General features: G+C 38.0%; 58 protein-coding genes, 16 tRNA genes and 2 rRNA genes (1 of these 76 running past the window's edge). 56 read left to right on the plus strand and 20 right to left on the minus strand.

Annotated features, from left to right (window positions below; genetic code table 11):
- The 20 genes from LCL91_RS16900 to LCL91_RS16995 form a co-directional block, all read left to right on the plus strand.
- Positions 1-119: ribosomal RNA gene (locus LCL91_RS16900) — 23S ribosomal RNA — on the plus strand; the annotation flags it as partial.
- Between the two features lie 129 nt (positions 120-248).
- A 5S ribosomal RNA gene (gene rrf / locus LCL91_RS16905) occupies positions 249-365 on the plus strand.
- Between the two features lie 9 nt (positions 366-374).
- Positions 375-449, plus strand: a tRNA-Asn gene (locus tag LCL91_RS16910).
- A 1-nt stretch (position 450) separates the two neighbouring features.
- Positions 451-542: transfer RNA gene (locus LCL91_RS16915), tRNA-Ser, on the plus strand.
- A gap of 23 nt (positions 543-565) precedes the next feature.
- Positions 566-640 (plus strand) — tRNA-Glu (locus tag LCL91_RS16920).
- Positions 641-664: 24 nt separating this feature from the next.
- Positions 665-740, plus strand: a tRNA-Val gene (locus LCL91_RS16925).
- Between the two features lie 8 nt (positions 741-748).
- Positions 749-824: transfer RNA gene (locus tag LCL91_RS16930), tRNA-Asp, on the plus strand.
- 18 nt (positions 825-842) lie between these two features.
- Positions 843-919: transfer RNA gene (locus LCL91_RS16935), tRNA-Met, on the plus strand.
- A gap of 86 nt (positions 920-1,005) precedes the next feature.
- A tRNA-Phe gene (locus LCL91_RS16940) sits at positions 1,006-1,081 on the plus strand.
- A 4-nt stretch (positions 1,082-1,085) separates the two neighbouring features.
- Positions 1,086-1,161: transfer RNA gene (locus LCL91_RS16945), tRNA-Thr, on the plus strand.
- A gap of 70 nt (positions 1,162-1,231) precedes the next feature.
- Positions 1,232-1,316: transfer RNA gene (locus LCL91_RS16950), tRNA-Tyr, on the plus strand.
- Between the two features lie 6 nt (positions 1,317-1,322).
- Positions 1,323-1,396, plus strand: a tRNA-Trp gene (locus LCL91_RS16955).
- A gap of 16 nt (positions 1,397-1,412) precedes the next feature.
- Positions 1,413-1,488 (plus strand) — tRNA-His (locus LCL91_RS16960).
- Positions 1,489-1,492: 4 nt separating this feature from the next.
- Positions 1,493-1,567: transfer RNA gene (locus LCL91_RS16965), tRNA-Gln, on the plus strand.
- A gap of 7 nt (positions 1,568-1,574) precedes the next feature.
- Positions 1,575-1,649: transfer RNA gene (locus LCL91_RS16970), tRNA-Gly, on the plus strand.
- A gap of 9 nt (positions 1,650-1,658) precedes the next feature.
- Positions 1,659-1,733 (plus strand) — tRNA-Cys (locus tag LCL91_RS16975).
- 27 nt (positions 1,734-1,760) lie between these two features.
- A tRNA-Leu gene (locus LCL91_RS16980) sits at positions 1,761-1,850 on the plus strand.
- A gap of 33 nt (positions 1,851-1,883) precedes the next feature.
- Positions 1,884-1,968 (plus strand) — tRNA-Leu (locus LCL91_RS16985).
- Between the two features lie 153 nt (positions 1,969-2,121).
- A complete protein-coding gene (locus LCL91_RS16990) occupies positions 2,122-3,114 on the plus strand; it encodes a tyrosine-type recombinase/integrase (RefSeq protein WP_224884028.1) in 993 nt (330 codons plus the stop codon).
- A gap of 12 nt (positions 3,115-3,126) precedes the next feature.
- A complete protein-coding gene (locus tag LCL91_RS16995) occupies positions 3,127-3,384 on the plus strand; it encodes a hypothetical protein (protein WP_224884030.1) in 258 nt (85 codons plus the stop codon).
- A gap of 602 nt (positions 3,385-3,986) precedes the next feature.
- Here the strand turns inward: LCL91_RS16995 and LCL91_RS17000 are convergent.
- On the minus strand, positions 3,987-5,108 hold the full coding sequence (locus tag LCL91_RS17000) for a nuclease (protein WP_224884032.1): 1,122 nt from the start codon (positions 5,106-5,108) through the stop codon (positions 3,987-3,989).
- Complete coding sequence (locus LCL91_RS17005; protein ID WP_224884034.1) at positions 5,101-5,352, minus strand: helix-turn-helix domain-containing protein; 252 nt, start codon at positions 5,350-5,352, stop codon at positions 5,101-5,103. Before LCL91_RS17005 ends, LCL91_RS17000 begins: the two co-directional genes overlap by 8 nt.
- Positions 5,353-5,525: 173 nt before the next feature.
- Here LCL91_RS17005 and LCL91_RS17010 point away from each other — a divergent pair, with 173 nt between their 5' ends.
- Complete coding sequence (locus LCL91_RS17010; protein ID WP_224884036.1) at positions 5,526-7,262, plus strand: Eco57I restriction-modification methylase domain-containing protein; 1,737 nt, start codon at positions 5,526-5,528, stop codon at positions 7,260-7,262.
- A gap of 48 nt (positions 7,263-7,310) precedes the next feature.
- On the opposite strand, the gene LCL91_RS17015 is transcribed toward LCL91_RS17010, so the two are convergent.
- From LCL91_RS17015 to LCL91_RS17025, 3 genes are all read right to left on the minus strand, one after another.
- Entirely contained in the window at positions 7,311-8,591 is a 1,281-nt protein-coding gene (locus tag LCL91_RS17015; RefSeq protein ID WP_224884038.1) for a DEAD/DEAH box helicase family protein, read from the minus strand.
- A gap of 458 nt (positions 8,592-9,049) precedes the next feature.
- Positions 9,050-10,894, minus strand: coding sequence for an ATP-dependent nuclease (locus tag LCL91_RS17020; protein WP_224884040.1), 1,845 nt, complete (start codon positions 10,892-10,894; stop codon positions 9,050-9,052).
- 180 nt (positions 10,895-11,074) lie between these two features.
- Positions 11,075-11,641, minus strand: a complete 567-nt coding sequence (locus LCL91_RS17025) for a tyrosine-type recombinase/integrase (protein ID WP_224884042.1) — start codon at positions 11,639-11,641, stop codon at positions 11,075-11,077.
- Between the two features lie 1,890 nt (positions 11,642-13,531).
- On the opposite strand from LCL91_RS17025, the gene LCL91_RS17030 reads away from it, so the two are divergent.
- The 6 genes from LCL91_RS17030 (at position 13,532) to LCL91_RS17055 (ending at position 17,290) form a co-directional block, all read left to right on the plus strand.
- Positions 13,532-13,768 (plus strand): helix-turn-helix domain-containing protein, encoded by a 237-nt coding sequence (locus tag LCL91_RS17030; protein ID WP_224884044.1) that lies wholly within the window; start codon positions 13,532-13,534, stop codon positions 13,766-13,768.
- Between the two features lie 14 nt (positions 13,769-13,782).
- Positions 13,783-14,181, plus strand: coding sequence for a hypothetical protein (locus LCL91_RS17035; protein ID WP_224884046.1), 399 nt, complete (start codon positions 13,783-13,785; stop codon positions 14,179-14,181).
- Between the two features lie 15 nt (positions 14,182-14,196).
- A complete protein-coding gene (locus tag LCL91_RS17040; RefSeq protein ID WP_224884047.1) occupies positions 14,197-14,679 on the plus strand; it encodes a phBC6A51 family helix-turn-helix protein in 483 nt (160 codons plus the stop codon).
- Entirely contained in the window at positions 14,679-15,353 is a 675-nt protein-coding gene (locus LCL91_RS17045; RefSeq protein ID WP_224884049.1) for a hypothetical protein, read from the plus strand. Before LCL91_RS17040 ends, LCL91_RS17045 begins: the two co-directional genes overlap by 1 nt.
- 499 nt (positions 15,354-15,852) lie before the next feature.
- Entirely contained in the window at positions 15,853-16,488 is a 636-nt protein-coding gene (locus LCL91_RS17050) for a DUF421 domain-containing protein (RefSeq protein WP_224884051.1), read from the plus strand.
- Positions 16,489-16,588: 100 nt separating this feature from the next.
- Complete coding sequence (locus LCL91_RS17055; protein ID WP_224884053.1) at positions 16,589-17,290, plus strand: DsbA family oxidoreductase; 702 nt, start codon at positions 16,589-16,591, stop codon at positions 17,288-17,290.
- A gap of 40 nt (positions 17,291-17,330) precedes the next feature.
- Here LCL91_RS17055 and yvfG read toward each other — a convergent pair whose 3' ends face one another.
- Both yvfG and LCL91_RS17065 read right to left on the minus strand, forming a co-directional pair.
- A complete protein-coding gene (yvfG, locus tag LCL91_RS17060; protein WP_224884055.1) occupies positions 17,331-17,552 on the minus strand; it encodes a protein YvfG in 222 nt (73 codons plus the stop codon).
- 275 nt (positions 17,553-17,827) lie between these two features.
- Positions 17,828-18,496, minus strand: a complete 669-nt coding sequence (locus LCL91_RS17065) for a B3/B4 domain-containing protein (RefSeq protein WP_224884057.1) — start codon at positions 18,494-18,496, stop codon at positions 17,828-17,830.
- 82 nt (positions 18,497-18,578) lie between these two features.
- Here LCL91_RS17065 and LCL91_RS17070 point away from each other — a divergent pair, with 82 nt between their 5' ends.
- From LCL91_RS17070 to LCL91_RS17140, 15 genes are all read left to right on the plus strand, one after another.
- On the plus strand, positions 18,579-20,273 hold the full coding sequence (locus LCL91_RS17070) for an ABC-ATPase domain-containing protein (RefSeq protein ID WP_224884059.1): 1,695 nt from the start codon (positions 18,579-18,581) through the stop codon (positions 20,271-20,273).
- 31 nt (positions 20,274-20,304) lie between these two features.
- Positions 20,305-21,444, plus strand: a complete 1,140-nt coding sequence (gene queG / locus LCL91_RS17075) for a tRNA epoxyqueuosine(34) reductase QueG (protein ID WP_224884061.1) — start codon at positions 20,305-20,307, stop codon at positions 21,442-21,444.
- 66 nt (positions 21,445-21,510) lie between these two features.
- A complete protein-coding gene (locus LCL91_RS17080; protein ID WP_255640076.1) occupies positions 21,511-22,047 on the plus strand; it encodes a methylated-DNA--[protein]-cysteine S-methyltransferase in 537 nt (178 codons plus the stop codon).
- 208 nt (positions 22,048-22,255) lie between these two features.
- Positions 22,256-22,882 (plus strand): YczE/YyaS/YitT family protein, encoded by a 627-nt coding sequence (locus LCL91_RS17085; RefSeq protein WP_224884063.1) that lies wholly within the window; start codon positions 22,256-22,258, stop codon positions 22,880-22,882.
- A 55-nt stretch (positions 22,883-22,937) separates the two neighbouring features.
- Positions 22,938-23,825, plus strand: coding sequence for an amidase domain-containing protein (locus LCL91_RS17090; RefSeq protein WP_224884065.1), 888 nt, complete (start codon positions 22,938-22,940; stop codon positions 23,823-23,825).
- A gap of 64 nt (positions 23,826-23,889) precedes the next feature.
- Positions 23,890-24,363, plus strand: coding sequence for a tRNA (uridine(34)/cytosine(34)/5-carboxymethylaminomethyluridine(34)-2'-O)-methyltransferase TrmL (trmL, locus tag LCL91_RS17095; protein ID WP_224884068.1), 474 nt, complete (start codon positions 23,890-23,892; stop codon positions 24,361-24,363).
- 638 nt (positions 24,364-25,001) lie between these two features.
- Entirely contained in the window at positions 25,002-25,307 is a 306-nt protein-coding gene (locus LCL91_RS17100) for an antibiotic biosynthesis monooxygenase family protein (RefSeq protein ID WP_098446377.1), read from the plus strand.
- Positions 25,308-25,490: 183 nt separating this feature from the next.
- Positions 25,491-27,386 carry a PrkA family serine protein kinase gene (locus LCL91_RS17105; protein ID WP_224884070.1) on the plus strand — a complete coding sequence of 632 codons (1,896 nt, stop codon included), beginning with the start codon at positions 25,491-25,493 and terminating at the stop codon, positions 27,384-27,386.
- 157 nt (positions 27,387-27,543) lie between these two features.
- Positions 27,544-28,101 carry a signal peptidase I gene (gene lepB, locus LCL91_RS17110; protein WP_224884071.1) on the plus strand — a complete coding sequence of 186 codons (558 nt, stop codon included), beginning with the start codon at positions 27,544-27,546 and terminating at the stop codon, positions 28,099-28,101.
- A gap of 59 nt (positions 28,102-28,160) precedes the next feature.
- Positions 28,161-28,328 carry a hypothetical protein gene (locus LCL91_RS17115; RefSeq protein WP_224884073.1) on the plus strand — a complete coding sequence of 56 codons (168 nt, stop codon included), beginning with the start codon at positions 28,161-28,163 and terminating at the stop codon, positions 28,326-28,328.
- A 287-nt stretch (positions 28,329-28,615) separates the two neighbouring features.
- A complete protein-coding gene (yhbH, locus tag LCL91_RS17120) occupies positions 28,616-29,788 on the plus strand; it encodes a sporulation protein YhbH (protein ID WP_224884075.1) in 1,173 nt (390 codons plus the stop codon).
- Between the two features lie 124 nt (positions 29,789-29,912).
- On the plus strand, positions 29,913-30,782 hold the full coding sequence (locus LCL91_RS17125) for a ComEC/Rec2 family competence protein (RefSeq protein WP_224884077.1): 870 nt from the start codon (positions 29,913-29,915) through the stop codon (positions 30,780-30,782).
- A 78-nt stretch (positions 30,783-30,860) separates the two neighbouring features.
- Positions 30,861-31,298 (plus strand): CBS domain-containing protein, encoded by a 438-nt coding sequence (locus LCL91_RS17130; RefSeq protein WP_224598753.1) that lies wholly within the window; start codon positions 30,861-30,863, stop codon positions 31,296-31,298.
- 115 nt (positions 31,299-31,413) lie between these two features.
- Complete coding sequence (locus LCL91_RS17135; RefSeq protein WP_224884079.1) at positions 31,414-32,949, plus strand: bifunctional GNAT family N-acetyltransferase/carbon-nitrogen hydrolase family protein; 1,536 nt, start codon at positions 31,414-31,416, stop codon at positions 32,947-32,949.
- Positions 32,950-33,142: 193 nt separating this feature from the next.
- On the plus strand, positions 33,143-34,882 hold the full coding sequence (locus LCL91_RS17140; RefSeq protein ID WP_224884081.1) for a phospho-sugar mutase: 1,740 nt from the start codon (positions 33,143-33,145) through the stop codon (positions 34,880-34,882).
- 98 nt (positions 34,883-34,980) lie between these two features.
- On the opposite strand, the gene LCL91_RS17145 is transcribed toward LCL91_RS17140, so the two are convergent.
- Positions 34,981-35,169, minus strand: coding sequence for a hypothetical protein (locus LCL91_RS17145; protein WP_098446389.1), 189 nt, complete (start codon positions 35,167-35,169; stop codon positions 34,981-34,983).
- A gap of 157 nt (positions 35,170-35,326) precedes the next feature.
- Between LCL91_RS17145 and LCL91_RS17150 the strand changes: the two genes are divergently transcribed.
- The 5 genes from LCL91_RS17150 (at position 35,327) to LCL91_RS17170 (ending at position 38,966) form a co-directional block, all read left to right on the plus strand.
- Complete coding sequence (locus tag LCL91_RS17150) at positions 35,327-35,587, plus strand: metal-sensitive transcriptional regulator (protein WP_098446390.1); 261 nt, start codon at positions 35,327-35,329, stop codon at positions 35,585-35,587.
- Between the two features lie 202 nt (positions 35,588-35,789).
- Complete coding sequence (locus LCL91_RS17155) at positions 35,790-36,359, plus strand: redoxin domain-containing protein (protein WP_224884083.1); 570 nt, start codon at positions 35,790-35,792, stop codon at positions 36,357-36,359.
- Positions 36,360-36,471: 112 nt separating this feature from the next.
- Positions 36,472-36,660 (plus strand): hypothetical protein, encoded by a 189-nt coding sequence (locus LCL91_RS17160; RefSeq protein ID WP_224884085.1) that lies wholly within the window; start codon positions 36,472-36,474, stop codon positions 36,658-36,660.
- 259 nt (positions 36,661-36,919) lie between these two features.
- The gene (locus tag LCL91_RS17165; protein ID WP_224884088.1) at positions 36,920-37,819 is read left to right on the plus strand and encodes an EamA family transporter; all 900 of its coding nucleotides are present in this window, start codon (positions 36,920-36,922) and stop codon (positions 37,817-37,819) included.
- 67 nt (positions 37,820-37,886) lie between these two features.
- On the plus strand, positions 37,887-38,966 hold the full coding sequence (locus tag LCL91_RS17170; protein ID WP_224884090.1) for a mechanosensitive ion channel family protein: 1,080 nt from the start codon (positions 37,887-37,889) through the stop codon (positions 38,964-38,966).
- Positions 38,967-39,006: 40 nt separating this feature from the next.
- Here LCL91_RS17170 and LCL91_RS17175 read toward each other — a convergent pair whose 3' ends face one another.
- Complete coding sequence (locus LCL91_RS17175) at positions 39,007-39,972, minus strand: bile acid:sodium symporter family protein (protein ID WP_224884092.1); 966 nt, start codon at positions 39,970-39,972, stop codon at positions 39,007-39,009.
- A 171-nt stretch (positions 39,973-40,143) separates the two neighbouring features.
- Here LCL91_RS17175 and LCL91_RS17180 point away from each other — a divergent pair, with 171 nt between their 5' ends.
- The 6 genes from LCL91_RS17180 to LCL91_RS17205 all read left to right on the plus strand — a co-directional run bounded on the left by LCL91_RS17180 (position 40,144) and on the right by LCL91_RS17205 (position 45,454).
- Positions 40,144-41,547 carry a SpoVR family protein gene (locus tag LCL91_RS17180; RefSeq protein WP_224884094.1) on the plus strand — a complete coding sequence of 468 codons (1,404 nt, stop codon included), beginning with the start codon at positions 40,144-40,146 and terminating at the stop codon, positions 41,545-41,547.
- A gap of 3 nt (positions 41,548-41,550) precedes the next feature.
- Complete coding sequence (locus LCL91_RS17185; RefSeq protein WP_224884097.1) at positions 41,551-42,123, plus strand: hypothetical protein; 573 nt, start codon at positions 41,551-41,553, stop codon at positions 42,121-42,123.
- Positions 42,124-42,193: 70 nt separating this feature from the next.
- Positions 42,194-42,907, plus strand: coding sequence for an alpha/beta hydrolase (locus LCL91_RS17190; RefSeq protein WP_224884099.1), 714 nt, complete (start codon positions 42,194-42,196; stop codon positions 42,905-42,907).
- A 252-nt stretch (positions 42,908-43,159) separates the two neighbouring features.
- Positions 43,160-44,512 carry a TrkH family potassium uptake protein gene (locus tag LCL91_RS17195; protein WP_224884101.1) on the plus strand — a complete coding sequence of 451 codons (1,353 nt, stop codon included), beginning with the start codon at positions 43,160-43,162 and terminating at the stop codon, positions 44,510-44,512.
- 402 nt (positions 44,513-44,914) lie between these two features.
- A complete protein-coding gene (locus LCL91_RS17200; RefSeq protein ID WP_048313244.1) occupies positions 44,915-45,130 on the plus strand; it encodes an alpha/beta-type small acid-soluble spore protein in 216 nt (71 codons plus the stop codon).
- A gap of 75 nt (positions 45,131-45,205) precedes the next feature.
- Positions 45,206-45,454: a hypothetical protein gene (locus LCL91_RS17205; protein WP_224884103.1), complete on the plus strand. Its 249-nt coding sequence runs from the start codon at positions 45,206-45,208 to the stop codon at positions 45,452-45,454.
- Positions 45,455-45,489: 35 nt separating this feature from the next.
- Here LCL91_RS17205 and LCL91_RS17210 read toward each other — a convergent pair whose 3' ends face one another.
- The 10 genes from LCL91_RS17210 to LCL91_RS17255 all read right to left on the minus strand — a co-directional run bounded on the left by LCL91_RS17210 (position 45,490) and on the right by LCL91_RS17255 (position 54,861).
- On the minus strand, positions 45,490-46,149 hold the full coding sequence (locus LCL91_RS17210) for an amino acid ABC transporter permease (RefSeq protein WP_224884105.1): 660 nt from the start codon (positions 46,147-46,149) through the stop codon (positions 45,490-45,492).
- Positions 46,142-46,933, minus strand: a complete 792-nt coding sequence (locus LCL91_RS17215; RefSeq protein ID WP_224884107.1) for a transporter substrate-binding domain-containing protein — start codon at positions 46,931-46,933, stop codon at positions 46,142-46,144. Before LCL91_RS17215 ends, LCL91_RS17210 begins: the two co-directional genes overlap by 8 nt.
- 174 nt (positions 46,934-47,107) lie before the next feature.
- On the minus strand, positions 47,108-48,205 hold the full coding sequence (locus LCL91_RS17220; protein WP_224884109.1) for an ABC transporter ATP-binding protein: 1,098 nt from the start codon (positions 48,203-48,205) through the stop codon (positions 47,108-47,110).
- 163 nt (positions 48,206-48,368) lie between these two features.
- Positions 48,369-49,259 carry a PucR family transcriptional regulator gene (locus LCL91_RS17225; protein ID WP_224884111.1) on the minus strand — a complete coding sequence of 297 codons (891 nt, stop codon included), beginning with the start codon at positions 49,257-49,259 and terminating at the stop codon, positions 48,369-48,371.
- A 113-nt stretch (positions 49,260-49,372) separates the two neighbouring features.
- Positions 49,373-49,552 (minus strand): hypothetical protein, encoded by a 180-nt coding sequence (locus LCL91_RS17230; RefSeq protein ID WP_224884232.1) that lies wholly within the window; start codon positions 49,550-49,552, stop codon positions 49,373-49,375.
- A gap of 84 nt (positions 49,553-49,636) precedes the next feature.
- Positions 49,637-49,855, minus strand: a complete 219-nt coding sequence (locus tag LCL91_RS17235) for a DUF5342 family protein (RefSeq protein ID WP_224884113.1) — start codon at positions 49,853-49,855, stop codon at positions 49,637-49,639.
- Positions 49,856-49,899: 44 nt separating this feature from the next.
- Positions 49,900-51,063, minus strand: a complete 1,164-nt coding sequence (locus LCL91_RS17240; RefSeq protein ID WP_224884116.1) for a YheC/YheD family protein — start codon at positions 51,061-51,063, stop codon at positions 49,900-49,902.
- Positions 51,060-52,433, minus strand: a complete 1,374-nt coding sequence (locus LCL91_RS17245) for a YheC/YheD family protein (RefSeq protein WP_224884118.1) — start codon at positions 52,431-52,433, stop codon at positions 51,060-51,062. Before LCL91_RS17245 ends, LCL91_RS17240 begins: the two co-directional genes overlap by 4 nt.
- Entirely contained in the window at positions 52,402-53,490 is a 1,089-nt protein-coding gene (locus tag LCL91_RS17250; protein WP_224884120.1) for a YheC/YheD family protein, read from the minus strand. Before LCL91_RS17250 ends, LCL91_RS17245 begins: the two co-directional genes overlap by 32 nt.
- A 12-nt stretch (positions 53,491-53,502) precedes the next feature.
- The gene (locus LCL91_RS17255; RefSeq protein ID WP_224884122.1) at positions 53,503-54,861 is read right to left on the minus strand and encodes a YheC/YheD family protein; all 1,359 of its coding nucleotides are present in this window, start codon (positions 54,859-54,861) and stop codon (positions 53,503-53,505) included.
- A gap of 127 nt (positions 54,862-54,988) precedes the next feature.
- Here LCL91_RS17255 and LCL91_RS17260 point away from each other — a divergent pair, with 127 nt between their 5' ends.
- Entirely contained in the window at positions 54,989-56,131 is a 1,143-nt protein-coding gene (locus LCL91_RS17260) for a DUF445 domain-containing protein (RefSeq protein WP_224884124.1), read from the plus strand.
- An 83-nt stretch (positions 56,132-56,214) separates the two neighbouring features.
- Positions 56,215-56,583 (plus strand): YlbF family regulator, encoded by a 369-nt coding sequence (locus LCL91_RS17265; protein WP_159781116.1) that lies wholly within the window; start codon positions 56,215-56,217, stop codon positions 56,581-56,583.
- Positions 56,584-56,734: 151 nt separating this feature from the next.
- Here the strand turns inward: LCL91_RS17265 and LCL91_RS17270 are convergent, their stop codons facing one another.
- A complete protein-coding gene (locus LCL91_RS17270; RefSeq protein ID WP_224884126.1) occupies positions 56,735-56,956 on the minus strand; it encodes a hypothetical protein in 222 nt (73 codons plus the stop codon).
- A gap of 198 nt (positions 56,957-57,154) precedes the next feature.
- On the opposite strand from LCL91_RS17270, the gene LCL91_RS17275 reads away from it, so the two are divergent.
- A protein-coding gene (locus LCL91_RS17275; RefSeq protein ID WP_224884128.1) for a Cof-type HAD-IIB family hydrolase crosses the window boundary here: on the plus strand, positions 57,155-57,671 show its 5' portion. Its footprint extends 335 nt past the window's final position; the window shows 517 of its 852 coding nt (coding positions 1-517); its start codon is at positions 57,155-57,157; its stop codon lies beyond the right edge, outside the window.

The following is a 57,671-nucleotide window of genomic DNA, read 5'->3' on the forward strand; positions in this document are numbered from 1 at the left end:
GATTTCCCACAGCATTAAGCTGGTAAGATCCCTTAGAGATGATGAGGTAGATAGGTTCGGGGTGGAAGCGTGGCAACACGTGGAGCTGACGAATACTAATCGATCGAGGGCTTAACCGATTATATTGGAAAACGTTGTACGTGCTATCTAGTTTTCAGGGAATGAAAATTTCTCTTGAAAAACTTGATGAAATATAGTATAATATATTTTGTCGCTGGCAAATCACAAAAGTGATATCCAGTCATAAGTCTGGTAATGATGGCGAAGAGGTCACACCCGTTCCCATGCCGAACACGGAAGTTAAGCTCTTCAGCGCCGATGGTAGTTGGGGGATCTCCCCCTGCAAGAGTAGGACGTTGCCAGGCTGATATTATTCCACAGTAGCTCAGTGGTAGAGCTATCGGCTGTTAACCGATCGGTCGTAGGTTCGAATCCTACCTGTGGAGCCATGGAGAGCTGTCCGAGTGGCCGAAGGAGCACGATTGGAAATCGTGTAGACGGTCAACGCCGTCTCGAGGGTTCGAATCCCTCGCTCTCCGCCACTAGCGTACATAATAGCAGCAAGGGCCCGTTGGTCAAGCGGTTAAGACACCGCCCTTTCACGGCGGTAACACGGGTTCGAATCCCGTACGGGTCACCAACATAAATATTAGTTTTACTCTGTGGAGGATTAGCTCAGCTGGGAGAGCATCTGCCTTACAAGCAGAGGGTCGGCGGTTCGAGCCCGTCATCCTCCACCATTTTCTAAGGTCCCGTGGTGTAGCGGTTAACATGCCTGCCTGTCACGCAGGAGATCGCGGGTTCGATTCCCGTCGGGACCGCCATTTAAATTTTAATATTATCGCGGGGTGGAGCAGTTCGGTAGCTCGTTGGGCTCATAACCCAAAGGTCGCAGGTTCAAATCCTGCCCCCGCAACCAATTAATTTTAACAACGTCGAATATTCATCCTTGTTAAAATTAGAATGTAGTCCTGTTAAGGGCAACCAATTAATTTCATCTAACATGGCTCTGTAGCTCAGTCGGTAGAGCAGTGGACTGAAAATCCACGTGTCGGCGGTTCGATTCCGTCCGGAGCCACCATGTTGCCGGTCTAGCTCAATTGGTAGAGCAACTGACTTGTAATCAGTAGGTTGGGGGTTCAAGTCCTCTGGCCGGCACCATTTTCTCGAAATGAGATCAATTTCCATTGCACTTTCATAAGATATGTATTACAATGGTAATTGTCAATTTGGAGGGGTAGCGAAGTGGCTAAACGCGGCGGACTGTAAATCCGCTCCCTCAGGGTTCGGCGGTTCGAATCCGTCCCCCTCCACCATTTTATAGGGGTATAGTTTAAAGGTAGAACAGAGGTCTCCAAAACCTCCGGTGTGGGTTCGAGTCCTACTACCCCTGCCAATTTAATTCTTTTATGGCGGTTGTGGCGAAGTGGTTAACGCACCGGATTGTGATTCCGGCATTCGTGGGTTCAATTCCCATCAGCCGCCCCATTTTTGGGCTATAGCCAAGCGGTAAGGCAACGGATTTTGATTCCGTCATGCGCTGGTTCGAATCCAGCTAGCCCAGCCATTTTGTTGCGGAAGTAGTTCAGTGGTAGAACATCACCTTGCCAAGGTGGGGGTCGCGGGTTCGAATCCCGTCTTCCGCTCCATTTTACAAAGGCGGCATAGCCAAGTGGTAAGGCACGGGTCTGCAAAACCCTTACGCCCCGGTTCAAATCCGGGTGCCGCCTCCAATCTTAATATTTTTTCTTTAAAGTCCTGCCGGAGTGGCGGAATTGGCAGACGCACAGGACTTAAAATCCTGCGGAGGGTGTACCTCCGTGCCGGTTCGAGCCCGGCCTCCGGCACCACTTATTTTTTGCCTAAATTAAACATGGTACTTTGCCGGTGTGGCGGAATTGGCAGACGCGCACGACTCAAAATCGTGTTCCGAGAGGAGTGTCGGTTCGAACCCGACCACCGGTACCATTACATACGTAATATAAAGTGAATATATCAGTAATATCAACCGTTCTTCATATTGTGGAGAACGGTTTTTTTGTGTTTAAAATTGTTCTTTTGTCTTTACTGAATAACTTCAAATCGTGTGAACAAATCGTGTTCATAGGGGGTGTATAAGTATTGGGAAGACGTCAGAACGCTTTGAGTGAGTCTGAATTAGCTATTCTTCATCAGAAGAAGCGAAAGTATGTTGAAAGCTTTAAAGATGCCTTAGAGTTGTTTGAGAAGGACTGTGACTTACGTAACTTAAGACCATATACAATTAAGTATTATCGAAATGAAATATCAGCTTTCCTTAATCAGCTATCTGAACAAGGATTTAAGTTGTCGGTGTTAAAACCTACAAACCTTAGAGAAGAACATATTAAAGAGAACGTGATTTTGTATATGAGAAAAAGCAAAGGTGCAAAAGTCGTTTCAGTTAATACACGCTTACGTGCATTACGTGCGTTCTTTAATTTTCTTCATAAAAACAATCATGTACCTAAAAACCCTATGGAGAATATCAAGCTTTTAAAGGATAGAAAACCTGTTATCCCTACATTCACTAAAGAACAGTTAAACAAACTGTTTCGCCAGCCTGATTTAAAAACGTTTATTGGTGTACGAGACTACACTATAATGCTTATTTTTTTAGAAACTGGTGTCCGTGTGAATGAATTAACAGGACTATCTTTAGCTGATATTCGGTGGGAAGATAATTTGATTTGTATTAGAAATGCAAAGAGTTATCGAGAACGATTAGTACCTATCCAGTCTGAAATGAAAACTCAGCTTAAAAAGTACATTGCAATACGTGGATCAGTGAAAAGTGATGCTTTATTTTTAACTATTGATGAGACACCTTTAACAAGACGAGGAATTCAACAAAGAATTGAAAAGTATGGGGTTATGGCTAACTTAAAGGGTGTACGTTGCAGCTGTCATACTTTCAGGCACACTTTTGCCAAATTAAGTGTTCAACAGGGTGCAAATATCTTCGAACTACAAGCAATTTTAGGTCATACCAGTATGGAAATCGTTAAAACCTATGTAAATCTATTTGGTAATGATGTTAGAGATAGACACAAAGAGTTTTCACCTTTAAAGGTTTTAAAAGATCTTGATGATTAGGGGGATATAAGGATGGAAAGTCGTTATAAATTATATGATGCAGAAGAAAAGGGATTATTTATTGGGGTGTGTAACCATTATTTTAAAGTGACTGATGCAAAAGAAGTATATAACAAAGCAAAATCCACTGGTGATAAAGATGATTCTCTTTTGATGATCATTAAAAGGGATAGTAACGAAGAAGCTGAAGAGAATATTTCTTTTGGTGTGGAAGAAGGAGAACAGTTTGCACTGACAATACTAAATATATGTAATGCAATAAAGAGATAGTAGAACGAAGAAAAGCCACCTATTAGTGTAGGTGACTTCGTTTTTGGAAACCAAGGAATGGTCCAATTGAATAGCTGACGGTCAATCAACTAAACACCTTCATTCTAGTCCAAAAAATGGGAAAATGCAAGGCTAGTTAAGTGATGCCTTTTTTAGGCAGTAGGATTGGTCTATCACTTGCTGGAATGCCTACTAATAGCAAGTAAATCAAACCTTGATAGGTTAGCTGAAGCCGATGCAATAACTTCAGCGTTATCCACGCTATACAGTTCCTTGTTTCTGTAGTGGATAGACTACGTGAAAGCTACGTTAGTGCTAGTCGTGGAAGGGTGTTGCAATTAAGGTTGCAGTAGAATAAACCATAAGTACCTAAAGGGAAACTGTCAGGGGCATTTGACACAGTAGGTTTATGTGGAGAAATCCAGCGATTAAACAAGGTGCATACACACGGATTCCTTAATTCGATAGACCATGTTGTGTAAATTCGCCTACTACTTACAAGATTACTTATTTTAGTTTTTCTTGTAGGTAGTCAATTTTCTGCACCAGCCGTTTTCCTATATTCTCAACCCATGTTGGTAAAGAACAAACCATTAAGCAAGTTATTTACTGTAAGGGGGGTTAAATACTACCTGTCCTTTATGGTTATTAAAGAAATCCATTGGTATAGATCTTTGACACTTATAACTTTCTTCACCAACATAAGTAAAGTGTTCTCCTAATTTGTACCCAGGACAAAGTACGGCACCCTTCACTTCACCTGTTTGAGGATCAGTCAGGGCAATTAGGTACCTAGCATTATAAGTGGTGAAACCTAAATTAGTACCAGTATTAATATCTTCTGGAAATTCAGGTGAGTACTTACCGAGGTCAACAGTTTGGCTATCTTGTACTTTAACTTCTAGAACCTGATTCCTTATATCTGGATAACCACCTTCAAGAGGATCTCCTTCTTTAATGTTATAACCCAATTCTTTTGCTATTAAGTATTCTAAAGCTTGTCCACGGTTTTTAGTTGATAGATTATCGAGAGTAGTTCCTATGATTTTGTTTTGAACAATTTCTTTTATTTTTTCTAAGCTTAATATTTGTCCTGCTACTGGATTATCTCTAATAGAACTATTAGAAAGATTTACAGTGTCGCTTATTACCCCAGAAACTTCTTTATCATCCGGATAAAATAAAATAGAGTTCTCATTAGAGAGTATTTTGTCTCTCTTAAACTGGGATATTATTAACTGTTGCTTAACAGTAGGTTTACCAAACTTCCCAAAGTTCTTGACTATGTGATCTCCAGTCATAATAGTAATAGATTCAATTTCATGAGAAACAGTATTTACTTTAGTAAGAACAAATCTACTATCACTCGTCATAAGGGGTGGTGAATTTACATATTCAATTTGAACTGAATCAATTGAAGGATTCCTATTCCAAACCTGTAAGTTGTAGTTCTTTCCACTTGTAACTATATAAGAGTCAAGAAACTCTCTGGTGATTTTAGGAACACCTTTACGTCTTGGTGGAATAATTGAGAAAGAATCTTGAGGTGCTTTACAAGGAACGCCATTATTTTCAAGAATACATTCAATTCTTCTTCTCATATTAGATCCATCAGTTCTTGTAACCTTACTAAGCGGAAACTTTTCGCCAATGAGTGGAGTTAAGATTTCACAAAGCTTCGAAGGGTCTGTAAGTGCATCTTTAGAAATTGGTGGGTTATTCATTAATGTCTCCTTTGATATTAAAATTTAATAGATCGCTTGCAGTAACATTTAATGACAATGCTATTTTGTGGAGATTTAAAACGGTAATGTTTTTTTCGCCTCTTTCAACAGCACCAATGTAAGTTCGGTGTAGACCAGATAAAAATGCAAGTTTTTCTTGAGAATAACGCTTCTTCTGTCTACATATCCGAATGTTTTCTCCAAGTAATTCTAGGTAATTTCTATCATGAATATTTCGTTTCATAGTACTATATTCTCCCATCTGCTACTTATAAGTCGACAGACTATTAATAGCATTTCCTGTTTAAGTAAGGTGAGGTAAATCAAGGTAATATCCACCTATACGTTCATCTATTAATTAATAGTTAGTGTTGGTATAATAAGTTGTAGAAAAGAACGGATTTTAGGAGTGAAATAATGGATACTACACTTAATGATACATTAAGAACAAGAAAAGAAACTGGATCTCATTTTACATCTACAGGGTTAGCTGATGTAGTTGCTAAAAGACTAATAAATGAATTAAATAAGCTTGAAATTGATAATCAAAATAAATTAAGAGTACTTGATCCTGCTTGTGGTGATGGTGAATTACTTCTTTCATTTAAGCGTCTGGCGGAACTGAATAGTTTTAACAATGTAGATTTGGTTGGTGTCGATGAGAATCAACAGGCAGTCGAAAGGGCTGTTACCAGACTGGAAGAAGTTAAGGCTGAAAATCTTGATTTAATACCAAATGACTTCTTAGAAATGATTAATATTGAAGAGAATATTTCATTATTTGAAAATGAATCTAAAAAGATTGATCCTGTTGATGTGATAATAGCCAATCCACCATATGTAAGAACACAGGTATTAGGTTCGGAAGTAGCACAATCATTAGCTAAGAAGTTTAATTTAAAAGGTAAAGTAGATCTATATCAGGCATTTATTATTGCTATGACCATGCAATTAAAACCAGGCGGATTATTGGGTGTTATCACATCTAACCGTTATTTAACCACAAAAGGCGGGGAATCACTTAGAAAGTTTTTCCGTGAAAACTACGAAATCATTGAAGTTATGGATCTTGGAGATACAAAATTATTTGAAGCAGCAGTACTACCTTCTATATTCATAGGTAGAAAAAAAAGCAATAAAGTAATTGAAAACAATTCACCAGCTAATTTCTATAAAATTTATGAAGAGAAAAAGTCAGAATTGATTGATGAAGCAGTTGGTTTTGATTCTGTATTTGAACTCTTGGAAAACCTAGAATCAGGCACGTTTAAAGTTGAAGAAAAGTTTTATTCTACATTAATAGGTAAACTAATCTTCCCTGAATCTCATAAAGAACCATGGGTCATGGCATCGGATGAAGAATATAAATGGATTGAAGAAGTTAATCAAGCTTCTTATGCAAGGTTTGAAGACATAGGTGATATTAGAGTTGGTATCAAAACAACAGCAGATAATGTTTTCATAAGTGAGTCTTGGGATGAACTCGATACTGAATTAAAACCAGAAAGCGAATTATTGGTTCCGTTGCATTCAGCAGATAATGCATCAAGATGGCTACCAATCGAAAAGAAACCGAAAAGAGAAATTCTATATACCCATACGATGGTTGATGGTAAAAAGGAAGTTATTGATTTTACACAATACGAACGAGGGTTTAATTATTTATCGTCTCATAGAGAACAGTTAGAAGGCAGAAAATATGTTACTAAATCTAGAAATTGGTATGAGATTTGGGTTACACAGAATCCTGGGCTATTAAAATTACCAAAATTGATTTTTCCCGATATTAGTACTGAACCTAAATTCTTTTATGACGATGGTAGTTGTTTTGTAGATGGCAACTGCTATTGGATTAGTTTAAAAGATGGGGTTGATAATGACCTATTGTACTTGCTTCTAGGCATAGCTAATACAGCTTATTTAACCAAGTACCATGACATAGCTTTCCAGAATAAACTTTACGCAGGTAGAAGAAGGTACATGACACAATACGTGAACAAGTACCCAGTTCCAAACCCTGATACGGTTTATGCTAAAGATATAATAAAGCAAGTGAAAAGTTTGGTGTTTAATGAACTAACTGTTGAGGAAAAAAGCAAGATTGAGAAAGAAATTGAAGAGTTAACTGAAAAGGCCTTTGGTGTTAAAAAATGAATTTTTGGGGGACGTTGTGTGAATTCATAACGTCTTTTTTTTATGGATTCAATATTCACCATCTAAATAATTAATTAGTAACCTTCTCATTCTACTACTAGGTATATATAAGTTGATCATTTCTCCTTTTCTAATTCTGCTTCTCCATATCCACTGAATGAGTTCAGAGAGTGCAAATAAATCTTCCTGTACGTCTATACCTTTCTTAGTAAAGAATTTCTTCTCAAAAGGGTTCATGAACCGATTAATAACGTATGCCAGTGATTCTTTATGGCTGAAATTATTAGTAGCACGTGTATTAAGAGGGATAAAGGACAACTTTTCTATATCCTTTAGACTCTTTATGTCTTTATAATCTTTTGGGGAACCAGCATAACCTTTTCCTTTAAGAGTGGTACGGTCTGCTTTATAACAAGTCCACATATTTAAGTTTGTTCTTGAATCTACATGACGTCTGAAGTAGGTGTGCATGTTCTTTTTCAATTTTTCAATCATATGTTGGTTTTTATCTTTTCTAAACCAACTAGCAGATAGGGCATTTTTATCTTCACCTATATCATTTAACTTTCCATCATGAATGTTAATAAGGGGTTTAATTACATTTCTGATGTAGTCTTTTTCAATTGGCTTATTCTGATCATGATCAACCAATTCGAAACCTTTATCAGTATAATGTACAGCCTTAAAAGAGTATTCTATATCATACATGTCATAATAGTATCGTTGTTGCTGTGCTTGAAAGAGGTAAGTCATAATAAATACGTTCTCAAAGGCTTGAAACACTGATACAGGGAAAGTCCAAAATAAAATAGTATCTTCGAAGAAGTAAAGATTTTCTGTTTTAGCTAGGTTTTTAATTTTGTCGTATTTTGTGAACTGATACTTACTATCATTATTCCAACGTACTAAGCCTGTAGAATCTTCCACATAAACCATTCCCGAATCAATAAGCAGCTTAAAGTCATCTTTATTCATTTCATAACGATCTACCACTTCCATAGCCTCATCTAGAATTAATGTATAGTTGCTTGCCTTTAGTAATTCAATGGTTTCTACATCAACATTTTGAAAAAGCTTATGCGTTGTTGCGATATCCTTTTCATCAATGATTAACCTTTTTAAATCCTCTAATTTTCCTGATCCCTTATTTACAGGATCATTGAAATTTCTTTCAGGAACACTTTCTTTAATCCTATCTACTTCTTTTAAAAAGGGGGTAATGTAAATAAAGTTAATTTCTTTATCACTTTGGTTCATGTACTGAATAGACCATGATGTCTTACCACTACCCATTATTGAATCAATGACTATAATATTTGTGTTCTTCATCTGAAATCCTTCCTTTCGATTGCTTCTAAATCCTTAACAATTATTGAAAGGAAAACAGACAAATCTATCCTAAAGGTGGACAATTTATATCAAACCGTTTTAAAACCGAATTATATTATAGATATGACATGATTCATTCGGTTTATAAGGTTTTATATAAGTGTTTAGTTGTTTCTTTTCTATTAGATACATATATGACGAACTTTATGAAGAGGTTGTTTTCCTACCCTTAAAGAAAAAGTAACAAATAGTAGACAATTCAAAAGATATTGCTTCACTTCGTTCAGCAGGTAAAAGCTAAAGCTTTTCCCTTTTTAATAAATAGTGAGTAAATACAAAGGTCAATCTGCCAAATATAAATAACAAATTAACTTGTTTATTGGATAAGATAAAGTGTTAATGGTTAGGAACGACACAAAAAAAAGAAGCAGGAAAGTAAGTTCCCACTTCAATCTTATTTAACTTTGTTTCTTTTTTATAGTATTGAAAATATCAGTTAGTGCATTTGTAATTTCCTTCATATCAGTATCCATTAAAGTTTCTATATCAATGGATTCTATTATTTCTTTGATACTTCGTTTAGACCATCCCTGCTGAATATTTTTTATTATTTCTATTTCTGTAATATCTAGTTGCCAGGTCATTTCATAAAAAACATCTTTCTTTGTATCGAAGAAATTTTTAGGCTTAAACTTATTTTGGAAATCAACTTTTTTTAACAGAGATTGGTTTTTCATTTCTCTTTTTTCTCTATAAATATCAAAATATCTTTTAGAAATCCTTTCTGCATCGCTTGCTGTTACGTTAGCTATAAAAGGTAGGATTTTATCGTTAATAAAGTATGATTCTAATGCGTAATGATTTAATGTAAATAATTTTGATTGGTCATAAATCTTTCGTGAATCTCCTTTTAGATCTTTTTCAATTTCGCTTTTCACTTCATCAGGTGTGTCACCGTCAGAGTCTGTTAATATCCAAAAGTTATAGTTTTTATGAAACGAACTATTGATCGTATTCATTATTCTTGCGTTAGCATAAAAACTCATTGTCTTAATTCCATCTACATCTAATATTTTTAATTGATCTGCTACATGTTCATCTACTAGATTATTATCAACATACTTAGTTACCAATGCTTGAATTAATTCTTTATCATCAGAACCTTCAACAAAGAGGACATTAGTATACTGGAAAACATCGTCTGGTTTAATACCGAGTTCGTTAATGAGATCCTCTGGTTCATAATCAATAATAGAGGTGATTCCGTTATTCTTTCTAATAGAGATTAATTGACTAGGTGACAGTTGACTGACAACTAATGGAGAATGAGAAGAGATTAAAACCTGATTAGATTCACTTACTTTTTTTAAAGCCTTTATCATTTTTCTTTGAAGAGAAGGGTGCAGGTATACTTCAGGTTCTTCAATTATTAATATAAAGTCCTTTTCAACGTTATGTTCTACATAGGCTTCTAAAATAGTGAGTATCATTACACTTTGCATGCCAGTACCACTTGATAAAATATCAAATCCACCGTTAGCAGAATAATCTCCACTATGACTTTGAATGTCGTGATCAATTATCTTAGTTTTATGCTTATAGACAATATCCGTAGATTCAACATTAATATCAATAGATAATGAGTCATGTCCTAATATGTTTTGAAACCTTCCAGTGATATCTTGTGAGATTTGTTTTACTTTTCTCTCTTCATGTTGTTTAAGACTTTTTTTAATACTACTTATAGAATGGGTGTTTTTATCGAAAGAAATTTCTTCCTCTTCATCTTCAGAGGTAAGTAAATCCATTAGCTGCTGGATATTGCTTGTTTTATTATTGAAAGTTGTATCTTCTGGTTGTCTAATTGAAGAAATGTATTTAATCTCTGGAAGGCAAATTTTTAAATCTTTATTATTTATCTTTTCTTTACCAGTACTTACAAGGTTGTAGCTAATACTATGAGAATTAGTATTAAAAGTGGCGGTTATAGTCAAGTAACCATTAAAGTTATTTTCACTTACCCAAGTATCAGTATCACTTTCATTTTTACTTTTTAATAGTGTGTGAAGATTCTCTATTGTAACGTCCTTAAATTCAATTGTGATTATTGGTAACTGATTTGACCTATTCATATGTATATCTTTAGTATTTACTTTACTGCAGTTAAAAAACATTTGAATGGCTTCATAAATAGCAGTCTTACCGTAATTGTTTTTTCCTACAATAGCAGTCAATTCGCTTGCGTCAAATGTAATGTCCTTTATTGACTTAAATCTCTCTATTCTTACAGTTTTTATTTGCATAATTTACCCCTTTTCAATTCGTTTGGGTTACATTACCAATTGTACGCATCTAGTTTAAGTTTATCCACTATTAATAGAAGGAAGTATTTAAGCAGATAACAAGGCTGGTGCCAGTAAAAGAAAACTATCATTCATATTTTCCAGCATAATAAACAAAAAGACTGGTATAGGAACCAGCCTTTAAAGAGAGAAATTATCTAAACTATCTTCGATTTCTTCATCAGTTATCCCAATGTAATCCAATGTTACTTTAGGATGCGTATGATTTAGTATTCTTTGAAGTCGTGCAACATCTTTCGATTGTTTGTAATACCAGTACCCAAACGTTTTTCGCATTGTATGGGTTCCTATTCCTTCAGTAATATCAACCATATCTGATGCCTTGTTAAGCTGTCTATATGCTTGAACAGATGATATAGGCTTATCCCCTTTACGACTAGGGAACAACCATTCAGAATCTACTGTTTTGATATATGCCTGTACTTCTTCATAAATACTATTGTTAAAAACAATCACACGTGACTTCTTTGTTTTTCCTTCCTGAATAGTAACCTTCTTTTTACCTCTAACATCTTTCAATTTCAGCTTTAATAGATCACTAACACGTAAACCTGTATTGATACCTATTAAGAACATAATATAATCACGTTCTTGACAGTGCCTTTTAAGTGAGTACTTCAAATCATTTATTAGTTCTAGACTTCTTATTGGTCGTACATCTTTTATTTGATTAGGGTTTTTATTCATGTGCTTAGAATCCTTTCAATTAAGGGTTTTGAATGTATGTTTTTTATTTATGTGTTTATTTTATCGTGTTTATTGCATGAATTCAATAGGTACAGTATTTTGAATGTATGTTTTTATGTATTTTCTTACATTGGTCTTAAAACTATGGTGGGGGGATCTATTTAAACTATCGCTATATCCTGATCAGTATTAGCAACATTTTTTAAAGGGGTGGGGGTGCTTAGAAATAACAAAGGATAGGGGGCATTATTAAACACAGGGGGGGTGTGCTGGTTTTAGTGCAGTACCTACCCTATGAATCAGATAATACTGGTAAGTTACTGACAGGCTACACGGTGGATATATAAGCATACTGCACAGGCTACACTGATACTATACTGATAGATGCAGTAAGACAGCACCAGCATCATAAGGATTAAAGAGTTATAAAGGTTCGTGATCCATTAAGGAATACGAAGTTTATTGTTTAATATCAGTTGATAAACAGCGTATTTGTTAAGTGTTCCTTTCAAAAACAATAGATAAATAACTTCGTGTTTCCTTTGTTGTTGCAGTTATTGCAGTTCATTCTTCATTGATTGTTATTGTTATTTAGTTTAATTTCTATTTCATTCAGTTTGATCAGCAAACACTATTAATTGAATGCCTTTAGAAGTTCACACAAAGCGTTTTAAGAGGTTTTGAATATTAATATACAAATACATAGCAATAACTAGATAAATGCTTATGAGAAGGCACTATGAAAGGCTTAACCCCACCATATGGGGCACAGGGGGGGGGATATCCCTGACTCCTACCAAACCAATATGTAGAAAGTTTTTTTTCATGCCTTCCCTTCCTTGCAGTACCATGCAGGGGGTGACAAGTTTTAATGTTTCGTAATGACAGCAAGTCACTGTAAAAACTTATGTTTCTAAATATTCATCTTGAACATTTAGAACCTTACAGGGGGTAACAAGTTCCTTCAGTAATTATAAGAAAAATTTTATCTTCTCCTTCTATTTCCTTCAGCACCTTCACATTCTTTCACACTGCTTCACTGTATTCTTCTATATATCTTCAGCACCTAAAACCCTTCTACTATTAAACAGTCTGCACAGTCCATTGTGTGGCTTTCTATGACATACCCATGATTAAGATTTACCTGATTAAGTTGAAAAGAGAACTGTTCAGATATAACTAGAAAAGATTTATGTAATTGTTCGTTTTCTGTTCAGAATAAGTTAAGCAGCAAAACAAAATCATTCGGTTTTTAATCAAATTCAGCTGAACCTGGAGTAAATATTATTCGGATATTAGAGACAGAGTTAAATAATTTAAGTTAGTTAAGCTGATATTGCAGGATATAAGGCCAAAATGCTTTATACCTACTTAAAAAATTTAAGTTAGTCTCTTTCACTGATTTAAGTTTCTTAATTGTTCAGGGTTAAAAAACTTAATACTAACTAGAACTTTCTTTTATAACTAGATTTATTCTTTATAAATAAAGAGACAGAACCACCTGATAAAGTACCCTGACATAACATGACATACCTAATTGATCAGAGTGTATTTAATAAATAAGTGTCTGTATTTGATCAGTTTCATGTTAGGGATTTAGATGTTAAAGAGTTTCTTTAAAAGATAACTGAAGAAACCATTTCATTTTAAATAAATATCAGGCACAAGTCGTACTTTAGGGGGTTCTCATTAACTTAAAGGTAAGGACATGGAAACGGCATAATTCCCTTTCACGATGTTTCTACTTTACATTTAATTACCTTATTTCATTTGCAGATGGGAAAGTAAATTTTCCTAAAGTGTGTAAAGGTGCTGGTGTTTTTCATCAGTGCTTTTTTATTTGGTTAAGAGTACGTAAAACAGACAAGAAAAAGAAAAGAGGGATATAGATTGGATGCTGAAGTTCTAAAGCATTTGAGAATCATTTCAGGATTAACTCAAAAAGAATTAAGTGATCGTGTTGATGTGAGTTCATCACTTATAACAAAGATTGAAAAGCGTGAAAGAACGTTACAACCAGATTTAGAAAAGAAAGTCCTTACAGTATTTAGTGAAGTTGGGTTAGCTGATCAGGAAATCACTTCACTTGATTATATTTTGAAAAGAACAACTGCAAATAAGACGTAGAAAGGGATGAAGTCATGAGAGGAATTATCATCAAATTAGAACAGATTCAAAAGAAGCTAGACAATGGAACTTACATGAATCAGAAAGACAAACTTATTAAAAAGGTTGAGAGTATCGAAAGTGAAGTAAGAAACAAAACATATACGCATAGAGAAGTTCGCTATGACAATGACGCACAAGCACACCTTCCTGTATATCGTGCATGGATTCGTGCAGGTAAATATAAAACCTTATCTGATGCATACGAACTAAAGCACGAACTTTCAAAGGAAGAAACAAACGTTTTACGTGCCAATGCAATTATTAATAAATTGATCAGCACCGATTTACATCAGAAAGAGGTGACTGCAACTATTAGAACTTTTGCTTCACGTACTAAAGGTAAGCATGGAACGATTCTAACAGCGAAATAGAAAGGGGATATTAATTTGGATGCAAATACAAAGTCACAAGAACTAATTGATGCTATATCAGTGCCTGACAAACTAACAGAAAGACAGGTAACACTAGCAAAGCAATTTGTTAGATCAAAGATGCAAGAAGGCTTTACTGTAAGTGAATTTTGCAGTAGTAACAGCTTAAGCAGTAAGACATGGTATAGCTGGATGGAGAATCCTGATTTTAGCAATTATGTAGAAGAAATTCAGGGTGCAATTATCCCAGACGATGAGAGGGCAGCTTATCAAGAACTAAAGAGAAAAATTATGGGGATTCCTTATAAGAAGAGTGATCTAACAGTAAAAGAATATGAGTTGTTCTTAGCTACGTTTCCATATCTTGCTGAAGAAGATAGAAGAAAAAACATGGAACAACGTGGTTTGACTGATGAAAAAGGCAAAGGAACAGATTCAAGTAACTCACATGAAAAACGTAATGCATTACTAACAAAATTAAAAGGTGGTGCTGAATAATGGCGAATAAGTTTACACAGAAGCTAGATAAGTTTTTAAATATCTATCGTGGTAAAGATGAAAGTGATGAAAAAATTGAAGCAAAACTTGAAGAAAAGCAGGGTGAACTGATTCAATTAGATAGCGATATTCAGGAACAAGAAACCCTTGTAAGGGATCTTAGAAAAAGTTATCTTTTAGATGAAATTAAAGAAACTAGTTACCTTGAAGCTAAAGCTGAACTTGATGAAATGATTGAAAAGAAAGCTACAATTCAAGAAGATATGAAACTGATTCAGCAGTATCGACAGGAAGATGCTGAACTAATTCTTGATGAACTTGAATCTTATCGTGATAAAGAATTGAAGAAAGAAGAAAGCAAAGAAGTAAAAGAAATTAAAAATGAAGTAGCTGAAGCAAAACTTGCTTATCTAACTAAACTATCTGAATTAGGAAAAAGACATAAAAAAGTTAATGGTGTTCAAGCTACAATTGACCGATTTAGCGAAAAGTTAGGCGGTAAAATGACAAGTTTTCAAGGTAGCACCTATGATATATTAGGAGTAATTCACACAGGAAGAAATGTTACTGTACCAGTAGAAGTTGATGTTGACGAAGCAAACAATGCTTTGCAAAATGGTTTAGTTGATTCGCATCTAAAAAACTATGTAGAAGGCAAGAAGAAAGCGAAATAAAGTTATTAGTATAAAACCCCTTTATATAAAGAAACCCCTGACAATTGGCATCAGTGCCTTTTGTTGGGGGTCTTTTTTTGCTTTAAATATAATTATTTGGATTGGGTGGGGAAACAAAAAAATAATAGAAGATTTGAGGATTTACCATTGATAAAAACTAGTTTCTTCCTATATAATAGTAATTGTTCAGTAATCGTATGAAGTGATTTAGTATTGACCACAATTTACTGATGAATAACTGTTAATATCACTGTTCTTCACTTATATATTACGTAAATGGTAAACAGGAAACTGACTCAAAATCGTGTTCCGAGAGGAGTGTCGGTTCGAACCCGACCACCGGTACCATTACATACGTAAATTCAAGACTTCAACGTTCTCGTTGAGGTCTTTTTTGTATATCTTAAATCTTTATATTCTTATTTGAGTGAAACCAGATTTAACTAACTAGAAAACGGCATACTAAGCGATAGAATTAACTATAGCTAGGAGGCTGTTTATGGATTTCGATCTATTATGGAAAGCTGTGTTAATTGTGATCGGGGGAACGTTGCTCTTACGTGTGGCAGGTCGTAAATCGATCTCCCAAATGACGCTTGCCCAAGTTGTCATAATGATTGGGATTGGCTCATTACTTATTCAACCCATTGTAGGTAAAAACGTGTTTACGACACTTTTAGTAGGACTAGCCCTTGTTTTAACTCTCGTTATTGTTGAATATAGTCAGCTGAAATTTGATTGGCTAGAAATGTTTATTACTGGGCGCTCAAAAATTCTAATTAAAAATGGCGTACTCCAAGAAAATAATCTTAAAAGATTACGCTTTACTGTTGATCAGCTTGAAATGAAACTAAGACAATCACAAATTCACTCTATCTCGGATGTAGCTGATGCTACGCTAGAACCAAATGGTCAGCTTGGATTTCAGCTTAAAGAATCGAAGCAACCCGCGACCAAGGAGGAGATCGCTAAGATCTTCGAAGAGTTAAAGAACCTTAATCAAGTTATTCAAGGTTTATCAAACAGTCCTGTACGAAAGACTCCTCCGGCAAATTCTGTTGATAAAAAATCCACTTTATTTGATGAGGTGGGGTCAAATGTTCATAATCCACCAGTACCTAATAAACTTCAATGATTCATAGGAAAGACCTGGTTGAGCAAATTCCTGCTCATTTTAAAATAGAGGTGATAAAATATAAGTACGTAAAATAATGATAAACTGAAAGAGTGATTTGATGAGAATTGAAGTATGGTCTGACTTTGTATGTCCATTTTGCTATATAGGAAAAAGACGTCTTGAGAGTGCACTTCAGTCTTTCCCACAGCGTGATCAAGTAGAAGTCGTTTTTAAAAGCTTTGAACTTGATCCGAATGCGAAAGAATCTAATGGGGAAAGCATGGCTGAGCTTTTGGCAGCGAAATATAATGTGAGTCTAGAACAAGCTCAAGGTATGTGTGAGAATATGAGGCAACAAGCTGAAGGGGAAAACCTTACGTATGATTTCGATCAAATGATTCCCACGAATTCATTTGATGCCCATCGTCTAGTTCACTATGCAACAGAGCATGGTAAAAGTAATGAGATGTCGGAACGTCTTTTTTATGCCTTCTTTACTGAATCCAAAAATATCGGTGATCATGAAACACTTGCGTCACTTGGTGAGGAGCTTGGGTTAGACGCTAAGGATATAAAACGTATGCTAGGAACGGAAGAGTTTACGAAAGAAGTTCGCAGTGATGAAGCAATGGGAAGTCAACTAGGCATCCAGGGTGTACCGTTCTTTGTATTTGACGGTAAATATGCGGTGTCAGGTGCTCAGCCTGTAGAAATGTTCGAACAGGCGATTGAAAAGGCATGGGGAGAAGGTAATAAGCTTGAGGTCGTTGGTGGCAATGCAGAAGCTTGTTCTGCTGACTCTTGTGATTTTCCTAAATAAAAGCGTAAGAAAGCTCTCTTAATATAAAGAGAGCTTTTTCTTATGCGTCTGTCTTTTCTTGTTTAATCGTTTTGTAAGCTGAATCGAGGTTACGAATGCGACGAACAATTTCAGAGTTTTTGTTAAGGTTATCATAGATCATGGATGACACAACGGAACGATAGTAGCTATTCATTGCCTCTAATTTTGAAAATACATCGCGGTTTTTTTCTATGTATTGTCGAAAATTATCTTCGAAAAATGGTGTAGAGAAGGGTTCCATATTCGTTCTCCTTTCTAATGATAGTTCCGATTATAGATGGACATCGAGAAACCGTCAAACTTGCTATTGGGCATAAACATCTCCTACAAAGTAGAGTAAATCAGTTGTTTTGTTAAGTAATTATGAAAAATGTGTTGTTTCTTACATACATTCTGTGGTATTCTAGCTACATCAGCGAGGATTGTAGAAATTCCTCGAATTTTTACCATTGACCCAACGCAGTGTTTCGTTAATATTAACGAAGCGTTGCGTTTTTTTATGCTTACAAACTCCCTTTAAATGGAAACTCCACTTTCGACTTGGCCACCATGTATTTGATGGAACATTTCAGCAGAAGCATCAACAAGCTTTTTACATTCCGATAGGGGAAGTGACGGTTGCAGATAAAAGAGTTGAATCGCGTTTGTCGTATTTTCCGTTACAGCCGTTCGTTTAGAATCGACAATCGGGCTTCCGAATGCACCCTTTTGGTCGATTGAATGAATTTTGTTAGTAAAGGAGACCTCACGACCATTTAAACCTGCATAGAAGGTATTCTTATCTCCGATATCGATCGTAATATCTCCTTCGATTTGATCTAAATCATAAATTCCAAGGGGAATTTTGTATTGAAGAGATAATAAGTTGTTGATGTCGACTGCAGAATGGACAAGTGGGATCGTACTTCCTTTTTTTAATCGTCGTAAGAGAGATTCAGAAGAGGGACGATACCGAGCAGGATCCGCGCCGAATTTTTTGAAAATGGATCGCCATTCTGAGACGGCGGAAAACGAAATAAGATCGGTCTCTTCAAGGTCCATCATCATTGTTTCTTGATAAAATTGAAAGCGACCGCGTACCATTTGCGGTGACTTTTCAACCACGATATTATGATAAATAGCATAACCCATTTTAAATTCTGGATAGTGCTCTTTTATAGATGGAGCGAGAGTAATATTGGTCATAACTCTTTCCTCCTAGTTCATATTTTTCGTTCATTTTACCATATACCAGATTTTGAAGCTTAAAAGGAGGTTTGTCTCATAGATGAAGGAACTTAAAAAGCAGTTAGAACGCATAGATGGAAAAGGTTATAAGGCATACAAGGATTTGAAAGGGCATTATAACTTTGATGACTATACCCTTGCGATTGATTATGTTCAGGGAGACCCGTTTGCTAGTCCTTCCCGCATAAGAATTATCGTTCCTCGTACGAAAACAATTATTGAACGTGAATGGTTTGGGGCGTCTGTGAGAAAAGTCCGAACGGAAGATGAGATTGCGCGAAAAGTAGGAAGGGCCATCAGAAAGACGGAGAGGCATGCAAAAGGCACGGGGAAAAGTGGAATGATCTTTATCGATCAACCGGGGCAAAAGGTTATTGAGAGAGCTGCAGTGAACGTCACGGAGGAAGTTATTACGATATGTTTATCCATAGGATTACCCGCTCAAGGCAGGAGGGTTCTTGGTAGACAGGCGATAGATCTGCTTCTGCATCGCATCCCAGATATTATGAAGAAATCTATCTTTGCTCTAAATAAAGATCTTATAGTTAAAGCCCTTTTCTTAGCAGATCAACAGGAAGCAATTCGTAATTACCTTACTGATAATGGATATGTAGCTTTTGTAGCAAATGGAGCTATTCTGCCACGTGAGAGTGGGGTTAGCGATCGTCCTATGCAGCAAAAGGCCGTCCAATTTGAATCGCCTGAAAGTATGGAAGTATCTCTTAAGATTCCACATCGGTCAAAACCTTTAACAGGGATGGCGGTAAAAGAAGGGATTACTTTAATTGTTGGTGGTGGTTACCATGGAAAAAGTACCCTCTTGCATGCTATGGAGCATGGCGTCTATGATCATATTTCAGGAGATGGAAGAGAGTATGTGCTCACAAATCACCACGCAATGAAGATTCGTTCAGAAGATGGGCGTCAGGTGACTGGAGTTGATATATCGCCATTTATCAACAATCTTCCATATGGCAAGGATACACGGTCTTTCACATCTGAAAATGCCAGTGGAAGTACGTCACAGGCTGCAAATATTATAGAAGCAATAGAGGCTGGGGCAGATACGCTTCTAATTGACGAAGATACGAGTGCGACAAACTTTATGATTCGAGATTATCGGATGCAGCAGTTAGTTGCGAAAGAAAAAGAACCAATTACCCCATTTATTGATCGTGTAAAGCAATTGAGTACAGAACGACACATATCAACCGTACTTGTTATGGGTGGATCTGGTGATTACTTTGAGGTAGCAGATCAGGTTATTTTAATGGAAAACTATGTTCCCTACGATGTAACCGATAAAGCTAAAAAAATTGCGCAAGAATCTGCCCGCCAAAAAGAAGGTGGAGAAACGTTTGGTGATGCAAGAAAGAGAGTACCTGAACGGAGTAGTTTGAACAGTCAAAAGGGAAAGAAATCGAAAGTGACTGCTCGAGGACTGCACCAAATTCAATATGGTCATACGGAAGTTTCCTTTCTTCAAGTAGAGCAACTTGTTGATTCCAGCCAAACAAGATTTGCTGCTGATGTTCTTCATTTTCTAGAAAGAAATCAGACGTTAGGAAATAAGTCGATTCCAGAGCTATTGGACTTCATTGAAGAAAAAATAACTAGTGAGGGGCTAGGTTCCTTTTCGTTATTTCAAGATCAGCACCCAGGAGACATTGCTCGAATTAGAAGAACGGAAATGGCGGCGATATTAAATCGGATTCGAACGTTAAAAATAAAATAAACTCACCCCAATAAAGAAAGGAGGGGAATGAATGACAAACGCACAATTAAAAGCTGATATTGTGGCATACAGTAAAACAATTGGGATTGATAAAATAGGCTTCGCTGCTGCAGATCCGTTTAAAACACTGAAACAACGATTGCAGCGTCAGCAGGAGCTTGGGTATCAGTCGGGGTTCGAGGAATCTGATATCGAGAAGAGAACAAAGCCTGAGCTATTGTTGAGCGGTGCAACGACGATTGTTTCGATTGCCATTGCTTATCCTTCGCGAATGAAGGATAGCCCAAGGAGTAAGAAAGGTGAACGAAGAGGACTATTTTGTCGCGCGTCATGGGGGGTTGATTATCATCATGTGCTTAGAGAGAAACTCTCCCTCCTAGATGCATATATTAAATCGAAGGTTCCTGAAGCTAGAACGAGTTCAATGGTCGATACGGGCGAATTATCCGATCGAGCTGTAGCTGAAAGAGCCGGCATTGGGTTTAGCGGTAAAAACACAATGACCATAACAGAAGAATTTGGATCATGGGTCTATCTTGGTGAGATGATTACTGATCTAAATTTGGAACCTGACGAGCCTGTTGAGGAGGGATGTGGAGACTGTAATATTTGTGTAGATGCCTGTCCAACGGGTGCCTTAATTGAAGGTGGTCAGCTTAACGCGAATAAATGCATTGCTTTTCTTACGCAAACAAAGGGTTTCTTACCTGACGAATACAGGTCTAAATTAGGCAATCGTTTATATGGATGTGATACGTGTCAGCTTGTTTGTCCTAAAAACAAAGGAAAAGATTTTCATCACCATCCAGAACTCGAACCTGATCCAGAAATGGTAAAACCAAAATTAATTCCGCTCTTAACTATGACGAATCGTGAATTTAAAGAGCAATTTGGTAAAGCAGCGGGCTCATGGAGAGGGAAGAAGCCAATCCAGAGAAATGCGATTCTTGCTCTAGCTCATTATAAAGATGAAACAGCAGTTGATACTCTGGTGGAAGTGATGGAAAAAGACCCTCGTCCGGTGATCCGCGGAACCTCGGCGTGGGCCCTAGGAAAAATCGGTGGTGAAAAGGCCCTTCATGCCCTTATGAAGGAGCAAATGAGAGAAAAAGATACGGATGTGGCAGATGAGATCGCTAAGGGCCTGTCAATGCTTGAAAATAAGGCTTAATGCTGATGGTCAAACGATTAGATGCGTTGTAAGATAGTGAAAAATGTACAATAAAGAAGGGATAGAATGGAGAAACAAGTGATTTATTATGGGGAGTTTCAATCACCGATTGGTCCATTAACGTTGTTTGCTAGTTCGAAAGGAGTTAGTAGGCTCGATTTTGGTTGCCAGAAGGATGTGCTGCCTGCTGCTGAAACATGGTACAAGAAACATCATGTAAATGCGGACCTTGTTTTCAATTCTGATATGATTGAACCAATTGTCATGCAATTGGAGGAATACTTCAGTGGAAAAAGAAAGGTTTTTGATCTTGAGCTTGATCCAATAGGAACGATTTTTCAGCAGAAAGTATGGAAAAACCTCTCGGAAATTCCATATGGGGAAACGCGTTCCTACAGAGATGTTGCCGTCGGTATTTCCGCCCCAAAAGCTGTTCGAGCAATTGGTTCAGCTAATAATCGAAACCCGATTCCCATTATTGTACCGTGTCACAGAGTAATTGGAAGCAATGGTGCTCTCGTTGGATACGGTGGTGGCGTCACGAAGAAAGAATATTTATTATCTCTTGAACAACAGCATGCGATGCATGCAATGTTGCCATAACAAGATTTGAAGCCTGTTTGCTACGATTTATCCGTGGCAAACAGGCTTTTTTGGATTTTTCGTTTTAGGCATAATGCTACAAAAAGCGTCTGCTTTCTTGTAAAATAGCAAATGCGGTTAAATGACAGATGAAAAATTCAAATAAAAAGTAATGAATGCAACAAGTAAATGGATTGTATTCAGAGTCTTCTTAAGAGGAGTGGAAATGATGAACAGCTTTTTGTCGAAAAGCCTTATTTACGTAGCAGGATTATTTACCCTTGCCTTTGGAGTAGTATTGTTAATCAATGCTGATGTTGGAATTGCTCCTTGGGATGCTTTATATGTCGCCCTGTCAGACCAAATTGGATTTACAGTAGGATCATGGGTGTTTATAGTAGGCGGTATTTTGATTTTCATTAACAGTCTCATTATGATGAGGAAACCTAATCTGGCTGGTTTTATCCCGATTATTTTACTAGGACTGTTTGTAGACTTATTGAATTTAAAAATATTAACTTTTATTGACGTAAATGGAATCGTTCCCAGATGGATGTTGTTTCTTGTTGGATTAGTCATTATGGGACTCGGGATAGCTGTGTATTTATTTGCTTCATTGGCATCTATTCCAAATGATGAATTAATGCTTGCACTTACTGAACGAACCGGATGGACTATCGGTGTTACAAAGACAATAACGGAAGCTCTTGCATTTGTTTTAGCCTTTCTTCTTGGTGGTCCCATTGGTGCAGGTACGTTTGTTGAAGTCCTCCTACTCGGTTTCCTTGTCGGTTGGTTTGATAAACTCCTAAAAAAAATAAATCATTCTTCACCTGAAGCAGCTGTTCATTCTTGATTCCATGTCATGTGTGAGTTTCCCTTATCATAAATTGCGATGAGGGGGGACGCATATGGGGTGGGGAGAAGAGTTGAAATCTTTTTGGAAAGATCAAGCAACCAGTTTAATAAATGGTACGGAATTAGCTAGGTTAGGCATTCGTCCTACAACAGAAGAAGAAGCAGCGGCCCGGTACCTGCAACAATGCGAGGATAGAGGAGCCACTGTTATTCGAATAAAAAACAAAGGGATCCTTCTTAGCAAGAAAGGTTTTTCAAAGGAGCAAATGTATGATTACCTTCTCCATCAACAGTTCTTGATCAAGCAAGGGAAGAAACTTTATCAAGAAGAACGAATGGAAAAGAGATTCGCGAAGATGAATGAAGGTGATCTTGTTCTAGATTGTTCTGTGGAAGTTGAAGGAGAGCGTCCTCAAACAATAGAGAGTGAAGGAGACGATCGCATTGGTATGAAAGGTTCATACTATGATCGCTTATCTGCTCTTAAGTATGCTGAACGCTGGTGGGACGATTATAACCCGGCATATCAATCATTTGATGTTGATTGTACGAACTATATTTCACAATGTCTTCATGCGGGAAAGGCTCCAATGCGTGGTTATCCTGATCGCACAAAAGGATGGTGGATGAAAGGGAGTAATTGGAGTTATTCTTGGACAGTGGCCCATGCTCTTCGCTGGCATTTAAGCGGCTCGAAGACTGGTCTACGCGCACGTGAAGTAGCAAATCCTGATGATTTGATTCCAGGAGATATTATATGCTATGACTTCGATGGAGATGGTCATTGGCAACATACTACTTTCGTTGTTGATAATGATGAGAAGGGGTATCCTCTTGTAAATGCTCATACGACAAATAGCAGAATGCGCTATTGGGCTTATGAAGATTCTACGGCATGGACACCTGAGATCAAGTATAAGTTTTTTCATATTGAAGATTAGTGAATTCCATCTCCATTTAAAAACATGCTATAATAGAAATGTTTTGAAGTGGAGGTGAATGAAGATGTCTTTAAATATCGTCCTTTTTCAGCCAGAAATACCGGCGAATACGGGGAATATCGCACGAACATGTGCAGCTACTCATACAAGTTTACATTTAATTCGTCCATTGGGCTTTTCAACTGATGATAAAATGTTGAAACGTGCAGGATTGGATTACTGGCAATATGCTGATGTTCATTATTATGATTCTCTAGATGAGTTTTTTGAAAAGAATCAGGATGGGAAATATTACTATATAACGAAATATGGTACAAATACACATACTGATTTTGATTACTCTAATCAAGACGAGAATACGTATTTTGTTTTTGGAAGAGAAACAAATGGCTTGCCAGATGAATTGATTGAGAATAATAAAGAACGTTGTCTTCGTCTACCGATGACTGATCACGTTCGCGCTCTTAACCTATCTAATACAGCTGCCATTATGGTTTATGAAGCGTTGAGACAGCAAAATTACCCTGGAATGAAATAAAAAAGAACGACTTTTCAGCAAAGAGCTGTAAGTCGTTCTTTTTTTGATAGACGATCAAAGCGTTATTCAGATCAAGAGTTCCAATATCTCCGTTTCTAAACGCTCGTCTTCGCTTTTCTTGTCTAGCTGCGACTCGCAGAAACTGCGATATTTCACTCTTTCACCAGAACACAAAGTGCGTGTTCTAGTTCAAGAGTTCCAATATCTCCGTTTCTAAACGCTCGTCTTCGCTTTTCGTAGATCCAGCTGCAGTGGGCAAATCCTCCGGCTGTTTCGCCCTTTCGATTGAGACAAAAAGCGTCTCATTCGAAAGGGCTCCAACATCCTGCGGATTTAACCGCCCACTTCCGCTTTTCGTTTTACCGACTACCTTTTTTGGTTTTGCTTGGTCGGTCGTTGTAGCCGGCGGTGAAGATTGCTGCTAGGAATGCCAGGATTACTACTAAAATACCCAGGAAACTCATGGTCTCATCCTCCTCAGGTAAAATTGTGTCCAAATCTACCTCTCATTATAAACCATGTGAGGTGAGGTGTGAATGTTTTGAGGGGAATTGTTGGAGTTGTGAGTGGTTTGAATTGGAAAAAAATACGGTTATTCGATAGGATAGAGATAGAAAGATAAAGGAGGCTTTTTAATTATGTATGTTGTCATGAATGAATTAAAGGTGCCAGATGAAGCGAAGGACATGATGAAACAACGTTTTGGTAAGAGCGCAGAGAGTATGAAGAATGTAGAAGGTTGTTTAGAATTTATGTTCCTGGAACAATCTGCTGAGAATGGAAAGTTAATTGTGTTTACGAAGTGGGAGAATGAAGAGGCTTATCAGAACTGGGTACATTCCGATTCCTTCAAGAATGCTCACAAAGAAAAACGTGAATCGAAAGAGAAATCACCCGCAACTGGTAATGAACTTAGTGAGTTTACTGTTGTCTATCATACGTAAGAGTGAGAGCCGGCCGAGCCGGCTCTTTTTGTTTGTTTTATAAAGTCCTTGTGATCTCTCCTTTACGTGAACTTATTTAGCCCTTATCCGTGTCTTTACGTTCAAAAAGAAAGCCGAATGTTATAGGACATCCCCGCATAACATGTATTAAATCCGATGAATCAAACTTGGAGGGGGCTCGTAATGGATATCTTACGTAAAATCCAGCAGCATCGAGAAGATGAAAGGCGGCTGAAGTGGGAAGGAACCTTCAGCGAGTATTTAGACATTATCCGGGAACGACCTGAAGTAGCGCAGTCAGCTCATTCACGTGTTTATAATATGATAAAAGATGCCGGGATCGATGAAGTTGATGGGAAGCGTAGTTATTCTTTTTTCTCCGAAGAACTCTACGGTCTCGAGGAAGCGATCGAACGTCTTGTAGAAGAATATTTTCATCCAGCTGCCAAACGGTTGGATGTTCGGAAACGAATTCTCTTATTGATGGGGCCAGTTAGTGGTGGTAAATCAACGCTAGTTACTGTATTGAAAAGAGGTTTAGAAAAATATTCACATGAAGATTCAGGTGCCGTATATGCGATTAAAGGGTGTCCAATGCATGAAGATCCCCTTCATTTGATTCCACATCATTTAAGAGATGAGTTCCATGAGGAATATGGAATTCGGATCGAAGGAAGCCTCTCTCCTCTTAACGTTATGCGTCTTGAGCAGGAGTATGGCGGCCGAATTGAAGATGTCATGATTGAACGTATTTTCTTTAATGAAGATAAGCGGACAGGTATTGGTACCTTTAGTCCTTCCGATCCTAAGTCTCAGGATATTGCAGATTTAACAGGTAGCATCGACTTTTCAACCATTGCTGAGTTTGGATCGGAGTCTGATCCACGAGCATATCGGTTTGATGGCGAGTTAAATAAAGCAAATCGCGGTATGATGGAGTTCCAGGAAATGTTGAAATGTGATGAGAAGTTTCTATGGCATTTGCTGTCACTTACACAAGAAGGAAATTTTAAAGCTGGTCGCTTTGCTTTAATTTCGGCGGATGAATTAGTTGTAGCTCACACGAATGAAGCGGAGTACCGCTCATTTATTTCAAACAAAAAGAATGAGGCACTCCACTCTCGTATTATTGTTATGCCGGTTCCCTATAACTTGAAAGTTAGCCAGGAAGAACGCATTTACGAGAAGATGATTCGTGAAAGCGATGTGGCAGATGTTCATATTGCCCCACATGCTCTTAGAGTGGCTGCCATTTTCTCTATCTTGACGAGGTTAAAAGATACGAATCGTCAAGGAGTAGATCTTGTTAAGAAGATGCGACTCTATGATGGAGAAATCGTGGAAGGGTTTAATCAGGTAGATGTAGATGAGCTTCATAAAGAGCATTCAGATGAAGGGATGAGCGGAATTGATCCACGGTATGTCATTAACCGGATTTCTTCCACCATTATAAGAAAAGAAGTACCGTCCATTAATGCATTAGATGTATTACGCTCATTGAAGGATGGACTAGATCAACATGCATCAATTTCGAAAGAAGACAAAGAGCGTTATATGAATTTCATTTCCATTGCCAGAAAAGAATATGATGAGATCGCGAAGAAAGAAGTGCAGAAAGCTTTTGTGTACTCCTATGAAGAAAGTGCGAAGACGTTGATGGATAACTATCTTGATAACGTAGAAGCATACTGTAATAAAAATAAGTTACGTGATCCACTGACTGGTGAAGAAATGAGTCCAGATGACAAACTCATGCGTTCAATTGAAGAGCAAATTGGAATTTCTGAAAATGCGAAAAAAGCATTCCGTGAAGAGATCTTAATTCGAATCTCTGCTTATGCTAGGAAAGGTAAGAAATTTGATTACAATTCCCATGAGCGTTTAAGAGAAGCGATTCAGAAGAAATTGTTTGCAGACTTAAAAGATGTCGTGAAAATTACAACTTCATCTAAAACACCAAATGAGAATCAACTCAAAAAAATCAATGAGGTTATTGCTCGTCTTATTGATGAACATGGCTACAATTCGATTTCAGCTAACGAACTGCTCCGTTATGTTGGAAGTCTCCTAAACCGATAATTTTCAAAAAGCATACCTCAAAAGGGGGGTATGCTTTTTGGAATGTATGAATGTGCCGAACACTCTTTATGTAATCGCTTACTGAGGCGGGTGCGCTTGTGCCAGCTAATTAGGAGTGATAGATTAGACGTAAAGACGTATTGAAAAGAGGTTTGAGATGGAGAAGGAACGCAATCCGCTTTGGGAGTGGATAAAGGCTTTTTCAATAGCTGTCGTCCTGGCGATTGTTATTCGTGAATTTCTCATCACGAATTATGTGGTACACGGCGAATCGATGATGCCAACGATTCAAGACGGGAATCGTTTAATAATTAATAAAATTGGTTACGAAGTATCTGAGCCTGAGCGGTTTGATCTTGTCGTATTTCATGCGAACGAACAAGAAGATTATATTAAGAGAGTGATTGGTCTCCCGGGGGATACAATCGAATACAAAAATGATCATCTGTTTGTAAACGGCGAGAAGATGAGTGAACCTTATCTTGAACGGTACAAAGATGAGATATTTAACGGTAATTTAACGGAAAACTTCAATCTTGAAGATAAAACAGGCAAAATGAAGGTTCCAGAGAACTCTTTATTTTTAATGGGTGATAATCGGAGACATAGTTATGATAGTCGGCATATTGGCTTTGTACCAATGGATCAAGTAGTTGGAGAAGTAAACCTTCGTTATTGGCCACTTGAAGAATTCGACTTCACGTTCGAGAAGTGAGGTGCAAATAGGTTAATCATCATGAGATCCGGGTACGTAGATTAATGAGGTGATGCATGATGACAGACCGAAAAGATAAACCAGACAATAGCTCAATGGCTATGGATGAAAAGGAAATGCAGGCACTTGGTAAAGAGATGGAAGAACTAGAGACAAATGATGAACTTAAGAAAAAGGGTCGTCGTCCAGACCCGGTTCAACATGAAGAGAAAGCCGATGAAAAATAACTCCCAACCGGGGGTTATTTTTTTTGGAATAATCGTAGGAATAGTAAAAGAGGGGAGGAAGTGTCCATATTTTGTCCAAATTCAATAAGAAGTTTGATAAAACGTTAATTTGTCAGAATTAATTGTCAATTATCGCTTGTATTTGCATAGGATAAAGTATACTATTCAACGCAGCCAGGGGATGTCCATATAAGGATGCTGCTTTTGAACACTCATCATGAGCGATCATCGATCATTGAATAAATTTCCGATAGAAATTTTATTTTTTTTAAGGAGGGGAATAAGGCATGAAAGACAAGAATTCCAACAATTTCGTCGTCTCTCAGGAGAATTGGTCCCTCCACCGAAAAGGCTATCAGGATCAACAACGCCATGCCGAAAAAGTTCAGGATGCTATCCAAAACAATCTCCCGGATCTCATCAGTGAAGAGAACATTATTCTTTCCAACGGTCGAGATGTCATTAAAATACCAATTCGATCACTTGATGAATATAAAATTCGATACAACTATGATAAATCAAAGCACGTTGGGCAGGGCGAAGGCGATAGCCAGGTGGGAGACGTAGTAGCACGTGATGGATCCGGCGAAAAACAGCCAGGAGCAGGTAAGGGTGAAGGAGCCGGTGATCAACCTGGAGAAGATTACTACGAAGCGGAAGTGTCGCTTGTAGAACTTCAGGATATCCTATTTAAAGAACTTGAATTGCCGAATTTACGTGAAAAAGAAACAGCAGATGTTGTCCAGAAAAAAGTAGAATTTAATGATATTCGAAAAACTGGTCTAATGGGTAATATTGATAAAAAACGTACCATATTAACTGCGTATAAGCGAAATGCCATTAGCGGTAAACCAGCAATTGCACCGATCTATCAAGATGACCTACGTTTTAAAACATGGAATGAAGAAATTAAGCGTGAGTCAAAAGCAGTTGTTTTGGCGATGATGGATACAAGTGGCTCGATGGGAAAATGGGAAAAATATATGGCTAGAAGCTTTTTCTTCTGGATGTCTCGTTTTCTTAGATCAAAATACGAAACAGTAGAGATCGAGTTTATCGCTCATCATACAGAAGCAAAAGTCGTCACAGAAGACGATTTTTTTTCAAAAGGAGAAAGCGGTGGAACGATTTGTTCATCCGCTTATCGAAAAGCACTTGAATTAATTGATGAAAAGTATTCTCCATCTCGCTATAACATCTATCCATTCCACTTCTCAGATGGTGATAATTTAACGTCTGATAACACAAGATGCGTTAAACTGGTGAATCAAATCATGAAGGTATCCAATATGTTCGGATATGGAGAAGTAAATGCTTATAACAGACACTCTACACTAATGAGCGCTTACAAGAATATCCATGACCCTAAATTTAGGCATTATATTTTAAAAGAGAAAAAAGATGTTTACCATGCCATGAAAAGTTTCTTTCGAAAAGAAGAAGAAGAAGTTCGTTCATAAAACTTCCCTGAAATGGGGAGTTTTTTCTTTTTGTATGAAAAGTAACGGATTAGCAGCATCATTATGCTTTTAGTTAAGAAAGGAAAGAGCATACTAATGGGAAGAAAAAATAGGAGGAACGATGATGAAGTTTTTAATCGCTCTTTTTTTCTCCCATCTTATCCTATTACAAATGCCGTATCTCGTGACTGCAGAAACCAATTTGGTTGAAGTTCACTTTCTGGATGTTGGACAGGCTGATAGTATTTTCATTACATTTGGAGAAGAAACAATGTTAGTGGACGCAGGCGATAATGGTGATGGGGGAATGGTAACCAATTATTTAAAAGAGCTAGGAGTTAAGCAATTGGATTATCTCGTAGCTACTCACCCTCATCACGATCATATCGGTGGCATGGATGAGGTGATAAAAGGTTTTGAAGTGGAACGGGTGCTGATGCCAGATGTATCTTATCCAACTACTCATTATAAATCTTTACTCAAGGAATTGAAGAAAAAAGACATTCCTGTGACGATGGCGCACGAAGGCGTGAAGATAAAACTTGGGCGTCGTGTGAGTGTACAGGTGATTTCACCTTCTGAAAATGCTGAATACGAGGATTTTAACGACTATAGTGCAGTGCTTCGTCTTAAACATGGGGATAATCGTTTTTTATTTATGGGGGATGCCGGTGTAGAAGTGGAAAAGCAAATGCTCGATGGATTGAAAAAGAAGCATCTAGTATCTGACGTATTGAAAATCGGTCATCACGGAGCAAACTCTGCGACTACTGAAGCGTTTATAAAAGCTGTGAGTCCTGAAACTGCGGTGATTTCAGTCGGAAAAGATAACCGGTATCATTTTCCGGATAATGATGTCCTTCAAAGGTTGCGTGGGAATGATATTTCCATTCTTAGAACGGATCAAATCGGAACAATTATAGCAACAAGTGACGGAAAGAATATTAGCTTCCATACTGAAAATAATCTGATCTCACATAAAAAGGAAAAATAATAAATTTGAATTGAGCTTACACTATAACGGTGGAAGGCAGTGCCTTTCCAAGCTCAATGATCATACAACCTGGGAGGAATGCTTGTGCAAAACAATCTGCAAAATCTCATGTCTAAGAACATTGTGTCAGTCACACCAGAGCAGTCCATTCAAGAAGCAGCCGCGTTAATGAACCAACACAATATTGGCTCATTACCAGTTATGAAAAACGGTCAGCTTTGTGGGATGGTTACGGATCGTGATATCACGACTCGGGCCACTGCAACTGGAGGAAATGCTAACTGTCAGGTGAGTCAATGTATGTCTAATAACATTGTTTCAGCCACTTCGAACATGAGTGCAGATGAAGCGGCAGCTTTAATGGCTCAAAATCAAATTCGCCGCTTACCTGTCGTAGAAAACAATCAGGTTGTTGGCATGGTCTCACTTGGGGATTTTGCAACGAAAACACCTGATCAACAAGAAGCAGGTCCAGCACTATCCAGCATTTCTCAAAATGGAGCTCCAAAGGCGTAAAGCCAGGGAGACTGACTACGTCAGTCTCCTCTCTTTTTACATATGATAAAATCAAGGTACAAACTAACGTAAATAGGGTATATAGTAAAATAGATCTAAAGTGGAGGGAAAACAGATGTCAGAATTAGACGTATCGAAATTCGAAAAGAAGATTGAGATCAGACAAATTCGTCACGAAGATATCGAGGAAATTCTAGCCCTACAAAAAAAGTGCTTTCCGGGAATGGATCCCTGGAAACGAGAACACCTGGAAAGTCACCTCGATATTTTTCCAGAAGGTCAGTTTTGTGTCGAGCTGGAGGGCGAAATTATTGGTTCATGTTCAAGCCTAATGGTTAACTTTGATGAATATGATGATCAGCACACATGGGACGATATTACGGATGAGGGGTACATAACAAATCATAATCCCGACGGCTATAACCTCTATGGAATTGAAGTAATGGTTCATCCTGAATATAGAAGAATGAAGATCGGCAAGCGCTTATACGATGCACGTAAAGATCTTGCTCGTGAATTAAATGTTAAGAGTATCATTATTGGCGGGCGAATTCCGAATTATCATAAACATGCAGATGAAATGAAGGCATCTGAATATGTGGAAGAAGTAAAATTCCAAAATATTTATGATCCGGTGTTAACGTTCCAGTTAATGAATGGTTTTAACGTGATGAGAATCAATCCAAACTACCTACCAGACGATAAAGCATCAAAGCAATTCGCTACGTTAATGGAATGGAATAACGTTGAATATAAGGCAGTGACAAGAAGACATTTTAGGTCCTCTTTCCCTGTTCGGATCTGCGCCATTCAATATGCTATGAAGAAGATTTCTTCCTTTGAGGAGTTTGCAAACCAGGTTGAATATTATGTAGATGTGGCAGCTGACTTTGGTTCTGATTTCGCTGTTTTCCCTGAGATCTTTACAACACAGCTCATGTCGTTTATGGATGAGAAAATTCCAAGTAAAGCCGTGCGTAAATTAACAGAGTATACAGAGCCTTACATTGAACTTTTCACTGAATTAGCAGTTAAGTACAATGTGAACATTATTGGTGGCTCTCACTTTGTATTAGAGGATGAAAAAATCTACAATATTGCCTATTTGTTTAGAAGAGACGGAACGATTGAAAAACAGTACAAAATCCATGTTACACCGAATGAGCGTCGCTGGTGGGGTATTCACGGTTCTGATGGCATCGAGGTTTTCGATACAGACTGTGGTAAAATCGCGATTCAAATATGTTATGATATTGAATTTCCAGAGCTCGGTCGTATTGCAACAGATAAAGGAGCAAATATTCTTTTCACACCTTTCTGTACAGATGATCGTCAAGGGTATTTACGTGTTCGTTACTGCGCGCAGGCTAGAGCAGTTGAAAATCAAATTTATACAGTGATTGCTGGTACAATTGGCAACCTTTCTCAAGTAGAGAATATGGATGTGCAGTATGCGCAATCCGGCATTTTCACGCCATCTGACTTTGCCTTTTCAAGAGACGGCATTGCCGGAGAGTGTCACCCAAATATTGAAACTGTCGTTGTAGGGGATGTCGATCTTGAAATTCTAAGAAGGCAGCGTCAGTCTGGAACGGTTCGTCAATTACGAGATCGTCGAAAAGACTTATATGAAATTCATTATAAAAAGTAAGCCTTAACGGCTTGCTTTTTTTGTCGTTTTTTAGGAAATGGTGTCTTTTTCCTAAATAGCATTGGCTGATCAAACAATTCGTATTATGATTAAGTAAGAATAAGAGAAAATCTGACCTAAAGGAAGGACTTCAGTCGGTTTTCTAGAAATGATACAAACGTGATAAAGAAGTATACATAACGGGAGGAAAAAAATGGACTGGAAAAACGCGTACAAGAGATGGACATCAGCAACTTCACTTGATGAGGAATTAAAAAAGGATCTGGAAGCTCTTAGTGGACAGGATCAAGCACTTGAAGATGCTTTTTACAAAAACCTTGAGTTTGGAACAGGTGGGATGCGTGGAGAAATCGGTCCTGGTACTAATCGTATGAACTTATATACGATACGTAAGGCGTCTGAAGGCCTAGCGCAATACATAGATGCAAACGGTGAGGAATATCAAAAACGAGGAGTAGCCATTGCATACGATTCACGTCACAAGTCACCTGAGTTCGCCATGGAAGCCGCTAAGACGTTAGCGACACATGGTATTCAAACATATGTCTTTGAAGAGCTACGCCCTACACCAGAGCTTTCTTTTGCTGTTCGAACGTTAAATGCCTGTGCTGGAATCGTTATCACAGCTAGTCATAATCCGCCAGAATATAATGGGTACAAAGTATATGGCGAAGATGGAGGACAACTTCCTCCTAAAGCTGCTTCAGAAGTGATTTCATATGTAGACGGCATAGAGAATGAGTTAGAGGTGACCGTTTCTTCAGAACAAGAATTAAAAGACAAAGGACTCATTCAAATGATTGGCGCAGAGATTGATCGTCAATACGTTGAGCAATTAAAAACGCTTCGCGTGAATCAATCACTACTTTCTGAAATGGGTGAGCAGTTAAAGATCGTCTTCACTCCTTTACATGGAACAGCTAATATCCCTGTTAGAGAAGGATTAAAAGCTTATGGTTTTAACAATGTGACGGTGGTAAAGGAACAGGAGATGCCAGATCCTAACTTCTCTACTGTTTCTTCTCCAAATCCTGAAGAGCATGCAGCATTTGAACTTGCTATTCAATACGGCGAGCAGCAAGATGCTGACATTCTTTTAGCTACTGACCCTGATGCTGATCGCGTTGGTATAGCTGTAAAGAACAAGGAAGGTAAATATGTTGTTCTTACTGGGAATCAAACAGGTGCTCTTCTGTTGAATTATATTATTACTCAGAAAAAAGAAAATGGTGAACTTCCACAAAATGGCGCAGTCCTAAAGACAATTGTCACTTCTGAAATCGGTCGTAAGATTGCAGAAGACAATGGTCTGACTTCCTATGATACGTTAACTGGATTTAAGTTCATTGGCGAGAAAATAAAAGAGTTTGAAACGACTGGGGAGCATACTTTCTTATTCGGATATGAAGAGAGCTATGGTTACCTTGTTGGAGACTTTGTTCGAGATAAAGATGCTGTTCAAGCGTGTCTTGTGGCCGCAGAAGTTGCTGGATTTTACAAATCCAAAGGAATGACACTTTATGAAGGACTTCTCGAGGTATTCGAACAATATGGCTATTATCAAGAAGGGTTGGAATCACTAACACTTAAAGGGAAAGAAGGCGCTGAAAAAATCGTATCTTTACTTGCAAAGTTTCGTGAAGATCCACCTACTGAAGCAGCTGGATTAACTGTTCAAAGCGTAGAAGACTATGAGATAAGTAAACGAACTTATTTAGGTCAAAATAAGAGTGAACAAATTGATTTGCCTACTTCAAATGTATTAAAGTATAAACTTGAAGATGGATCATGGTTCTGTCTGCGACCTTCAGGAACCGAGCCAAAGGTGAAGTTTTATTTTGGAGTGAACGGTGATAATCTAGAACACAGTCAGAGCAAATTGGCTGATCTTAGAAAATCTGTGATGAGTAAAGTGAATGACCGGTTGGAATAATAGGATAGTGGTGAAAGAAAACCAGGACAATGTTCGTCCTGGTTTTCTTATTTAACTAAAAACATGAAAAAAAACCGGTTAGCAAACCGGTTTTTCTACTATTGGTGAAGTTGTTGTTTATTCAATTGATGTTCGTAATCAGCTTTATTCTTACGAATGAGATGAAATACTTTGTCTTTCGTTTCGCTATCTAGTTTTTCGAGAATTTTACCTGCTTTGTATTCGTTCGAGGTAACAATTTTTCGATAAATTTTAGATAACCGTTTATCATCTTCGGATAAATCCAAAAGGCACTGCCTCCTTATAATGATCTAAACCTTTTTCCTATCCTTAAATTACGATTTATTTTACAATATATGAAGAGAAGTAGCAAGAAATTAATATAATTATGACAGAATATTCTTATATATAATAAATTAAATGAACATGAAAGGGAGTCATACCATGGAATATACAAATGAAATGAAAAATCGTTTAAAAAGAGTGGAAGGTCAAATTCGCGGTGTTCTCCGGATGATCGAAGAAGAAAAAGATTGTAAAGACGTTATTACTCAGCTTTCTGCGAGTCGGACGGCAATTGACCGTACGATTGGATTAATTGTTGGTTCGAATCTTGAAGAGTGCATTCGAGAACAACTTGATAAGGGTGAGTCCACAGAAGATGTCGTAAAAGAAGCCGTACAACTATTAGTGAAAAGCCGCTAGTTCAATTTTGCCTCAAACATTTTATATTGTCGGATACAATTCATGTTGTGGTCAATCAAAATGAATGAGAGTGTATATAACTTGCAAGCTGGAGAAATAGTGAATAATAGATCTTCTCATTTCTGTTATTTGCTTTTAGTTCTATTTGCATGAATGGATAGAGATGATTGCTTTTACGTTTGTTTGAAAAAAGGAGGAGCAAATGAAACGTCTAAGAATAGGAATCGTTTTTGTTCTCGGTTTTCTAGCATATAGTCTCTATTCTTCATATCAAGAGAAAGAAGTGAGCCATCCAGCTCAAATGCAAGCTTCTGAAGTAACGTCTAATGCGCATGAAATAGGAATTGAAGAAGGAAATCGTGCACCTGATTTCACATTATATTCGCTTGAAGGGAAAGAAGTGAGCCTTTCAGATTCCAAAGGAAAGGTTACCTTTATTAATTTCTGGACCACCTGGTGTCCTCCATGTAAAGAAGAAATGCCTGATATGCAGCAGTTTTATGAGGAAGATGGGAAAGAGCTTGATGCGGAAATCTTTGCGGTTAATCTTACAACGAATGAGTCATCCTCACAGGTTGTAAAAGATTTTGCAAGGAAAAATAATCTTACTTTTCCTATTTTGTTAGACACAGAGGGACAATTAATGGAAACATTCGCGACCATTACAATTCCTACTACTTATGTGATTGACAAAAATGGTATAATCATGAAGAAAGTGATTGGTCCTATGAGTAAAGAAATGATGAACGATTTGGCATTCTCTGCTCGATAAAGTGATCACTTGTTGGTTATCTATGTCTTGTTGTTCGTTCCTTTGTTCTTTTTAGAAGACGATTTTAGGAAACACCGAGGATAAACAGTTGACACATAAGGGGGAGTGAACTGTGACAAATCTAGGATTTGGTGTAATGCTATTTGTTATACTCGGGTATGTCCAATACAGTTGGATTTATGAAACAGTAGATGGAATTGGGTACGAATTCAAATCAAAATGGTCTTACATATCGATTTCAGTGTTTTTGGGTGTGTTAGTTGGCTACTTCATTACAACTGGTCTTTATCAAGCTTATTAAAAAGAGTGATTAATTTTATCAAGTTTGAAAGAATATGTTTCCTTTGACGTTTTGTGAACTAGCACTTATGCTGTACATTGTATACTAAAACCAGCCCAAAGATGGCTGGACGGCGATTTTTCTGAGAGACGGATCTCTCATTTTCATCGCCCTCAGTTGATTAAATCGACAGGGGGCGATTTTTTTATTGTTTACACACAGTATTAAGCTCTTTTCTGAAGTTGATGGTTAGAAAAATGGTATGAAGAGGGATTTATAAATGTGGAAGTATGTATTGCTTGTATTAGCTGCTGGATGCAGTCTGGGATCACTATCAACCATTACGAAAATTGGGATTACAAGAGGATTTTCTGTAGGAGAACTTTTAGCAGGACAGTTTGTCTTTGGGTGGTTGATCTTACTTGTTCTACTTCTAATTTTTAAACAAAAGCCAAGTTTTAAAGGAGCTAAATTTTTGTTGCTTGGCGGAGCTATGATCGGGTGTGTTTCCATATTTTATACACTTGCTGTCTCAAAGCTTCCAGCTTCCATTGCTGTTCTGCTTTTGTTCCAATTTACATGGATTGGTATTGTCATTGATTCCTTATATCAAAAAAAATGGCCAGATGTAAAAACGCTTTTTTCCGTTAGTATTCTTCTTATCGGAACGATTCTAGCGAGTGGAATTATTGGAAGTGAGAAGATCGCTTATGATCCAACCGGAATCATGTTAGGGCTTTTATCAGCAATTTGCTTTGCCATATACATTTTTATTATGGACAAAACTTCAGCGGAAGTTCCTGCAATACAGAAAAGCTTTTTCATGGTGACCGTCGCAGGAGTTCTTGTGTTAATGACATTTTCTCCAGGATCTCTTCTACATGGTGGGCTATCGTTAGAATGGACGCTGTTTGGTTTATTCTTAGCGCTTCTCGGCAATATATTCCCTGTTCTTTTTATGGCAATAGGTGTACCGAAAGTTGGTTCGAGTGTTGGAACAATTCTTAGTTCTTCAGAGCTCCCTGCAGCAGTGTTTCTGTCGGCTATCTTTCTCCATGAAGCCGTTCAAATGTTTCAATGGTTTGGCGTTTTTCTCGTTCTTACTGGCATTGTCATTTCCCAATGGGATGTTTTCAGTAAAAGTAAATCAAAAAAAAGCAGTATAATTTTAGATAACTGACAAATAGAAGAAAATGAAAACGAATGTATATCTTTATAACCTATTTTTGTAAAGGGGAAATTGCGTAATGGATTTGTTACGTATTGATGATACCTGGATTCAACTTGGAATTGCCATTGGAATCTTCCTTCTTTTTCTATTAATGAGGAAAATTTTCGCGAAGTATATTTATAATCTCGTTCTTAAATTAAGCAGAAAATCTTCTAATGAATTTTTTACACATCTTTTTTTAGCATTTGAAAGACCGCTACGAATGCTATTTGTGATTATAGGAATAAATATTTCTGTTCGATATGTTTCTTTTCTTGATCATCATAATGAACTCTTTGGAGACATTATGAGTTCATCGTTAATTTTCTTAGCGGCTTGGGGGCTGTATAACTTATCCTCAGCTTCTTCATTGTTTTTCCAAACGATGAACACGAAATATAATTTAAAGATTGATCAGCTTCTAATTCCATTTCTATCAAAAACCCTCCGTCTCTTAATTGTTGCCATGACGTTCAGCGTCATTGCTGGAGAATTTGGTTATGATGTGAATGGGTTTATTACAGGACTTGGACTAGGAGGATTAGCCTTTGCTCTTGCAGCAAAAGAAACGATTGAGAACTTCTTTGGTGGCATTGTGATTATTACAGAAAAGCCATTCTCAATTGGGGAATGGATTAAAACGCCTAGTGTTGAAGGGGTCGTTGAAGACATTACGTTTAGAAGTACAAAAATCCGTACGTTTGCTCAAGCGCTTGTTACCGTTCCAAATGCGAGACTAGCTAATGAAAATATTACAAACTGGTCTAAAATGGGGAAACGTCAGATTACGTTTCACGTTGGTGTCACGTACAATACGCCTTCAGAAAGACTTGAAACGTGTATTACTCGTATTGAGAAGATGCTTCGAGATCATGATGAAATCCATCCTGAAACGATCTTTGTTTCTTTTGATGAGTTTAATCATAGTAGCCTTGATGTTTTTCTTTATTTCTTTACAAATACGACAACATGGGGTGATTTTTTAAATGTGAAGCAAGACGTGAACTTTAAAATTATGAAAATAATGGAGGAAGAGCAAGTTTCCTTTGCATTCCCTACGCAAACACTCCATGTTGAAAGTGCACGATCTCATGAAGAAGAGAAAATGTATAGCTAAAGAAGAAGGCAGGTCTCCATTTGAGAGACCTGCCTTTTTGCTATGCGCTTCTTTTTGATAAAACGTTTTGTTCTTTAGTAGCCGGCTTCCTTTTACTCCAGATGGTAGCAAGAATAGGACCGGATATATTATGCCATACACTGAAGATGGCACTCGGTACGGCGGCGATTGGATTGAAATGAGCTGCTGCGAGTGCTGCTCCAAGACCAGAATTTTGCATCCCAACTTCAATAGAGATAGCTCGTTGATCGCGTTCATTAAGTCGAAATAATTTTGCGAGAAAATAGCCAATCATTAGGCCGAGCAAGTTATGAAGAATAACAATTGAGAAGATCAACAGTCCTGTCTCTGCGATGCGGTCCTTGCTTGCGCCTACGACTGCAGCCACAATAGCGACGATAGAAATGACCGAAACAAGGGGTAACGCTTTTACACTTTCCGCAACTTTTTCTTTGAAAATAAGCTTTACAATAACGCCAAGAGTGATTGGTATGACAACCATTTGGAAAATGGATAAGAATAGATCTCCAGCTGATACCGGTAGCCACTGACTCGCAAATAATAAGACGAGTGCAGGCGTTAATAAAGGAGCAAGTAGTGTTGAGACAGCTGTAATGGCTACGGATAAAGCTGTATTTCCTTTAGAAAGATAAGTGATCACATTGGAAGCTGTTCCGCCAGGACAGCAGCCGACTAGGATGACACCAACAGCAACTTCAGCTGGTAACCGAAATACAACCGCTAGAGCGTATGCGAGTAATGGCATAATGATAAATTGTGCTGCCACCCCAATGGCAACACTTTTTGGCTGCTTCACGATTTCTTTAAAATCATTGGTAGAGAGGGTCATCCCCATCCCAAACATAATAATGCCTAGTAGTATGGTTATGTAAGAAGTAATCCACGTAAATCCTTCAGGGTAAAGAAACCCTAATACTGCAAAAAGAAGTACCCATATTGCAAATGTATTTCCCGCAAAGCGACTTGCCTTTTCAAGAGCTTTCATTCCACCACATCCTTAGAAATTTTAACCTTGATTATACGCTTATTCAAACAATTTTCAATACTATCTGAAAACTTATTCAGCTATTTTTCCATAACGATTTTCCTCCCCCTAATCATGAACCTACTTGTCCGGTCATACATATTAGTAAGCAATACATTAGGAGGGAATGACATGTCTACAGAGAAAGAAATCTTTTATGCCATAGAAGAGATTACGGAGATCGCAAAAGGGTTCGGACTTGATTATTACCCAATGCGTTATGAGATATGTCCAGCAGATATTATTTACACATTCGGAGCATATGGAATGCCAACGCGGTTCTCTCATTGGAGTTTTGGAAAACAGTTTCACAAAATGAAGCTGCAATACGATCTAGGACTAAGTAAAATCTATGAGCTTGTTATTAATTCAGATCCTTGCTATGCCTTTTTATTAGATACAAATAGCCTCATTCAAAATAAGCTTATTATTGCTCATGTATTGGCGCACTGTGACTTTTTTAAGAATAATGTTCGTTTCTCAAATACACGAAGAGACATGGTGGAAAGTATGACAGCCACTGCTGAGCGTGTTGCTTATTATGAACATCATTATGGGAAAGACGAAGTAGAAAACTTCCTGGATGCCGTCCTCTCGATCCAAGAACATATAGATCCTTCTATCATGCGCCCTAGACTAACTTATAATTATCAAGACGATACACCAATTCCAGTGAAACATGATTCACCATACAATGATTTATGGTCAATCGATAAGGATGATTCTACGGACGAGCCAACTCCAAAGAAAAAGAAGAAATTCCCTCCACAACCAGAAAAAGACCTTCTTCTTTTCATTCAGGAATATAGCACGGAGCTAGAAGACTGGCAACGCGATATTTTGACCATGATGCGAGAAGAAATGCTTTATTTCTGGCCACAGCTTGAAACAAAGATTATGAATGAGGGCTGGGCGAGTTACTGGCATCAGCGTATTCTGCGCGAAATGGATTTAACGACGGATGAAGCAATCGAATTTGCTTCTTTAAATGCTAATGTGGTGCAGCCTTCACGCACACGTATTAATCCTTACTACCTGGGGCTTAAAATTTTCGAGCATATTGAAGAAGTCTACGATAATCCAACGGATGAGATGAGACAGCGGGGATTCGAGCCTGGGAAAGGGCGAGAAAAGATGTTTGAGGTCCGTGAAGTAGAAGCTGATATTTCATTCATTCGAAATTATTTAACGAAAGACCTCGTCCACAAAGAAGATTTATATTTATTTCAGAAAAAGGGGCGGGATTATAAAATTGTAGATAAAGAATGGGAGCATATTCGCGATCAACTAGTGACAATGCGAGTAAATGGCGGTTTTCCTTATTTAACTGTCAATGACGGAAACTATCTGAAAGCTGGCGAAATGTATCTTCACCATTCTTTTGAAGACACAGAACTTGATCTTCAATATCTAGAGCGGGTTATTCCTTATATTTATCAGCTTTGGGGGCGTCCGGTTCATATGGAAACAAAAGTGGAAGATAAAGAAGTTCTTTTTTCATATGACGGAAAGAAATTACATCGAAGGTATTTGTAGGCGTTGGACATCCTGAGTCATTTAAATGATCATTTCTGGACTTATCTTCTCTTTATTACGTTCGCTGGCGCAGTAGGAGGAGTTGGGAACATTCTTATCTCAGGTGAATTCCAGCGTTTTCGTAAAATAATCAATTACGAAAATCAAACAGTTTACTACAGTCTAGGGTCTATTAAAGAGCCGTTTGTAGGAGCCATTGGCGGTATTTTAACAACGCTTTTGTTTATCGAAACAGCTTCAGCTCAGTATTTGTTATACTTAGCACTGCTCACAGGATTTGGGAGCAGTGCTTTTCTAAAGCGATACGTGGATCAAAAAACAGATCAAATTATTGATCAAAATAACAGTGCGATTCAAAATGAAAATATTCAAATATATGCTGTGAAAAATGAAGCAGACGGGTCAAAGGTAAAAGGGATTATGAGTCCATCACCTATTTACTTAACGGAAGAAGAAATGGAACGTCTTGCAAAACTTCAAGCAAAAGTGGGTGAAGCGGTAGGTCCGAAAGAAGCAAAACTGTATCAGTGTGAAATTAATTCACTTCTAAGTCAAGGCAAGCAGCGCTCGTTTTAGGTGTCTCTTGTCGAAGTATGAGATCTATCGTATGATATATGTGATTATGCACATATAAGGGGGATCTCATATGAAAAAAGTGATAAAACGAATCAGCCTTATTGTTTTACTGTTAGTAGTGGTCCTTTCAATCGCTTTCTTTTTCTGGGCGCGCTCTGCATATGAACCAACGAAAGAAGCGCTAGCTTATATAGAAAAATCCAATGAGAATGAATTAACTTTTGGATCAACAGACGCAGATAAAGGGGTTATCTTTTATCAAGGCGGCAAAGTAGAAGAAGAAGCCTATGCGTACCTGGCGCACCAGCTTGCTGAGAAAGGTTATTTTGTTGTCATCCCGCGACTAACGTTAAACCTTGCTATTCTGGATGGGGACGAAGCTACGAGTATTATTGATCGGTATAGCTCGATCGATCATTGGTACATTGGTGGTCATTCACTAGGCGGTGCTGTGGCTTCCTCATTTGCAATCGAACATCCCGATCGCATACAGGGGTTGTTTTTTCTCGCTGCTTATCCGATTGAAGACATGTCTAACTTAGAGATGCCTACGTTAACAATATACGGGGAGGATGATGGAGTAGCTACCTTATCTGACCAAAAGGAAAAAGAAAGCTTGCTATCTTCTCAAGCCGTCATTCATGTAATTGAAGGCGGAAATCATGCGAACTATGGTATGTACGGTGAACAAAAAGGAGATAATCCTGGATCACTTACATCCGAACAACAAATCGATGAAACTGTCCAAACTATTACAACATGGATAGAAAAGGAACAAAAATAAGAAGCTGTCACTGACAGCTTCTTATTTTTGTGAGGTTTTTTAGTTCGGATAAGGGAATAAGGAATAGAAGGTAAGAAGATTCTCAATAATGGAGGATATAGGAAAGAGATTGACAGAAAGCGTATATGGGTTAAGATAGGGAATGTAATTATCTAACCCTTCATATGAGTTCAACTCCTAACTTTAAATGATAGAACAAATGGTTAGGAGCTCTCTCAAAAGTTTGTATTATATGAAAAGGCTGTGGATGCTTTGTTAAGATCTCGATTTCGACGAATCCGATTAACGTCTGTTCAGTTAATCGTTTTGTTTTATTTAATAGCGGTAACGGTTTCCACTTTCTTAATTAGTTTACCGATTGCCCATCAACCTGGTGTGGAGCTTTCTTTTATTGATGCGCTATTTACAGCCGTTAGTGCGGTAAGTGTAACGGGTCTTTCTGTTGTATCTATTGCGGATACGTTCAGCGTTCCAGGCATTTTCATCCTCGCTGCAGTCCTCCAAATTGGTGGAATTGGAATTATGACGCTCGGTACATTTGTGTGGCTTGTGATGGGCAAGAAGATTGGGTTGAAAGAAAGACAGTTGATTATGACAGATCAAAATCAATCAACCCTCGCAGGCTTAGTGCAACTGATGAAACAAATTCTTGGCTTGATATTCATTATAGAAGTGATCGGTGCTCTTGTTCTCGGTACGTATTACCTTCGCTTCTTTGAAACCTGGCAGGAAGCCTATTTACAGGGGTTCTTTGCCTCTGTTAGTGCAACGACAAATGGTGGTTTTGATATAACAGGTAGCTCGCTTCAGCCGTTCGCTCAAGACTATTTCGTGCAATTTATTCATATCTTATTGATTGTGACTGGAGCAATAGGGTTTCCAGTTTTAATTGAAGTGAAAAACTTTTTGTTTTCTAGACAAAATAGTTATCGCTACAAATTTTCTTTATTTACAAAACTAACGACAATGACGTTCTTTGTGTTAGTTGTATCAGGTGCTATCCTGATTTGGGCTTTTGAAGCGACAACCTTCTTTGCGGACAAAAGCTGGCATGAATCGTTTTTCTATGCCATGTTTCAGTCGGTAACAACTCGTAGTGGAGGACTCTCAACGATGGATGTGAATCAATTCCAGGAGCCTACACAGCTACTATTGTCTGCATTAATGTTTATTGGTGCTTCCCCAAGCAGTGTTGGAGGGGGAGTACGAACAACAACATTTGCAATTGTACTACTTGCTATTTTCTTCTTCGCAAAAGGCGGGACATCGATCAAAGTTTTTGGACGAGAATTGCATCATGAGGACATTCACAAAGCATTTGTCGTCTTCACCGTAGCCATTATCGTGTGGAGCTGTGGAATTATTATGCTCTCATTCTCAGAACCATTTCCAATTGTGGCGATTATTTTCGAAGTCTCATCAGCATTTGGTACTACTGGTTTATCAATGGGTGTAACACCAGGATTAAGTACATTTGGTAAAATTGTCATCATGTGTTTGATGTTTATCGGAAGAATTGGGATTCTTTCGTTTCTCTTCCTTATTCGAGGAACAGTGCTTCGTGAAAGATACCACTACCCAACAGAACGAGTTATTATTGGATAAAAGCAAGTGGCCTAGTGCTACTTGCTTTTTTTTCGTTAAGTCCTTTCAATGTAGTAGTTGTTTTCTGTTACGCGGAATTAGTTGGATTTTCGCGGAAATATTGTTCATTATCGCGGGAAAAATAAAAATAACGCGGAAATATCGCAGAAATCGCGGAAATACGTTTTTATGATGCCTGCAGTGTCTAATCGCCCACTTCCGCTTTTCTTGTCTAGCTGCGACTGGCAGAAACTGCGATATTTCACTCTTTTACCAGAACACAAAGGACGTGTTCTAGTTCAAGAGTTCCAATATCTCCGTTTCTAAACGCTCGTCTCCGCTTTTCTGGACTTATTTACCAAAAAATATTGGTATATAAAAATCGGTATTTCACAAACTAGTTGTACAAAGGAGGTGATTGACATGGCTCAACAACAAAGCAGACAAGGAAGCTCTAACAACCTTGTAGTACCTGGTGTAGCTCAGGCTATCGACCAGATGAAGTATGAAATCGCTACTGAGTTCGGAGTGCAACTTGGTCCAGATTCAACTTCTCGCGCTAACGGATCTGTTGGTGGAGAAATCACAAAGCGTTTGGTTCAAATGGCTGAACAACAGCTTGGCGGTTACCAAAAATAATTTTATACCATGGCTGTAAGGGGTGGATTCGTCCATCCCTTCTTACGTGATTTATCCATAGAAGGAGGAGGCTTTATGTCTTTTGAATGTCCGCTCTGTAATAGCTTTGCTGCTATTGAGCTTGTTTGTCAAGTATGTGAAGGTAAGTTAACGGATAAGGGAAGGGAAGCGGAGTATTATGATGAATATAGTGCGTATGAGCCTATTGAATCAATGAAAAAAGCGGACGGATATAAAAGCAAAGCGCATGAATGTCCCCATCTTCTATCTTGTCCAACGTGCGGATGGAATGACGTCTATTTAATTGAAGAATGGATTACATAGCAAAGAGCTGCCGGTTTGGGCAGCTCTTTATCTTATTAAGAGGATGGAATATACAATTTTTTCTCAAGAAAACTTTGGATGAGATTAAGGATTGTCGTAAAGAACCAGTAGATGAAGGCTGCTGTTAATAAGATTGGTAAGACTTTAAAGTTTGATGCCGCAATTTGATCTGCGTTATAGGTTAATTCTGAAATCGTAAGTACTGAAGCAAGAGAAGAGGCTTTAACGATATCAATTAAAGAGTTCCACACTGGTGGAATGGCTCTTCTCCATGCTTGAGGTAGGATAACCTCTTTGTAAATTAACGATTTTTTCATACCGAGTGACATTGCGGCTTCCCATTGTCCCTTTGATAGGGAGAGGATAGCTGCGCGAAATGACTCTGAAATATAAGCACCAAAATGTAAAATAAGTCCAGTGTAGGCGGCCTGCCAGGCTGTTAATTGAATATCCACTGAAACAAGACCATAATACAAAATAAATAATTGAATAAGAAGAGGTGTGCCTCTAAAGAACGAGACGTACAATTTCGCTATTCCAGATGCGATTTTGCTTTTTGAAAGACGTAACAAAGCGATGAATAAACCAACTAATAGCGCACCAAATATTGAAAAGAAACTAAGTAGAAGTGTATTCTTCGCCCCTTCCAGAAGAAAGGGCAAAGAATTTATTAACACATCAGTTGTCTCACTCACTTACATTCTCTCCATTAAAATATTCTTTAGAGATGTCAGCAAGCGTTCCATCTTCTTTCATTTCTTTTAGTGCACCGTTGATCTTTTCAATAAGCTCTTCGTTTCCTTTTGGTAGGGCAAAGGCCATTTCTGTTTTGTTGAATGTTTCTCCAACGCCTTTTACTTTATAATCCTGTTCAGGAAGTTCCGTTAAAATGAAGAGACGATCATTCATCGCTGCTTCAATGTTACGTTCGTTACTAAGATCTGTTAACACCTGGTTAGCGCCCTTGTAGATTTTCGTTTCAGCACCAGCTTCTTCAGCAGCCTGGGCATAGTTACTTCCCTGGGTTGTTCCTACGGTTTTTCCTTCAAGATCTTCAATACCTTTAATATCATCGTTATTCTCATTAACGATCACCTGACCACCTGAATAAGTATATGGTTCTGTAAAGTCAAATTGTTCTTTACGATCATCCGTAATGGTTACTTGATTGGCGACCATATCAATACGTTCTGTTTCAAGTGAGGATAGAAGCCCTTTCCATTCAATTGCTTTGAATTCCGCTTTCATTCCAATGCGCTCGGCTACTTCTCTGGCAACTTCCACGTCGTAACCAGTGATTTCATTATCGTCGTTACGATAGCTAAATGGTGGGTAAGTTGCTTCCGTTCCAATTAACAGCGTTTCTTTTTCATTGGAACTTCCTTCTTCGCTATTCTCTGTATTATCATTGCTACCGCAGGCAGCAAGTACAGTAAGTGTTAAGGCAAGTACCAACCCTAGCATCCATTTTTTATTCAAAATAAAGTCCTCCTTTTAATTCCTACAAAATTGATGTGAATTATAAATTTATTGTAGTTAGCATTTGACTTAAAGTCAATCAAGAAACATTATTGACGTTAATTTACTGCTTCATGCAAAAAGACAAATAAAAAAGCTTCCTCGCTGTAAGAGGAAGCTTTTTTAGCCATTTTATTAACGAATACGAAGTTCTGATTCAGTATCAAAGAAATGGCATTTGTTCATATCGAACGCAAGGCTGATATTCTGACCGTTTTGAATATCGGTACGAGAGTCAACACGTGCTACAAAGTCTTGTTCTGCAACTTTGGAATAAAGGTAAGTTTCTGCTCCCATCAATTCAGCTACATCAATGACAGCATTTACTTTTGTATCTTGAGAAGATTCGATAAATACTGGCTCATCATGAATATCTTCAGGACGAATGCCAAGCATCACTTCTTTGTTCAAGTATCCTTGATCACGAAGGACTTTCATTTTCCCTTCAGGAACTTTTACTTGAACATCACCTAGTTTGAAGAAGCCATCTTGCAAAGTACCACGGAAGAAGTTCATGGCAGGGGATCCAATAAATCCGCCAACAAAAACGTTGTCAGGTGCATCGTAAACTTCTTTTGGAGAACCAACCTGTTGGATAACCCCGTCTTTCATAATCACGATACGTGTTGCCATCGTCATCGCTTCCGTTTGGTCATGCGTTACGTAAATTGTAGTCGTTTGAAGGCGCTGGTGTAGCTTGGAGATTTCAGCACGCATCTGTACACGAAGTTTGGCATCAAGGTTAGAAAGTGGCTCATCCATCAAGAATACTTGTGGATCACGTACAATGGCACGACCTAGTGCAACACGCTGACGCTGACCACCTGAGAGTGCTTTAGGTTTACGATCGAGCAGGCTTTCAAGACCAAGAATACGAGCAGCATCTGTTACGCGACGTTCAATTTCTTTTTTGTCGAACTTACGCAGTTTCAAACCAAAAGCCATGTTATCGTATACGTTCATGTGAGGATAAAGGGCATAGTTTTGGAATACCATTGCGATATCACGATCTTTTGGTGCTACGTCATTCACGCGACGATCACCAATAACAAGGTCGCCATCTGAGATATCTTCAAGGCCGGCAATCATACGAAGCGTTGTTGATTTACCGCAACCAGAAGGTCCTACAAACACGATAAATTCCTTATCTTTAATATCAAGGTTAAAGTCTTTCACTGCCTCAAATTTGTTATCATATCTTTTGTAAATGTGATTGAGTGCGATCTCTGCCATGTTAATGCCTCCTATGAAATGAACTCCTTTTGCTAGTTCTAAGTCTACTCTATGAAAACGCTATCGTAAATTGTAAGCGTGCACAAACTTGTTGTGAGGTTTTGTGCATTTTGACCGAAACACGTGAGAGGAAAGGAGGTACGCACTAAAAAAACTGCGTCCATTAACGCAGTTCCATCGCAAGAAGAGAAAGGTAAACCATGACAGCTCCTTGAAAGCTTTTAACATCGATTCCCGTTTTTTCAATAAACTTATCAACACGATATTGAAGACTATTTCTATGTACGTATAGCTGTTTTGCTGCAAGGGTAATGTTTAAGTTTGATTCTAAATAAATCCGGATACTTTTTAGTAGTTCAGAGTCATGTTGAATTGGTTCCATAAGTTTAATTAAGTAATCAATGGTTTCTTCACTTGCTTCATTGAACAGAACAGCAGGTACAATGTCCACGTGTGTGAAAACCATTTGAGAAGGCATCAACTCTCTTCCTGTAGCAAACCATTTTTTTTCGGCTTTATAAACACGTTTTAAGTGACTGCTATCCGAATGACTTATTGTCTGACCAACAAACAAAGACATCCCAGTAAAAAAGTCGGCTGTTAGGGCTGCAGCTGTTTGTTCGAGTTCATGAACGATTTGTTCGTCTATATCGTTAGCTTGCACGAGGACGCCTTTCCTCTCATTTTCAAACAAGAGCACGGTTTCATCAGAAAACAATCCAGTCATAGCCTCGATAAAATCAGTAAGATCGGATGGTGCTTCTTTTAAATAAAAATGAATATACCGGACAGGTGAATGAAGGTTAAGTTCCACGCTTGAATTATCTTCAAAAAGGAGAGAAGCCCATTTTACTTGAACCTCGTTCATCCGATCATCTAGTATGCGTATGGAAGGGAAAAGGGCATTTAAAAGATCCTTCTCCCGTCCCGTAAGACGAGTTTTTCGAATCCCGAATTCTTCCCCATCAGTGGTTCTGTACCAATGGAACAGATCGGGCTGTTCGGAGGTGAGGACATAATCATTTCCATATAAATCGGCAAGTTTTGCATTCATAAGTGGTCCTCCTAATGTACAGTTATCCTCTAGTATAACGCATCAGCTGCTTCAAATTAATAGAGAAGGAATCGAAAAGAACCTCTTCGTATGCAAGAGGTTCTTTGGTTACATTATTTCTGTTTGTCTTTATCTTTTTTTTCTACGCTAGAATAGGGTGGCTCTTGTTCCATCACGGGGATGGCTTCTTCAATTTGTGCTTGTTTGTAACTTTGATGAACGGCCCCGCCAGCCATTCCTTCATTTACCATACGATCGATATCCATATCATACTTATCGCGGCCTTCGTACATTGAGTCTTCTGTTTTTTTAGTTGGCAACCTGATTCATCTCCTTATTTCATCGAATAAGGATAGTATGCGTTCTCTGAATGAGGATTATGAATCTTGTTCGTATACATGGAAAAGCATAAGTTCATGAATTTGAGACTGAAGTTTGTTTTGTTCCGAATCGGGTGGAGCGGGCTGGAACCATTCGAATTCTCCAGTATGAAGGTATAGCGTACGGTAATACGTTCCTTGGTGAAAAAAAGATACTTCCCATTTAGGTTTTCTTACTTTTGATCCAACGGATTTATATTGAAAGTGCGAAATCATTGTATTCCCCCATGTCCACTTTTTTATCATCATAACATAGGATGTTAATACGCTGAATACGTTCGAAAAGATGAGGTGAGGGATCGTATAAAGGCTTGATGAATCAATGGTTCGTCAAAACGCATTGGTTTTGCATTCGCTTCAAAAATCCATAGCTGTCCATCTTGATCTTTTCCGATGTCTAAAGAGCATTCGAGCATCTGTTCTTTTTCTTCGAGAACTTCAGCTGTACGAATCGCAAGCGCGGTCAGTCGCGCTTCATCTTCCTGAGTGGCTACCTTATGAAACGGAAGAATACGCCCACCTTTTGGAACGTGGGTTGTTAGTCCATTAGGTGGAGCTGCACGAACTCCAATTCCTGTGACCTGCCAGCTTTTGAACGGTTTTTGTAAAAGGACTCGAAAATCATAAGCTTCTCCTTGATGGGTTGCCAGTTTAATTTTACGTTGCATGATGTACGATTCTCCAATTTGAGTAGCAAGATGCTCTTTTAATAAGGAGAAAGTTGAAAATAAATAACTCCTTTCATGATCGATATAATGAAATCCAGTCTTTACTCTATTTAATTTAAAAATTCCTCTTCCTTTACTACCTGAAGTTGGTTTGAAAAATATGGAGTGATGCGTAAAGAGAAATTGTTCTATATTTGATTCGGTAACAGGTGCTGTTTCTGGAATAAAAGGTAACAATTCTTCGTTTGCTGATAAGTGAGCAAGTACATGATCTTTTTGGAAAAATGACCGATTAAAATATGGGATCCCTTTCTTCTTTAATAAGCTAAAAAAAGCGTTCACTTTATCGGAGTTCTCTTCTACGCGGTCAGGAATCCGATTGTAAACAATGTTAGGGTACGGGAAACGATAACCTGTCCATTTTTGAGAAAAGTGATCGTAAAGATAACCAGTTATAAACGATGAGTGAATATCATCAGGTGTAAATACGTAAGAAAGTCCGCCAGAATCAGTGAGCTCTTTTTGAATGGCTTTGAATATCGTGCCATTCCCACTGAAGTGCTGCTTACGGTTAGAACCTGCAAGAATTCCGACAAGAGGTCTGATGGCATCATGGGACGACTGCAATTTCATAATAGAAGAAGCAAAAGAGGGAAAGGGAGAGAGCTTATTTGGCTCTTTCCCCCAGTAAATGGATTGATAACTGCTCTGCTGATACCAGCGTTTATTTGCATGACTATAAAATAATTCAATCATACTGTCGTAACCAATTGCTTTTCGATTGTCGATTGTGCAAGAAAGATGGCATATTCGATCGGTAACATTCTCGTTCTTGCTTCTTCTGCTTTTAATTTCGGATGGGAGAAAATACCTCTACCTGGTTTTGAATTTGCTTCAAATAAATAAATTTTCCCTTCTTTTGTAATACCAAGATCAAACCCAATTTCACCAATAAAGCCAGAGACTTTTTTATCTATCGCACGACTTAATTGAAGGGCAGCCGCCATTAAATCAGTTTCTACCTGCTTCTTTACGCCATATTCAGAAGTGAGCTCTCCAATTGTTTTAACCGTTCCGTTAGATGCCATGTGAGTCGTTAGGCTTCCAGCGCCTGCGATTTTTGCAGCAATCGCACTGACTTCCCAGTATCCCTCTTTGTTTTTGTTTGTATGAACGCGATAATCCATTGAACGATGATGAATGCGATGTAAATCAATTCCCTGTTGAGCAATGAGACCTTCCATTCCATTTGGGTACTGCGTTTTGAGGAGCCTTGCTAGTGATGTATATCGTCTAAGTCGGTTCTCTTTATCTGTTCTGAAGCGGCAATAATAATACTTTTCATTAGCTGGTTTTAAGATTTGCTGAATGCCAAGACCAAGACTTCCGTTGGCAGGTTTAATATATAGTTGCTCATACTCTTTCAACATGCTTGCGATAATCGTTGTTTTAGGACTTAGAACCGTTTCAGGTAAATAATCTTTTACGGCTTCATCTGTGCTTAATTTCTCGAACATCGTCCACTTATCAAAAAATCCAGGATTAAACCACGGGGTGAAATATTGCGACTGAAGTTTCTTCATTGTCGTACTGACTTGTTCTATGTTTGCTGAACTTCGATTTGGAAGGCGGTCGTAAACAACATCTGGGATTGGTACGGTTACTCTATACCAGCCTCGTTTGTTATACATTAATCCTTTAATACTTCCTGCTTTCCAATCAATGTGATGCGCTCCAAAAGCAAAGCCAATAGCACCACACTTCAAGGTAGCTGACAATAATTTAGCGAAATACATACTTCTTTCCCCGATCGGTCTCATGCTATCCTTTGTAAAACCTGCTGTGAAAATCCCAATTAACGGTCCGATATGGAGTGAATTGCCCTTCTCAAAAAGATGCACAGATGTTTCTGAAGGCACGCCCAGCACCTTCCATAGATCTTCTGAGAGAAGGTACTCTTCTTTGTTATCCGGATGAGGAGAGACTGTGCAAAAGGATCGTCTAGAACCAAAACATAGCTGATTAGGAAAAGAAATGCGATCGACCCAACGCTTAAACAGAGTGGCTGGAACATAGAAATTTCCTTGAGAAGTACTATCCTTTTTTAATGGAAGAATTGCCTCCATAGCAGTTAACCCCTTTCCTCTCGCTGATAAGCGAATGGCAATAGTAAAATGGAATCGTATAGTAATCTTGATGCGACCGAATGGCTTTATGCCCCGGTTTTGAATTTGCTTCAAGTAACCAGACTTTACCTGATCGATCAATTCCGAAGTCTAATCCAAGTTCAAACAATGGAGAAAAAGTTTCTTCTAAAATAGTAGCTACGGAATGAGAAAGGCGGCTGATTATTGACTCAGCATGATGAAAGACAGACTCTGACATTAAAAGCTTTTGATCGGTTTGAATGGTGCCACCGCTATGCAAGTTTGATACAAAAGAGTCAGGATTTCCTAAACGAGTTGCCCGACCGATTTCTTCCCAGGTTGTATGGGAGGTTTTTTTCATGACCACTCTTCGATCAAACGGTTGATTGTTTTGGTCAACCAAAGAAAGCCATTGCTGTGCGATATAGTCGCGCTGGTTTAAAGTGTTCCTGATCATTTTTAGTAAAGAACTGGTTTTATCATAAGTATGATGAAAGATACGCCCATTATGATTGATTTGAACACCAATCTGGTCCTCGGTTTGAGTGAGTAGCATGATACCGTTTCCCTGAGAACCGATAATTGGTTTTAGAATAATCTTGCTGTGTTCAGTTAGTAAATCAGATAGTACTTTAGCACACGTGTGAGGATGAAGTTTTATCGAATGTGGTAGATGTCGATTTAGTAAAGGGCTTTTCTTTAATTGTTTGTATATCTCCCACTTACCTGGAAGCCCATGACCTAGGAAAGTGGCGTTAGATTCGGTTTTCAGCCATTTAATAAAAGCTGTTTCTTTTTTTGTGGTGTTTCCGCTATGAAAGCATCGATCATAGATAAATTCCGGCACCTTAAAGTTCGTTTCCACCCAATCTTTTTGTAGTGGTTCGTATTTTAGCCCCTGTATGTGATTGGAAGAATGCTGGTTAGGTGAAAATCGATAGATGTCGAAACCTAAATTTAATCCAGCTTCACTTAATTTGGAGACGTAATCCATTTCATGATGAAGTGAATGTTGGAGAATACCAAATGATGTCATAATCTCCCCCTTCTATAAAGATGAATACCAATGTACTAAACGGATTAACGCTTTTACGGACGGACGGTAGGTACTTGATGTTGTTCCATCTGAGGTTTTTGAGGGTTTTGTGTTTACTTCAATTATCCACGGATGACCGTCTTGATCCACTGACATGTCGATTCCAAGCTCCCCAAATAAACCTTCACTCTCACGATCAATGATTTGTGAAACTTCAAGAGCAAGTTCAGGAATAATCCGCATTAGTTGGCTTTTCATCGAATCTTCAAAAGGAGCGAGACCTTCATGGAATTTTTTTAATAGAGCACCACGTGCGATATTTGAAACAAATTGTTCATTTGTTCGGGAAACTCGCGACACAGCTGATACAACTGACCATTTCCCACCAATACCTTTTAAACATAGAATTCGGAAGTCTACAGGACATCCGTCAATATCGATGAGAGGTATGCCTTGTTGGATAAGGTAGGGAATATATTTAGATCGTAAGCGAATCGTCTTGTAGAGGTTCGGTAAGGCAGAAGATGAAATTGTTTGACTGCCATGGAAGCTAGAGTAATCAAGATGAAAGAGGTGATCACTTTGACTGATCCGAAAAATATGTTTGCCCTGGCTTCCATTTAACGGTTTTAAATATAGGATAGGATGTTTTGTAATCATGATTTCAATCGTATCAAACCCTTCTAGAAGAACCGTTTCAGGAAGATATGGAACGATCTCATCGTATAAGAGGAGTTTCTGATGTACCTCCCATTTATCAAGAAATGACTCATTAAAATAGGGGATTTTCTGTTGTTGCCAATAGACTTTCAATTGTTTGATAAAATGAGAATTCTCAAGTTTTCTAGAATGGATTCGATTATAGATAACGGATGGTATTGGCAGTATCGTTTCCACCCATGTTCGCTGATTCCAAATGAATCCAGATACCTTTGTTTCATTCCAAGGCTGTAATGTATACACGTAGAAAAGAATATGGTGTTCCTCGCAATACTCTGCAACTTCCTTACAAAAATCTGTATAGGATCCAAACAGATTCTCTGCTTTTGAAGAAGAATTAAGAGCAAGGCAGAAGATTGGACCTAGTGAGAGTATTTGTTTCTGATGACAAAAGCTCATGGTCATCGGAATGGTTTGATCTGGCAGTGACAGGGAACGGAGTAGATCAGGTGAACAGTATACGGTATGACTTGATGGTGTAGGATAGACCTTTATTGAAACGTTGACTTCAACCGCGCCACATTGCAGTGGAAGGGGAGAATCCGTCAGTTTCCATTTAGTAGCGATTTTTTCTGGAATGGTTAACGTAAGTTTTGACTGGGAAGAGCTTGAATTTTCTGGTTGTATAATAATTTTTTCAGCAAGTTTCATTCAAGACCCTCGTTCAACATTTTTTGCTTGATTACCTTCCTTTAACTGGATAGGCAATAGCGGATATCGTATACTATGAAGATGAAGTTTACTATGTGAACGTGAAAGATAGAAAGGTTGAGGTATCATGTCGTCCATAATTATAACAATCCTCTTTATGATCGCTATTGGCGCAGTAATAGGTGGATTCACGAATTCATTAGCGATTAAAATGCTGTTTAGACCATATGAAGCTCGGCACATAGGTAAATGGAAAGTTCCATTTACTCCTGGTCTCATTCCGAAGCGGAGAGATGAATTAGCAGTGCAACTTGGGAAAATGGTTGTTGAACACCTTTTAACTGCTGAAGGAATTCAACAAAAAATGAATGATCCTGTTTTCAAGCGTACGATGATTGAGTATGCACAAAAAGAAGTGTTGAAATTACTAGAGACAGATGAAAAAATTGAGGATCTTTTAAAGCGAGGACTTCATCTCGAGAATCCCGAGCAAGAAATAAGATTAAAAGCAAGCACGTACCTTACTAAGAAAATCGAAACAAAACTAGTAAGTTTAAAAAGCAAGGAATTAACTGAGGTTCTTCCAGAGAAAACACAGGAGAGAATTGATGGTGCAATCGAACCGATTGCGGATCTTATATTAACGAAAATTAGTGACTACATCGCTTCATCTGAAGGAAAGAACAAACTATCTGTCATGATTGATCGTTATCTTGCTGACCGTGGAACGCTTGGAAGTATGATTAATATGTTTTTTACGAATACAAGATTAGTCGATAAGGTGCAACCTGAGCTGCTTCGTCTTTTGAAGCAAAAAGATATTCAAAATGTTATCATCACGATGCTGGAGAAAGAATGGCAATCGCTTAAAGAAACGAAATTAGAGACATTTGAAGAAAAATTCGATTCAGAAGAGCTCGTGCAAGGAATAACAAACCTTATTGTGGATGAACTTCCAATTCAGCATGTGATGAATTTAAGCCTATCAGAAGCAGTAGAGCCTTATAAACAGCGTATTGTTGAAGACTTTGTGCCAAGAATAGTGGATGCAGCTGGTCAGTACCTAAGTCAGAATTTGCAGCCGCTCATGGAACAACTGCATCTTGCCGATGTGGTGAAAAGTCAGGTAGAGACGTTCTCTGTAGGGCGTCTCGAAGAAATGGTTTTATCGATATCCAGACGAGAATTTAAAATGATAACGTATCTTGGCGCAGTACTCGGAGGGTTGATTGGGTTGATCCAGGGCATAATCATTACCCTTATGGGATGAATTTCGTTTCAGTCTTTGTTATAGTGGGGAAGTATAGGGTTATGAGAGCGAAATAATCCTCACTTACTAAGGAGGTATATACAATGGCAGAGAAAAATCTTTACGACGTAGCATACGAATTAGAAAGCGCAATGCGCGAGCATGAGGACTACACGAAGCTTAAAGAATTATACGATCAGGTAAACCAAGATGAAGTATCAAAGAAACTTTTTGATAACTTCCGCAACATGCAAATGGAGCTTCAACAGAAGCAAATGTCTGGTCAACAGATCACAGAAGAAGAAGCTCAAAAAGCTCAACAACAAGTTGAACTTGTGCAGCAACATGAAGTGATTTCCCAGTTGATGCAGCAAGAACAGCGCATGAGCCAGGTAATTCAGGACATTAACAAAATCGTAACGAAGCCTCTAGAAGACCTTTACGGTAGCCCTGAAGAAGACATTCAGCAGTAATAAAAAATCCGTTCATCCTAAGATGAACGGATTTTTTATATGTTTTGTCTCTCGTGCGTTCGGTGCTTGATTTTGGGTTTATTCGAGTGAAACTTACGCTTCATTCGAATAAGCACAAAAATATGGGATTAGCTATAAAAAGGATAAGTGCTTAGGAAGCGTTCTCAATAACGCCGATGACTTCGAACTGAGTCGGTTGTGTAATGATTGTTTCTTCTACTGAACAATGAGGACAGTTTAATTGGTGATCCGTTTTCTTATCTTTAGCAATGATCCCTCTAAATTCATGGTCGCATTCTGAACATTTATAAATATGTGGCTCACTAAATGCTCCTGTGCAGTCAAATCTGATTCTTTCTTTCCCCTTTGTCATATGTTTAAGACCCCTCTCCGTTATTGTAATACGTTTGTAATAATACTAGTTTCATATTAAAACTTCCCACGCTTTTCCTTTTCTAAACGCCTAATTTTGGAACGAGGGATTTTACATGAATTTTAATGTGATAAGACAAGATTTACGAGTCATAGAGATAAGTGGGGAAGGGAGTACTTCTATATAGGAGGGATTTGAATGGTTTATCAACTTCTAGCATTAGATATTGATGGAACTTTACTTAGATCTAATCATAAAATTGACAAAGAAACGAAGGAAGCCATTAGTTATGTGAGAGAGAAAGGAGTATACGTCACGCTCACAACGAGTCGTAACTTTGCATCTGCTAAGAAAATTGCAAGGGCAGTGAAGTTAGATGACGTCATGCTCGTTACGCATAGTGGCGCCTTTATTGCTGAAGAGGTTGAAAAGCCAATTTATGAAGAAAGGATTTCAAACGAAGATGTTAACAAGATTGTTAATATTCTAGAGGAATTCGATTGCCATATTCGCATCATTCATGAACGGCTAGCTGTTGGAAATCGAGTGAAGCATAATAACTATTTATCAGCGAAGATGACGCTAGGTATAGGCGATCCATTATTTTATCCTGTAAACTTTGTGGAAACACTAAGTGAGTATTTAGAAAAGAAAGACCTCTCTCCTCCAAAAATTGATGCGCATTTCTTTAATGAAGAAGAAAGAGAGGAAGCAC

It is taken from the genome of Guptibacillus hwajinpoensis, assembly GCF_020171785.1.
Taxonomy (GTDB): Bacteria; Bacillota; Bacilli; order Bacillales; family Guptibacillaceae; genus Guptibacillus; species Guptibacillus sedimenti.

Coding starts and splice junctions, on each gene's coding strand:
- queG (WP_224884061.1), top strand. CDS start 20,305: ATGACAAACGCACAATTAAAAGCTGATATTGTGGCATACAGTAAAACA.
- LCL91_RS17265 (WP_159781116.1), top strand. CDS start 56,215: ATGGCAGAGAAAAATCTTTACGACGTAGCATACGAATTAGAAAGCGCA.
- LCL91_RS17035 (WP_224884046.1), top strand. CDS start 13,783: ATGAGAGGAATTATCATCAAATTAGAACAGATTCAAAAGAAGCTAGAC.
- LCL91_RS17180 (WP_224884094.1), top strand. CDS start 40,144: ATGTCTACAGAGAAAGAAATCTTTTATGCCATAGAAGAGATTACGGAG.
- LCL91_RS17230 (WP_224884232.1), bottom strand. CDS start 49,552: ATGTACGAAGGCCGCGATAAGTATGATATGGATATCGATCGTATGGTA.
- lepB (WP_224884071.1), top strand. CDS start 27,544: ATGGAGAAGGAACGCAATCCGCTTTGGGAGTGGATAAAGGCTTTTTCA.
- LCL91_RS17260 (WP_224884124.1), top strand. CDS start 54,989: ATGTCGTCCATAATTATAACAATCCTCTTTATGATCGCTATTGGCGCA.
- LCL91_RS17220 (WP_224884109.1), bottom strand. CDS start 48,205: ATGGCAGAGATCGCACTCAATCACATTTACAAAAGATATGATAACAAA.
- LCL91_RS17100 (WP_098446377.1), top strand. CDS start 25,002: ATGTATGTTGTCATGAATGAATTAAAGGTGCCAGATGAAGCGAAGGAC.
- LCL91_RS17125 (WP_224884077.1), top strand. CDS start 29,913: ATGAAGTTTTTAATCGCTCTTTTTTTCTCCCATCTTATCCTATTACAA.
- LCL91_RS17020 (WP_224884040.1), bottom strand. CDS start 10,894: ATGCAAATAAAAACTGTAAGAATAGAGAGATTTAAGTCAATAAAGGAC.
- LCL91_RS17170 (WP_224884090.1), top strand. CDS start 37,887: ATGGATTTGTTACGTATTGATGATACCTGGATTCAACTTGGAATTGCC.
- LCL91_RS17150 (WP_098446390.1), top strand. CDS start 35,327: ATGGAATATACAAATGAAATGAAAAATCGTTTAAAAAGAGTGGAAGGT.
- LCL91_RS17225 (WP_224884111.1), bottom strand. CDS start 49,259: ATGAATGCAAAACTTGCCGATTTATATGGAAATGATTATGTCCTCACC.
- LCL91_RS17175 (WP_224884092.1), bottom strand. CDS start 39,972: ATGAAAGCTCTTGAAAAGGCAAGTCGCTTTGCGGGAAATACATTTGCA.
- LCL91_RS17045 (WP_224884049.1), top strand. CDS start 14,679: ATGGCGAATAAGTTTACACAGAAGCTAGATAAGTTTTTAAATATCTAT.
- LCL91_RS17065 (WP_224884057.1), bottom strand. CDS start 18,496: ATGACCAATATTACTCTCGCTCCATCTATAAAAGAGCACTATCCAGAA.
- LCL91_RS17250 (WP_224884120.1), bottom strand. CDS start 53,490: ATGACATCATTTGGTATTCTCCAACATTCACTTCATCATGAAATGGAT.
- LCL91_RS17015 (WP_224884038.1), bottom strand. CDS start 8,591: ATGAAGAACACAAATATTATAGTCATTGATTCAATAATGGGTAGTGGT.
- LCL91_RS17000 (WP_224884032.1), bottom strand. CDS start 5,108: ATGAATAACCCACCAATTTCTAAAGATGCACTTACAGACCCTTCGAAG.
- yhbH (WP_224884075.1), top strand. CDS start 28,616: ATGAAAGACAAGAATTCCAACAATTTCGTCGTCTCTCAGGAGAATTGG.
- trmL (WP_224884068.1), top strand. CDS start 23,890: ATGTCTTTAAATATCGTCCTTTTTCAGCCAGAAATACCGGCGAATACG.
- LCL91_RS17130 (WP_224598753.1), top strand. CDS start 30,861: ATGCTTGTGCAAAACAATCTGCAAAATCTCATGTCTAAGAACATTGTG.
- LCL91_RS17135 (WP_224884079.1), top strand. CDS start 31,414: ATGTCAGAATTAGACGTATCGAAATTCGAAAAGAAGATTGAGATCAGA.
- LCL91_RS17165 (WP_224884088.1), top strand. CDS start 36,920: ATGTGGAAGTATGTATTGCTTGTATTAGCTGCTGGATGCAGTCTGGGA.
- LCL91_RS17080 (WP_255640076.1), top strand. CDS start 21,511: ATGGAGAAACAAGTGATTTATTATGGGGAGTTTCAATCACCGATTGGT.
- LCL91_RS17255 (WP_224884122.1), bottom strand. CDS start 54,861: ATGAAACTTGCTGAAAAAATTATTATACAACCAGAAAATTCAAGCTCT.
- LCL91_RS17240 (WP_224884116.1), bottom strand. CDS start 51,063: ATGATTGAATTATTTTATAGTCATGCAAATAAACGCTGGTATCAGCAG.
- LCL91_RS17190 (WP_224884099.1), top strand. CDS start 42,194: ATGAAAAAAGTGATAAAACGAATCAGCCTTATTGTTTTACTGTTAGTA.
- LCL91_RS17070 (WP_224884059.1), top strand. CDS start 18,579: ATGAAGGAACTTAAAAAGCAGTTAGAACGCATAGATGGAAAAGGTTAT.
- LCL91_RS17140 (WP_224884081.1), top strand. CDS start 33,143: ATGGACTGGAAAAACGCGTACAAGAGATGGACATCAGCAACTTCACTT.
- LCL91_RS17055 (WP_224884053.1), top strand. CDS start 16,589: ATGAGAATTGAAGTATGGTCTGACTTTGTATGTCCATTTTGCTATATA.
- LCL91_RS17050 (WP_224884051.1), top strand. CDS start 15,853: ATGGATTTCGATCTATTATGGAAAGCTGTGTTAATTGTGATCGGGGGA.
- LCL91_RS17205 (WP_224884103.1), top strand. CDS start 45,206: ATGTCTTTTGAATGTCCGCTCTGTAATAGCTTTGCTGCTATTGAGCTT.
- LCL91_RS17025 (WP_224884042.1), bottom strand. CDS start 11,641: ATGAATAAAAACCCTAATCAAATAAAAGATGTACGACCAATAAGAAGT.
- LCL91_RS17085 (WP_224884063.1), top strand. CDS start 22,256: ATGAACAGCTTTTTGTCGAAAAGCCTTATTTACGTAGCAGGATTATTT.
- LCL91_RS17155 (WP_224884083.1), top strand. CDS start 35,790: ATGAAACGTCTAAGAATAGGAATCGTTTTTGTTCTCGGTTTTCTAGCA.
- LCL91_RS17090 (WP_224884065.1), top strand. CDS start 22,938: ATGGGGTGGGGAGAAGAGTTGAAATCTTTTTGGAAAGATCAAGCAACC.
- yvfG (WP_224884055.1), bottom strand. CDS start 17,552: ATGGAACCCTTCTCTACACCATTTTTCGAAGATAATTTTCGACAATAC.
- LCL91_RS16995 (WP_224884030.1), top strand. CDS start 3,127: ATGGAAAGTCGTTATAAATTATATGATGCAGAAGAAAAGGGATTATTT.
- LCL91_RS17245 (WP_224884118.1), bottom strand. CDS start 52,433: ATGGAGGCAATTCTTCCATTAAAAAAGGATAGTACTTCTCAAGGAAAT.
- LCL91_RS17200 (WP_048313244.1), top strand. CDS start 44,915: ATGGCTCAACAACAAAGCAGACAAGGAAGCTCTAACAACCTTGTAGTA.
- LCL91_RS17270 (WP_224884126.1), bottom strand. CDS start 56,956: ATGACAAAGGGGAAAGAAAGAATCAGATTTGACTGCACAGGAGCATTT.
- LCL91_RS17115 (WP_224884073.1), top strand. CDS start 28,161: ATGACAGACCGAAAAGATAAACCAGACAATAGCTCAATGGCTATGGAT.
- LCL91_RS17235 (WP_224884113.1), bottom strand. CDS start 49,855: ATGATTTCGCACTTTCAATATAAATCCGTTGGATCAAAAGTAAGAAAA.
- LCL91_RS17105 (WP_224884070.1), top strand. CDS start 25,491: ATGGATATCTTACGTAAAATCCAGCAGCATCGAGAAGATGAAAGGCGG.
- LCL91_RS17005 (WP_224884034.1), bottom strand. CDS start 5,352: ATGAAACGAAATATTCATGATAGAAATTACCTAGAATTACTTGGAGAA.
- LCL91_RS17010 (WP_224884036.1), top strand. CDS start 5,526: ATGGATACTACACTTAATGATACATTAAGAACAAGAAAAGAAACTGGA.